The organism is Bradyrhizobium sp. STM 3566, assembly GCF_045571445.1.
Classification (GTDB): domain Bacteria; phylum Pseudomonadota; class Alphaproteobacteria; order Rhizobiales; family Xanthobacteraceae; genus Bradyrhizobium; species Bradyrhizobium vignae.
On the sequence record NZ_CP120692.1, the window covers coordinates 915,001 to 970,530 of the forward strand.

At 64.4% G+C, this 55,530-nt stretch carries 56 protein-coding genes and 2 pseudogenes (2 of these 58 cut by a window edge); 35 read left to right on the forward strand and 23 right to left on the reverse strand.

Annotated features, from left to right (window positions below; genetic code table 11):
• A pseudogene (locus P6U27_RS04325) lies at positions 1–799 on the forward strand (IS481 family transposase) (it extends 370 nt beyond the left edge of the window).
• Between the two features lie 109 nt (positions 800–908).
• Here the strand turns inward: P6U27_RS04325 and P6U27_RS04330 are convergent.
• From P6U27_RS04330 to P6U27_RS04360, 7 genes are all read right to left on the reverse strand, one after another.
• Complete coding sequence (locus tag P6U27_RS04330; protein WP_407193704.1) at positions 909–1,997, reverse strand: TRAP transporter substrate-binding protein; 1,089 nt, start codon at positions 1,995–1,997, stop codon at positions 909–911.
• A 181-nt stretch (positions 1,998–2,178) separates the two neighbouring features.
• On the reverse strand, positions 2,179–3,492 hold the full coding sequence (locus tag P6U27_RS04335) for an NAD(P)H-dependent oxidoreductase (protein ID WP_129146410.1): 1,314 nt from the start codon (positions 3,490–3,492) through the stop codon (positions 2,179–2,181).
• A 164-nt stretch (positions 3,493–3,656) separates the two neighbouring features.
• Entirely contained in the window at positions 3,657–4,457 is an 801-nt protein-coding gene (locus P6U27_RS04340; protein ID WP_122400808.1) for a phytanoyl-CoA dioxygenase family protein, read from the reverse strand.
• 141 nt (positions 4,458–4,598) lie between these two features.
• A complete protein-coding gene (locus P6U27_RS04345; protein ID WP_122400809.1) occupies positions 4,599–5,276 on the reverse strand; it encodes a GntR family transcriptional regulator in 678 nt (225 codons plus the stop codon).
• A gap of 217 nt (positions 5,277–5,493) precedes the next feature.
• On the reverse strand, positions 5,494–6,750 hold the full coding sequence (locus P6U27_RS04350; RefSeq protein WP_122400810.1) for a M20/M25/M40 family metallo-hydrolase: 1,257 nt from the start codon (positions 6,748–6,750) through the stop codon (positions 5,494–5,496).
• An 11-nt stretch (positions 6,751–6,761) separates the two neighbouring features.
• Positions 6,762–7,574: an alpha/beta fold hydrolase gene (locus P6U27_RS04355; RefSeq protein WP_122400811.1), complete on the reverse strand. Its 813-nt coding sequence runs from the start codon at positions 7,572–7,574 to the stop codon at positions 6,762–6,764.
• Between the two features lie 2 nt (positions 7,575–7,576).
• Positions 7,577–8,395, reverse strand: a complete 819-nt coding sequence (locus P6U27_RS04360; protein ID WP_122400812.1) for an alpha/beta fold hydrolase — start codon at positions 8,393–8,395, stop codon at positions 7,577–7,579.
• Between the two features lie 137 nt (positions 8,396–8,532).
• Between P6U27_RS04360 and P6U27_RS04365 the strand changes: the two genes are divergently transcribed.
• On the forward strand, positions 8,533–9,075 hold the full coding sequence (locus P6U27_RS04365; protein ID WP_122400813.1) for a methylated-DNA--[protein]-cysteine S-methyltransferase: 543 nt from the start codon (positions 8,533–8,535) through the stop codon (positions 9,073–9,075).
• Between the two features lie 31 nt (positions 9,076–9,106).
• Here P6U27_RS04365 and P6U27_RS04370 read toward each other — a convergent pair whose 3' ends face one another.
• From P6U27_RS04370 to P6U27_RS04380, 3 genes are all read right to left on the reverse strand, one after another.
• The gene (locus P6U27_RS04370) at positions 9,107–10,189 is read right to left on the reverse strand and encodes an ISAs1 family transposase (RefSeq protein ID WP_122400814.1); all 1,083 of its coding nucleotides are present in this window, start codon (positions 10,187–10,189) and stop codon (positions 9,107–9,109) included.
• A 119-nt stretch (positions 10,190–10,308) separates the two neighbouring features.
• The gene (locus P6U27_RS04375; RefSeq protein WP_122400815.1) at positions 10,309–11,853 is read right to left on the reverse strand and encodes an acyl-CoA synthetase; all 1,545 of its coding nucleotides are present in this window, start codon (positions 11,851–11,853) and stop codon (positions 10,309–10,311) included.
• Positions 11,854–11,968: 115 nt separating this feature from the next.
• A complete protein-coding gene (locus tag P6U27_RS04380; protein ID WP_122406369.1) occupies positions 11,969–13,141 on the reverse strand; it encodes an acetyl-CoA C-acetyltransferase in 1,173 nt (390 codons plus the stop codon).
• 207 nt (positions 13,142–13,348) lie between these two features.
• Here P6U27_RS04380 and P6U27_RS04385 point away from each other — a divergent pair, with 207 nt between their 5' ends.
• The 8 genes from P6U27_RS04385 (at position 13,349) to P6U27_RS04420 (ending at position 22,397) form a co-directional block, all read left to right on the forward strand.
• Positions 13,349–13,951: a TetR family transcriptional regulator gene (locus P6U27_RS04385; RefSeq protein WP_122400816.1), complete on the forward strand. Its 603-nt coding sequence runs from the start codon at positions 13,349–13,351 to the stop codon at positions 13,949–13,951.
• Between the two features lie 56 nt (positions 13,952–14,007).
• Positions 14,008–14,766, forward strand: coding sequence for an SDR family NAD(P)-dependent oxidoreductase (locus P6U27_RS04390; RefSeq protein ID WP_122400817.1), 759 nt, complete (start codon positions 14,008–14,010; stop codon positions 14,764–14,766).
• Between the two features lie 80 nt (positions 14,767–14,846).
• Positions 14,847–15,653 carry an enoyl-CoA hydratase/isomerase family protein gene (locus P6U27_RS04395; protein WP_122400818.1) on the forward strand — a complete coding sequence of 269 codons (807 nt, stop codon included), beginning with the start codon at positions 14,847–14,849 and terminating at the stop codon, positions 15,651–15,653.
• A gap of 43 nt (positions 15,654–15,696) precedes the next feature.
• Positions 15,697–17,568 carry an AMP-binding protein gene (locus P6U27_RS04400; RefSeq protein ID WP_129142666.1) on the forward strand — a complete coding sequence of 624 codons (1,872 nt, stop codon included), beginning with the start codon at positions 15,697–15,699 and terminating at the stop codon, positions 17,566–17,568.
• A gap of 135 nt (positions 17,569–17,703) precedes the next feature.
• Positions 17,704–18,831: an acyl-CoA dehydrogenase family protein gene (locus P6U27_RS04405; RefSeq protein WP_407193705.1), complete on the forward strand. Its 1,128-nt coding sequence runs from the start codon at positions 17,704–17,706 to the stop codon at positions 18,829–18,831.
• Between the two features lie 140 nt (positions 18,832–18,971).
• Positions 18,972–20,219 (forward strand): acyl-CoA dehydrogenase, encoded by a 1,248-nt coding sequence (locus P6U27_RS04410; RefSeq protein ID WP_122400821.1) that lies wholly within the window; start codon positions 18,972–18,974, stop codon positions 20,217–20,219.
• A gap of 111 nt (positions 20,220–20,330) precedes the next feature.
• The gene (locus P6U27_RS04415) at positions 20,331–21,575 is read left to right on the forward strand and encodes an acyl-CoA dehydrogenase (RefSeq protein WP_122400822.1); all 1,245 of its coding nucleotides are present in this window, start codon (positions 20,331–20,333) and stop codon (positions 21,573–21,575) included.
• A 108-nt stretch (positions 21,576–21,683) separates the two neighbouring features.
• Positions 21,684–22,397: a nitroreductase gene (locus tag P6U27_RS04420; protein WP_122400823.1), complete on the forward strand. Its 714-nt coding sequence runs from the start codon at positions 21,684–21,686 to the stop codon at positions 22,395–22,397.
• Between the two features lie 71 nt (positions 22,398–22,468).
• Here P6U27_RS04420 and P6U27_RS04425 read toward each other — a convergent pair whose 3' ends face one another.
• Complete coding sequence (locus P6U27_RS04425; protein ID WP_018316216.1) at positions 22,469–23,017, reverse strand: sigma-70 family RNA polymerase sigma factor; 549 nt, start codon at positions 23,015–23,017, stop codon at positions 22,469–22,471.
• A complete protein-coding gene (locus tag P6U27_RS04430) occupies positions 23,017–23,250 on the reverse strand; it encodes a NepR family anti-sigma factor (RefSeq protein ID WP_162500100.1) in 234 nt (77 codons plus the stop codon). Before P6U27_RS04430 ends, P6U27_RS04425 begins: the two co-directional genes overlap by 1 nt.
• Positions 23,251–23,483: 233 nt before the next feature.
• Here P6U27_RS04430 and P6U27_RS04435 point away from each other — a divergent pair, with 233 nt between their 5' ends.
• Complete coding sequence (locus P6U27_RS04435) at positions 23,484–24,290, forward strand: response regulator (RefSeq protein WP_122400825.1); 807 nt, start codon at positions 23,484–23,486, stop codon at positions 24,288–24,290.
• Positions 24,291–24,386: 96 nt separating this feature from the next.
• Here P6U27_RS04435 and P6U27_RS04440 read toward each other — a convergent pair whose 3' ends face one another.
• A complete protein-coding gene (locus P6U27_RS04440) occupies positions 24,387–25,235 on the reverse strand; it encodes an energy transducer TonB (protein WP_245509447.1) in 849 nt (282 codons plus the stop codon).
• A gap of 189 nt (positions 25,236–25,424) precedes the next feature.
• On the opposite strand from P6U27_RS04440, the gene P6U27_RS04445 reads away from it, so the two are divergent.
• From P6U27_RS04445 to P6U27_RS04465, 5 genes are all read left to right on the forward strand, one after another.
• Positions 25,425–26,036 carry a nuclear transport factor 2 family protein gene (locus P6U27_RS04445; protein WP_122400827.1) on the forward strand — a complete coding sequence of 204 codons (612 nt, stop codon included), beginning with the start codon at positions 25,425–25,427 and terminating at the stop codon, positions 26,034–26,036.
• A 267-nt stretch (positions 26,037–26,303) separates the two neighbouring features.
• A complete protein-coding gene (locus P6U27_RS04450) occupies positions 26,304–26,711 on the forward strand; it encodes a hypothetical protein (RefSeq protein WP_122400828.1) in 408 nt (135 codons plus the stop codon).
• 113 nt (positions 26,712–26,824) lie between these two features.
• Positions 26,825–28,702 (forward strand): molecular chaperone HtpG, encoded by a 1,878-nt coding sequence (gene htpG / locus P6U27_RS04455; protein WP_407193706.1) that lies wholly within the window; start codon positions 26,825–26,827, stop codon positions 28,700–28,702.
• Positions 28,703–28,826: 124 nt separating this feature from the next.
• Positions 28,827–29,105, forward strand: a complete 279-nt coding sequence (locus P6U27_RS04460) for a DUF3551 domain-containing protein (RefSeq protein ID WP_122400830.1) — start codon at positions 28,827–28,829, stop codon at positions 29,103–29,105.
• Positions 29,106–29,137: 32 nt separating this feature from the next.
• Positions 29,138–29,419, forward strand: a complete 282-nt coding sequence (locus P6U27_RS04465) for a DUF3551 domain-containing protein (protein WP_122400831.1) — start codon at positions 29,138–29,140, stop codon at positions 29,417–29,419.
• A gap of 32 nt (positions 29,420–29,451) precedes the next feature.
• Here the strand turns inward: P6U27_RS04465 and P6U27_RS04470 are convergent, their stop codons facing one another.
• Positions 29,452–30,432 carry a Bug family tripartite tricarboxylate transporter substrate binding protein gene (locus tag P6U27_RS04470; protein WP_407193707.1) on the reverse strand — a complete coding sequence of 327 codons (981 nt, stop codon included), beginning with the start codon at positions 30,430–30,432 and terminating at the stop codon, positions 29,452–29,454.
• Positions 30,433–30,786: 354 nt separating this feature from the next.
• Here P6U27_RS04470 and P6U27_RS04475 point away from each other — a divergent pair, with 354 nt between their 5' ends.
• The 5 genes from P6U27_RS04475 (at position 30,787) to P6U27_RS04495 (ending at position 35,406) form a co-directional block, all read left to right on the forward strand.
• Entirely contained in the window at positions 30,787–32,601 is a 1,815-nt protein-coding gene (locus P6U27_RS04475) for a long-chain-acyl-CoA synthetase (RefSeq protein ID WP_122400833.1), read from the forward strand.
• Between the two features lie 140 nt (positions 32,602–32,741).
• A complete protein-coding gene (locus tag P6U27_RS04480) occupies positions 32,742–32,987 on the forward strand; it encodes an acyl carrier protein (RefSeq protein WP_122400834.1) in 246 nt (81 codons plus the stop codon).
• Positions 32,974–34,356, forward strand: a complete 1,383-nt coding sequence (locus P6U27_RS04485; protein WP_209294628.1) for a class I adenylate-forming enzyme family protein — start codon at positions 32,974–32,976, stop codon at positions 34,354–34,356. Before P6U27_RS04480 ends, P6U27_RS04485 begins: the two co-directional genes overlap by 14 nt.
• A complete protein-coding gene (locus P6U27_RS04490; protein WP_209294629.1) occupies positions 34,349–35,071 on the forward strand; it encodes an SDR family NAD(P)-dependent oxidoreductase in 723 nt (240 codons plus the stop codon). Before P6U27_RS04485 ends, P6U27_RS04490 begins: the two co-directional genes overlap by 8 nt.
• A gap of 125 nt (positions 35,072–35,196) precedes the next feature.
• A complete protein-coding gene (locus tag P6U27_RS04495) occupies positions 35,197–35,406 on the forward strand; it encodes a hypothetical protein (protein WP_122406371.1) in 210 nt (69 codons plus the stop codon).
• A gap of 5 nt (positions 35,407–35,411) precedes the next feature.
• Here the strand turns inward: P6U27_RS04495 and P6U27_RS04500 are convergent.
• Positions 35,412–35,683, reverse strand: a pseudogene (locus P6U27_RS04500) (hypothetical protein); the annotation flags it as partial.
• Positions 35,684–35,919: 236 nt separating this feature from the next.
• On the opposite strand from P6U27_RS04500, the gene P6U27_RS04505 reads away from it, so the two are divergent.
• Positions 35,920–37,071, forward strand: a complete 1,152-nt coding sequence (locus P6U27_RS04505; RefSeq protein WP_209294630.1) for a DUF3095 domain-containing protein — start codon at positions 35,920–35,922, stop codon at positions 37,069–37,071.
• Here the strand turns inward: P6U27_RS04505 and P6U27_RS04510 are convergent.
• From P6U27_RS04510 to P6U27_RS04520, 3 genes are all read right to left on the reverse strand, one after another.
• On the reverse strand, positions 37,068–37,502 hold the full coding sequence (locus tag P6U27_RS04510; RefSeq protein WP_407193708.1) for a DUF2147 domain-containing protein: 435 nt from the start codon (positions 37,500–37,502) through the stop codon (positions 37,068–37,070). The two genes, P6U27_RS04505 and P6U27_RS04510, sit on opposite strands and share 4 nt — an antisense overlap.
• A 106-nt stretch (positions 37,503–37,608) precedes the next feature.
• Positions 37,609–38,994 carry an MATE family efflux transporter gene (locus tag P6U27_RS04515; RefSeq protein WP_209294632.1) on the reverse strand — a complete coding sequence of 462 codons (1,386 nt, stop codon included), beginning with the start codon at positions 38,992–38,994 and terminating at the stop codon, positions 37,609–37,611.
• Positions 38,995–39,075: 81 nt separating this feature from the next.
• The gene (locus P6U27_RS04520; RefSeq protein ID WP_209294633.1) at positions 39,076–39,603 is read right to left on the reverse strand and encodes a GNAT family N-acetyltransferase; all 528 of its coding nucleotides are present in this window, start codon (positions 39,601–39,603) and stop codon (positions 39,076–39,078) included.
• Positions 39,604–39,845: 242 nt separating this feature from the next.
• Between P6U27_RS04520 and P6U27_RS04525 the strand changes: the two genes are divergently transcribed.
• The 11 genes from P6U27_RS04525 (at position 39,846) to P6U27_RS04575 (ending at position 48,007) form a co-directional block, all read left to right on the forward strand.
• Entirely contained in the window at positions 39,846–40,442 is a 597-nt protein-coding gene (locus P6U27_RS04525) for a superoxide dismutase (RefSeq protein ID WP_061024641.1), read from the forward strand.
• Between the two features lie 273 nt (positions 40,443–40,715).
• Complete coding sequence (locus P6U27_RS04530; RefSeq protein ID WP_209294634.1) at positions 40,716–41,327, forward strand: permease; 612 nt, start codon at positions 40,716–40,718, stop codon at positions 41,325–41,327.
• Complete coding sequence (locus P6U27_RS04535) at positions 41,324–41,824, forward strand: hypothetical protein (protein ID WP_209294635.1); 501 nt, start codon at positions 41,324–41,326, stop codon at positions 41,822–41,824. The genes P6U27_RS04530 and P6U27_RS04535 overlap by 4 nt, the downstream gene beginning before the upstream one ends.
• 154 nt (positions 41,825–41,978) lie before the next feature.
• Positions 41,979–42,215, forward strand: coding sequence for a hypothetical protein (locus P6U27_RS04540; protein ID WP_209294636.1), 237 nt, complete (start codon positions 41,979–41,981; stop codon positions 42,213–42,215).
• Between the two features lie 2 nt (positions 42,216–42,217).
• Positions 42,218–42,970, forward strand: coding sequence for a metal ABC transporter ATP-binding protein (locus tag P6U27_RS04545; RefSeq protein ID WP_209294637.1), 753 nt, complete (start codon positions 42,218–42,220; stop codon positions 42,968–42,970).
• Positions 42,971–42,976: 6 nt separating this feature from the next.
• The gene (locus P6U27_RS04550) at positions 42,977–43,846 is read left to right on the forward strand and encodes a metal ABC transporter permease (protein WP_209294638.1); all 870 of its coding nucleotides are present in this window, start codon (positions 42,977–42,979) and stop codon (positions 43,844–43,846) included.
• A 2-nt stretch (positions 43,847–43,848) separates the two neighbouring features.
• Positions 43,849–44,712, forward strand: coding sequence for a metal ABC transporter solute-binding protein, Zn/Mn family (locus P6U27_RS04555; protein ID WP_209294639.1), 864 nt, complete (start codon positions 43,849–43,851; stop codon positions 44,710–44,712).
• A gap of 55 nt (positions 44,713–44,767) precedes the next feature.
• Positions 44,768–45,814: a GTP-binding protein gene (locus P6U27_RS04560; protein WP_122400845.1), complete on the forward strand. Its 1,047-nt coding sequence runs from the start codon at positions 44,768–44,770 to the stop codon at positions 45,812–45,814.
• Complete coding sequence (locus tag P6U27_RS04565; RefSeq protein ID WP_209294675.1) at positions 45,814–46,833, forward strand: WD40 repeat domain-containing protein; 1,020 nt, start codon at positions 45,814–45,816, stop codon at positions 46,831–46,833. Before P6U27_RS04560 ends, P6U27_RS04565 begins: the two co-directional genes overlap by 1 nt.
• Positions 46,834–46,863: 30 nt before the next feature.
• On the forward strand, positions 46,864–47,580 hold the full coding sequence (locus P6U27_RS04570; protein WP_122400847.1) for an MgtC/SapB family protein: 717 nt from the start codon (positions 46,864–46,866) through the stop codon (positions 47,578–47,580).
• 88 nt (positions 47,581–47,668) lie between these two features.
• Positions 47,669–48,007 (forward strand): hypothetical protein, encoded by a 339-nt coding sequence (locus tag P6U27_RS04575; protein WP_162500540.1) that lies wholly within the window; start codon positions 47,669–47,671, stop codon positions 48,005–48,007.
• A gap of 160 nt (positions 48,008–48,167) precedes the next feature.
• On the opposite strand, the gene P6U27_RS04580 is transcribed toward P6U27_RS04575, so the two are convergent.
• The 5 genes from P6U27_RS04580 to P6U27_RS04600 all read right to left on the reverse strand — a co-directional run bounded on the left by P6U27_RS04580 (position 48,168) and on the right by P6U27_RS04600 (position 53,006).
• The gene (locus P6U27_RS04580) at positions 48,168–49,610 is read right to left on the reverse strand and encodes a homospermidine synthase (RefSeq protein WP_122400848.1); all 1,443 of its coding nucleotides are present in this window, start codon (positions 49,608–49,610) and stop codon (positions 48,168–48,170) included.
• 67 nt (positions 49,611–49,677) lie between these two features.
• Positions 49,678–50,067: a RidA family protein gene (locus P6U27_RS04585; protein ID WP_209294676.1), complete on the reverse strand. Its 390-nt coding sequence runs from the start codon at positions 50,065–50,067 to the stop codon at positions 49,678–49,680.
• Positions 50,068–50,213: 146 nt separating this feature from the next.
• A complete protein-coding gene (locus P6U27_RS04590) occupies positions 50,214–50,801 on the reverse strand; it encodes a GNAT family N-acetyltransferase (protein ID WP_209294641.1) in 588 nt (195 codons plus the stop codon).
• Between the two features lie 128 nt (positions 50,802–50,929).
• A complete protein-coding gene (locus P6U27_RS04595) occupies positions 50,930–52,072 on the reverse strand; it encodes a type III PLP-dependent enzyme (RefSeq protein ID WP_122400850.1) in 1,143 nt (380 codons plus the stop codon).
• A 679-nt stretch (positions 52,073–52,751) separates the two neighbouring features.
• Complete coding sequence (locus P6U27_RS04600; protein WP_122400851.1) at positions 52,752–53,006, reverse strand: hypothetical protein; 255 nt, start codon at positions 53,004–53,006, stop codon at positions 52,752–52,754.
• 135 nt (positions 53,007–53,141) lie between these two features.
• Here P6U27_RS04600 and P6U27_RS04605 point away from each other — a divergent pair, with 135 nt between their 5' ends.
• Positions 53,142–55,223, forward strand: a complete 2,082-nt coding sequence (locus P6U27_RS04605) for a M3 family metallopeptidase (RefSeq protein ID WP_209294642.1) — start codon at positions 53,142–53,144, stop codon at positions 55,221–55,223.
• Positions 55,223–55,530: the 5' portion of a DUF1007 family protein gene (locus P6U27_RS04610; RefSeq protein WP_209294643.1), read on the forward strand. Its footprint extends 331 nt past the window's final position; 308 of the gene's 639 nt are visible here — the first part of the coding sequence; its start codon is at positions 55,223–55,225; its stop codon lies off the right edge, out of view. Before P6U27_RS04605 ends, P6U27_RS04610 begins: the two co-directional genes overlap by 1 nt.

Here is a 55,530-nt window from a genome sequence, read left to right on the forward strand (position 1 = left end):
GACGGCAAGCCAGCGTTTCGAGATGCCGGCCCCCAATCTGTTGTGGCAGATGGACTTCAAAGGCTGGGTTCGGCTCGGCAATGATACCCAGTGCCATCCTCTGACGGTGGTGGATGACCACTCCCGCTATGATCTGTGCCTGCAGGCCTGTGCCGATCAACGCACAGATACCGTGCGCAGCCGCTTGGAGAAGACCTTTCGCCACTACGGGCTCCCGGAGGCTTTCTTCGTCGACAATGGTTCGCCCTGGGGTGATCCTTCCGGCGAGCGATGGACACGGTTCTCGGTGTGGCTGCTCAAGCTTGGCGTCGCCGTCATCCACAGCCGCCCATATCACCCGCAAAGCCGCGGCAAGAATGAACGATTCCACCGCACCCTCGCGGCTGAGGTGTTCGCACTGCGACAGTTCCGCGATCTCGCAGAGACGCAGCGTGCCTTCGACGCCTGGCGGGAAGTCTACAACTTCGAACGGCCACACGAGGCGCTCGGACAACAGGTCCCGGCCAGTCGATATCGGCCCAGCCAGCGACCAATGCCCGATCGATTGCCACAGGTCGAATACGACAGCCATGAGATCGTGCGCCGCGTCTCCACGACCAAAGCCTATGTCAGCTTCAAGGGACGTCTTTGGAAAGTGCCACAGGCCTTCCGTGGCGAGCGCCTCGCCATCCGCCCCTCGGCAAACGATGCGCAATACGGGATCTTCTTTGCCGCCCACCAAGTCGCTATCATCGACTTGGCGAGCGGAGAATGTGTCGGCTATGTCCCCGAACACCCGTCGGTCATGTCCCCGGGCTGAACATCAAGCCGGACGATGACAGCTTTGAGGCGGCCCGACGTTAGCCGACAAAAAGCCCCGGAGATATCTCTCCGGGGCTTTCGTCGTTTCGCCACTTGCAGCGATGCAGCTAAGTCCTCGTCCGCATCCGCATCATGAATGTGTCGAAGCTGAGCTCGGCCACCTGCATCCAGGCCAGCGACTCGCTGCGAAACGCGGTGAGGCTCGCATACATCTTGCCGAAATGCCGATTGCTCTTGGCGAGATCGGTATAGATCTCGTTGGCCGCGCCATAACAGCCTTCGAGCACTTCCTGTGGGAACGGTTTGAGGATGGCGCCGGCGACCAGCAGCCGCTTCAAGGCCGGCGGGTTGACGGCATCGTACTTGCCCGTCACCCAGGTGAAGGCGTCGCGCGAAGCGCTCTCGACCGCGGCCTGGTAGTGCTTCGGCAACGCGTTCCACTTCTCCAGGTTCATGACGTTGTGGCCTTGCCCGGTGCCTTCCCACCAGCCGGGATAGTAATAGTACTTTGCGACCTTCACGAAGCCGAGCTTCTCGTCATCATAGGGACCGACCCATTCGGCCGCATCGATCGTGCCCTTCTCCAGTGCGGGATAGATGTCGCCGCCCGCGATCTGCTGTGGCACGCCGCCGACCTTCGCGATGATCGTGCCGGCGAAGCCGCCGACGCGGAATTTCAGCCCTTGCAGATCGGCCATCGACTTGATCTCCTTCCGGAACCAGCCGCCCATCTGCGCGCCCGTGGAGCCGGTGGGCACGCCGATCGCGTTGTGCTCCTTGAGGAGATCATTGAGGAGATCCTGTCCGCCACCCCATTGCAGCCAGGAGATGTGCTGGCGCGTGTTGAGACCGAACGGCAGTGCCGTGCCGAAGGTGAAGGCGGGATTCTTGCCCCAATAGTAGTACAGCGCGGTATTGCCGATCTCGACGGTGCCGTTCGAGACCGCATCGAGCACCTGCAGGCCAGGGACGATCTCGCCCGCGGCGAACGGCTGAATCTGGAAGCGGTTCTCGGTGATCTCGGCGACCCGCTTGCAGAAATACTCGCAACCGCCATACAGCGTGTCGAGAGATTTCGGCCAGCTTGCAGCGAGCCGCCACTTCACTTCGGGCATCGATTGTGCGACGGCCGGCGCAGCAACAGCAGTTGCGGCCAGGCCCAGTCCGCCTGCCGTCAGGAATTTACGACGTTCCATGCGTTTCCCTCCTGTGATGTCGAGTCCTCGACGAGGGATTGCGGTCTTGACGCCGCTTTGGTCTTCGCCGGTGGCCGACGTTTCTTGTCGTCCGAAATTCAGTGCTCCCGGATCGTGGTCAGGATGACCAAAGGGGAACTGCAAATCAAGCGCACTCTTGTTGTGTGACCGACGAAGCCGATCAATGCTGCGCTGCGAATGCGGCTTCCATGACCTTGCGTGTCTTCACCGTTTCGTTGCCCGGGTCGAATTCGACATCGCTCCAGCGCACCACCGCGCCATGGGCGATGTCATGCTTCAGCTTCACGCGATGTGCGAGCCCGATCGGCAACGCGCCCGTCTTGAGGGTCGCGGCTGCCGGTAACAGCTTGCCCCATACCGTGTAGCCGCCTTCGCCATCGAGCATCTCCCCAGCGCGCAAGTTACGTTTTGCAACCGCCGCGACGTCGCCGCGGAAGCCGTGAGGTTGCCCGGTCGGCTCGCCCCGCAGCGCGGCCGACAGCACCGAGACATTCAGCTCGAGCCCGATCAGATGATACGGCTTGTACATGGCGGCGAAGCGTCCGCTGGCGTCGGTCTTCAAGCCATATTGCCGGAAGCAATCGGCGGCGTAGTCGTTCGGCGCCTCCAGTACGACATAGACGCCCCAGCGCAGATCGCGAAACACCGGCCGGCCGTCGCGCTCGAGCGAGGAGACGACCTCGACGACGCCGGACCGCTCCAGCACGCCGCCGCGCGAGCGTGGCCGCATGATGTGCGGCAGGTCGTCGACGCCGCAGGGCGGAAACAGCAGGCCGTCCGCGGGCACGTCGAGGCTGCAGGCATTGGCGATCGCGGCCATCTCGATCGCCGATTTGGTCCCATCGAGGAAGGAGTTGAACATCTGCGGGTTCATGCCGGCCGACTGCGCCTCGCCCGCGGTCAGGCCGTAATGCTGCCAGACGCCATCGGGCGTCACGTCGTGGTAGGCCGGCAGGTACTTCGTCCCCTTGCCGGCGGCGACGACGCGGAAGCCGGTGGCGCGGGCCCAGTCGACCATCTCCGCCGTCAGCGCCGGCTGGTCACCATAGGCGAGCGAATAGACGACGCCCGCCTTGCGCGCTTCCTCGGCGAGCAGGGGGCCAGCCAGCACGTCGGCCTCGACATTCACCATCACGATATGCTTGCCCGCCGCGATCGCGGCGCGCGCATGCTTGATGCCGACGGCGGGATTGCCGGTCGCCTCCACCACCACATCCATCGCGCCGCCGGCGATCGCGCGAGCGCCGTCATCGGTGAAGACGGTCGCGGCGATCCGCTCCGCGTCCCAGCCGACGGTGCGGCAGGCCTCGCGCGCGCGATCGCAGTCGATGTCGACGATGATGGGCACCTCCAATCCCGGCGTGTGCGGCACCTGCGCCAGAAACATCGAGCCGAATTTGCCGGCGCCGATCAGCGCGACACGGACGGGCTTGCCGGCGGATGCGCGGGCCTGGAGGAGGCGGAAGAGGTTCATGTTGTCATCCGATGAGTCTCGTGTCCCGGACGCGGTGCAGCGGTTCTTCAGCGCTGCTCCGCAGAGCCGGGACCCAGTGCGAGGGAATTCGGCGCGGCGTGGGCCCCGGCTCTGCAGCGGATCGTCGAAGAGATGCTGCGCTGCGTCCGGGGCACGAGAGCATTCTACTCCGCCGCCTGCCTCGGCGCACGAGCAAGCCGCAGCAGCGCATCATCATCCACCGTCTTGATCGGTGTGAAATCGCGATGCGCGATGTAGTCCGGTCGTGTGGGAGTGCGGATGTAGTTCGAGACCGCGTTCAGTGTCAGGTACACGATCTTGCGCGGGTAGGGCGTGATGTTGCCGCTGGAGCCATGCACGAGATTGCCGTGGAACATCAGCATGCCGCCTGGTTTGCCGGTGGGCGCCACGATGCCGCCCTGCTTGACGAGGCGCGTCACCGTGTCCTCGTCCAGCGTCCACAGCGGATAGGAGGTGGTGGCGAGGTCATGAGAGGCTTCGAGATCGCCGGCATTCTGGCTGCGCGGCACCAGCATCAGGGGGCCGTTGATGGGCATCACCTCGTCGAGGAAGATCGCGATGTTCATCGCACGCGGCTCAGGCATGCCGTCGTCGCGCTTCCAGGTGCCGTAATCCTGGTGCCATTGCCAGACGTCGCCGGTGAAGGCCGATTTCGCATTGATCTTGAACTGGTGCATGTAAACGGGTTCACCGAACACCTGCTCGACCGGCTCGATCATGCGCGGATGCGCACCGAGGATTCCGAACGCCTCGTTGTAGAGATGCGCGGCAAAGGCCGTGCGCGGCGCGCCGCTCTTCTCGCGCCAGACTTCGGGCCGGTTCGTGTCATAGATGCCGACCGCCTCGCGCGCGAGCAGGTCGACCTCCTCCTGGCTGAACAGCTCGGGCAGGAACAGCCAGCCCTCGCGGTGGAAGAACTCCAATTGCGCCTCGGAAAGTTTCATGGGTCGTCCTCCTTGGTTTTTGTTGTTTGTCTTCTCTGTCGTCATGGCCGGCTTGACCCGGCCATCCACGTCTTTGCTCCACCTTCGGAAGAACGTGGATGCCCGGGACAAGCCCGGGCATGACGGCGTGCGTGTAAATCGCTACGCCGCCGCCGCGTCCGTCGCCCTCAATCTCTCCTCGGTCATCCGCCCCGCCGTCTGCGCATGCGCCAGCGCGGCGCGTTCAGCCGCCTTCGCATCGCCGCGCAGAATATGTTCGGCGATATCGGCGTGCTCGGCCCAGGCGCTGTCGCGATAGTCGAGCTCCGACAGCACTGTCGCCATCGAGCGACGCATATGCGGCCATTGCGGCGCGATGGTCTCCTCGATCACGGGATTGCCGGCGAGCTGGTAGATCGCGCGGTGAAAGTCGACATCGAGCACGATGAGCTCGGCGAGCGACGTGTTGCGATCGATGCGACGTCCGGCGGCGAACGCCGCCTCCAGTCGCGCGCGTCCCGCCGCATCGCTCGCTGCGCGCGCGGCGGCGAGCCTCGCCGCCAGCGCATCGATGGCGCCGCGCACCTCGTAGAGCTGGCGGATGCGCGCGGGGTCGAGCTGGGTGACTTCGAAACCGCGCCGGCCGCTCTCGGCGACGAGGCCCTGCCGGTGCAACAGATGCAGCGCATGTGACACCGGCTGACGCGAGACGCCGAGCTTGTCGGCAAGCTCGTTTTGCCGGATGCGCTGGCCGGGCCGCAGCGTGCGGTCGGAGATCGCCTCCAGGATCCGCGCATAGACCTGGTCGATCAGGTTCGGGAGCGGGTCGAGAGGGATCACGCCGGCAGCTCCAAGATGGAATACGGAATTCCGTATTCGACGGTACTGCAGGAGAGGAGAGGCGTCAATGCAGCCCGGAGGCCTCGCTCCGGCGGCTTTGGAGGGGCCAGCTAAGTCATTGATATCACTATGCCCGTCTACTGTGCATGGGGTTGTTTTCGTCAAAATGGGCCCACCATCGCAACGCCAAAGCTTTGCAGCGCGTCCGGGACATGAGCTACTCCTTCTTCCCCTGCTCGATCAGCATTCGGCTCATCAAATAAAGCCGCGGCACGATCGAGTTGGTGTCGATGAACTCGTCGCGGGCGTGATAGCCGAAGCCGGCAAGGCCAAAGCTCTCGACCACGACCGCCTTGCCGTTGCGGTTGGCGTAGCCGGCGTCGGTGGCGCCGCCGGTCATCTCGGCTATATCGAGCTTGCGGTCGATCTCGGCATAGATCGCCTGCCCCATCTCGGCCAGCGCACGGCCGCGCTGACTGGCGACGAAGGGCGGGCGGCCCGCCACGATCTTCACAGTTGTTTCAGTGTCGGGCACGAGCCGGTTCTTGATCTTCTCGTCGAGCGCCGCCTGGAGCCTGGCGATGCCGTCGGGAATGGTGAGGCGGATGTCGGCGCCGGCCTCGGCATCTTCCGGAATCTGATTGCGCACCGTGCCGGCCTTCGCCGTCGTCCAGTTGAGCTGGGTGCCCGGGATCGACTTGGCGACGTCCTGCGTCTGCAGCAGCTGATGCGAGAGCTCGATCAGCGCGTTGCGGCCGCGATCGGGTGCCGCGCCGGCATGCGCCGCACGGCCCCTCACTTTCATGATGCCGGTCGCAGTGCCGCTGGCGCCCAGCAGCAGCGAATCGTTCTTCGCGGGCGGCGAGGCCGCCGTCGGCTCGCAGGAGAGCACGACGTCGTGCTGGTCGGCGAGCTCCGCGATGATCTCGCCCGACCCGATCGATCCGACTTCCTCGTCCGGGTTGAACGCCACGGTGAGCGTGGCGTAGTCAGTCCAGCCGGCCTCCTTGAGGATCTTGAGCGCGTGCAGCACGACGGCGATGCCGCCCTTGTCGTCGGCGATGCCGGGGCCGTAGATGCGGTTGCCGTCGACACGATACGGCTCGCTTGCGAGGATGCCGCGCTGATAGACGGTGTCCATATGCGCGATCAGCATCAGTTTTCGCGAGCCCGAACCCTTGAACGTCGCCACCACCATGTCGGCGCCGGCACCCGCCGTGGTTTTGCGCCGTTCGGTGGTGGCGCCGAGTGCCTTCAGGCGTCCTTCGGTGAAGTCGGCCATCTTCTTCAGCCCCTCGACGTCGCTGCTGCCGCTCTCGATCATCACCATGTCGCGCAACGTCTCGATCAGCGGCGCCTTCTCCTGCTCGGCGGCGGCCTTGATCTTCTCGTCGGCGGCCGCAAGGGTGGTCGTGCTGCTCATGGCGAGGCCGAGCAGTGGCAAAGCGAGCAGGGTAACGCGGCGGAAGGTCATCGAGGTCTCCTTTACTCGGCGAGAAACTTGTCCACTACCTCGCCGAACTCCAGCGGCGCCTGCTCGAACATCCAGTGGCCGGCATTCGCAATCACCGCCGTCTCGGCGCCCGCGATATGCGCGGCCAGCACGCGCCAGATCACCGAAAGGCTGCCGGCGGTGGCGCCGCCGCCGATCAGCAGTGTCGGTGTCCTGATGGCCTGCGCATCGCTGAGCGTGTAGGGTCGGCGCTGCTCGTTGATCTGACCGATGAAGGTCAGCGCGTTGTCGCGCAATTGCTGCTTGGCCGCGGCAGGCACTCGCCGCCAGGAGCCGTTACCTTCGATGCCTTCGTAGAAATTCCGCAGCGCGCCCTCGATGTCGCTGGTGCGGATCATCTCGACCGAGCGCGCCGTGCGCGCCGCCAGCGGCGGGTACGCGGGCGTGCCTTCCGGCACAGGCAGGGATGCGTCGAGATCGCCGCCGGGCTCGGCCAGTACCAGCTTGCGCAACAGATCGGGCCGGGCCTGCGCCACGCGAAAGGCGATATGTCCGCCGCGCGAATGTCCCATCAGGTCGACGGGGGCGGGCCTCACCTGCTCGATGAAGGCGATCACGTCGGCAACGTGCTGTGCCATCGTGTAGTCGTCGCCGACGGCATCCCAATGCTCGGGAAAGAAATGCCGCAGGCTGGCCGAGATCACCCGATGTGCTTGCGATAGTGGACCGAGCACAGAGTACCAGGTGCGGAAATCCCCGAGCGTGCCATGCACGCAGACCAGCGGTGGACCGCCTCCCACTTCGAGATAGGCCATGTCGTAACCGTTGACGCGAAAGCTCTGCATGATCAGCTCGCCAGAAAATCCAGTACCACTTCGGAATATTTCTGCGGCGCCTGCTCGAACATCGGATGCGTCGCGTTCGGAATGATCGCCGTCTTGGAGTAGGGCACATGCGCGGCCAGCGCATGCAGCACCTTCGGCAGCAGGCCCTTGGTCCGCGCGCCCAGGATGAACAGCGTCGGCATCTTGATGGACTGCGCATCCGTCTTCGAGAACGGCGGGCGGTTGTCGCGGACCTGGCCGATCAGCGTCATGGCGTTGTCGCGCAGGTTCTGCTTCACCATCGCGGGCAATCGCGGCCAGGTGCCGGCGCCTTCCAGCGTGTCGACGAAGACCGCAAGGCCTCCGTCGACATCGCCGGCCGCGATCTTCTCGGCGGAAGCCGTGAAGCGCGCCAGCAGCGGCGAGGGGCCGCCGACGTAATCCGGATCGAGGCTGGCATCGAGCTCGCCGCCAGGCTCGGCCAGGATCAGCCGGCGGAGCAGCTCGGGCCGACGCTGCGCCACGCGGAAGCAGATATGCCCGCCGCGCGAATGGCCCATCAGATCGACCGGCCCGAGATCGAGCTTGTCGATGAAGGCGATGACGTCGTCGACATGCTGGGCGATCGAATAGGTGTCACCAACGCCGTCCCAGCGCTCGGGGAAGAAATGCCGCAGGCTGACAGCAATCACCCGATGTTGCTGCGTCAGCGGCCCAAGCACGCAGCCCCAGACGCGAAAATCATTGAGCGAGCCGTGAACGCAGACCAGCGGCGGCCTGCCTCTGTCTTCGCCCACGTCGAGATAGGGCATGTCGTAACCGTTGACGTGGAGGCTCTGCATTCCGGGGCTCGCGAAGTCGATTGGAACTCCTGTGCAAGATTCCCGGAAACCGGGTGGATCGCAACTATTTCCAAGCCTAGATTTGGCACGAGATGAAAGTGGGGGGCCTGCAACGGAAGCAAGCCAGGAACCTAGTCATGACCGACCAGCATTTTGCCCTGTTCGACACCCGGATCGGCCTGTGCGCCGTCGCCTGGGGTCCGCGCGGCATCAACGGCACACAATTGCCGATGGGCGGCGAGCAAAAGATCCGGACCCGCATCCATCAGCGCCAAGCTGATGCCAGCGAGGCCGAGCCGCCCTGGGAGGTCCAGCAGGCGATCGACCGCATGACCAAACTGCTCGCCGGCGAGCCGGATGATCTCACCGACATCCCGCTCGACCTCGACGGTGTTCCCGAATTCAACCGCGGCGTATATGACATCGCCCGCACCGTCCCGCCGGGCAAGACCATCACCTATGGCGACATCGCCAAGCAGCTCGGCGGCGTCCAGCTGTCGCGCGACGTGGGCCAGGCGCTCGGTCGCAACCCCTGCCCGATCGTGGTGCCCTGCCATCGCGTGCTCGCCGCCGGCAACAAGCCCGGCGGCTTCTCGGCCAATGGCGGCGTGGTCACGAAGCTGAAGATGCTCGAGATCGAAGGCGCGCTGGTGAACCACACGCCGAGCTTGTTCGATTGATCTCCGCTTCACCCTCCCCTCCAGGGTAGGGCTATCGCATATGGGCGAGGGCGGAGAGAAGGAAGTCATTATTCCATCTGGCTTGGAGCATTTTGTGGCTGATGCGGGCAGGACCGGGCGTTGCCTGCAGGGTATTGATGGCCAGCTTGCGGATGAGGGCGAGATTTTCGGCGGCGTGATCCTTGCGGCTGCGGCAGGCATCCTCGTCGAACAGGACGTCGAGGACCCAGTGCAGGTTGTTCTCGATGCTCCAGTGGGCACGCACGACCTCGAGCAGCTTTTTGGCCGACAGCAAGCGCGAGGCGAGGAAGTATCGGACCGTGTGTTTGACAGCCTTGCCAGAGTTGGCGCGCCAACTGTCGATGCGACCGACTGCGGCGATAGCGGGGAAGTCGTATTGTTTCGCCAACTGAGGAGCCGGCGCGACGATGGCCTGTCGGTGTTCGACGCGGCCGTGGGCGGTGGCTCTTCGTTGACTCGCTCGCGCGGGCTTTCGGACTGTGTCGACCAGCGTCTTGGCGGCCTTGAAGAGCCGGCCACGGTTGCTCTTGATGGCCAACACGTAGTGCCCCTTCCGGTCGCGGATGGCCTGCGCGGTGTCAGGCCGGCAATGCAAGGCATCGGCGGTGACAAGAGCCCCGTCCAGATCGAGCAGGGCGAGGACTTCGAGAGCCCCGGCAACCTCGTTGCGGTTGGGAGCCTTTCTCTGGGCCAGCGCCATGCGAGTGCCTGCGGCCCAGACATTGACCATATGCAGCGGCGTGGCCTGCCGGCCCCGCGTGTAGGCCCCGCGCAGCGCCTTGCCGTCGATGCTGACCACCCCCTTGATGCCGAAGCTCTTGCTGAATTTGCGCAAAACCGCTTCCAGCCCCTTCGGATCCAGCGCACGGAAGACGTTGCTGAACGTATCGTGGCTCGGAATGCCGTGCCTGAGCTCCAGGAAGCGCCGCAACAGCTCCTCGCGGCCTTGGCCAAAGAACTCGAACTCGGTGCAGGTCTTGGCGCCAGCCAGCGTCGCCGCCAAGGCGATGACGAGGATCTCCACAAGATCATGTCGGGTGTTGCTGGCGCGCGGGTCCTTGAGCGGTCGAAACAGGCGCTTGAGCTTGCGCATTCAGGTCTCCCTCTGGAATCGAGAGACACCCAAAGAATCCAGTTCCAACCGCTTGGCAACACCCTGCCAGCACCATATGCGATTCCCCTACCCTCCAGGGGAGGGTAAGAAAGAGCGCCTCAAATCTTCGCCGCCGCCTTCGGCCAGTATCGGTCGCGCAGGTGCCGCTTCACCAACTTGCCGGTCGGCGTGCGCGGCAGCTCGGCTTCGAAATCGATCGACCGTGGGCACTTGACGGAAGAGAGGCGGCTCTTACAGAACGCGATCAGCTCAGCCTCCAGCGTCTTGTCGGCGCGGCTCATGTCGTGCGGCTGCACCACCGCCTTGACCTCTTCGCCCATCTCCTCGTTCGGCACGCCGAAGACGGCGACGTCGGCGACGTCCGGATGAGTGATGAGCACATCCTCGGTCTCCTGCGGATAGATGTTCACCCCGCCGGAGATGATCATGTAGGACTTGCGGTCGGTGAGATAGAGAAAGCCGTCCTTGTCGAGATAGCCGACATCGCCGAGCGTCGACCAGCCCTTGGCATTGTAGGCCTTCTTCGTCTTCTCGGGGTCGTTGTGATAGGTGAAGGCCGGCGCGTCGGCGAAATAGACGGTGCCGATCTCGCCGACCGGCAGCTCCTCGTCGTTCTCGTCCAAAATCTTGATCTTGCCCACCACGGCGCGGCCGACGCTGCCGCGATGCTCCAGCCATTGCCGCGATGTGCAGACCGTGACGCCGTTGCCTTCCGATCCCGCGTAATACTCGATCAGGATCGGTCCCCACCATTCGATCATCTTCGCCTTGACCTCGATGGGGCAGGGCGCGGCGGCGTGGATCGCACCCTTCAGGGTGGAGACGTCGTACCTGGTGCGCACCTCGTCCGGCAGCTTCAGCATGCGCACGAACATGGTCGGCACCAGCTGCGATTGCGTGACCTTGTATTTCTCGACCAGCCTCAGGAACTCTTCGGCGTCAAAGTGCTCCATGATGATGGAGGTGCCGCCGAGCACGACCGCCATCATGTTGAAGCGCAGGGGCGCCGCGTGATAGAGCGGCGCTGGCGAGAGATACGTGCTCTCGGCGTTCATGCCGCACATGTCGGCGCAGAGCACGCGCAGGAACGCGTTCGGCACGTCGATCCTGTTACCTTCGAAGGCCTTCTTGATTCCCTTCGGACGTCCGGTGGTGCCCGACGAATACAGCATGTCGTAACCGGCGACCTCGTCCGCGATCGGCGTCATCGGCTGCGCGGCGGCTTCCTTGTCGTAGGAGCGGAAGCCCGGCAGCGGCTCGTCCATCATGTAGAAGATCGGTTCGTTAGGAGCGCCTTTGATCAGTCCCTTGATCTGGTCGGCGCATTTCGGCGTGGTGATCACGACCTTGGCGCCGCAATCGGCGATGATGTAGTCGATCTCGTCCTGCTTCAGATAGCGGCTGATCGCGGTGTAATAGAGCCCGCTCCGCTGTGCCGCCCAGCACAGCTCCATGAAGGCGAGGCGGTTCTCCATCAACAGCGCGATGTGGTCGCCGGCCTTCAGCCCGAGCGAGCGGAACAGCTGCGCGCCCTGGTTCGAGAGCTCGTCGAGCTCGCGATAGGTGATCGCCTTGCCGGTGCCGGCCATCTGATAGGCGATCTTGTCGGGCGTGGTGCGGGCGTGGATGGAGGGGTGGGTCATGGCGTTTCCTCAAAACGCGAATGGCGAGTAGCGAATGGCGAATAGGAAGAAGGCCAAACTGCTCTTCACCTACTCACCATTCGCTACTCGCCATTCACTACTCGCTTTATTTTTCTTACAGCCGCTCCACGATCGTCACGTTGGCCATGCCGCCGCCTTCGCACATGGTTTGCAGACCGTAGCGCTTGCCACGCTGGTGCAGGGCATGGATCAGCGTCGTCATCAGCTTGGTGCCGGAACCGCCGAGCGGATGGCCGAGCGCGATGGCGCCGCCGTTGACGTTGAGCCGCTCGGGGTCTGCACCGGTGGTTTTGAGCCAGGCGGTCGGTACCGAAGCGAAGGCCTCGTTGACCTCGAACAGGTCGATGTCGCCGATCTTCATGCCGGCCTTCTCCAGCGCGCGCTTCGTGGCGTGCAGCGGCGCATCCAGCATGATGACGGGATCGCCGCCCATCATGGTCATGTGGTGGATGCGCGCGAGCGGCTTGACGCCGAGCTGCTTCAGGCCCTTCTCATTCACCACCATCACGCCGGAGGCTCCGTCGCAGATCTGGCTGGCGCTGGCTGCGGTGAGCTTGCCGTTCTCGGCGATCAGCTTGACGCCCTTGATACCTTCGATCGTGGCGTCGAAGCGGATGCCTTCGTCGATGTGATGGATGTCCTTGCTGCCGTCGGCGCGGGTGATCTCGAGCGGCACGATCTCCTTCTTGAAATGACCGGCTTGCGTCGCCGCGATCGCGCGCTGATGGCTGCCATATGAGTATTCGTCGAGCTCATCCTTGGAGAGGCCGTACTTCTCGGCCATCATCTCCGCGCCGGTGAACTGGCTGAACACGATGTTCGGATACTTCTTCTCGATGCCCGGGCTCTTGTAATTGCCAAAGCCGTTCTTGGCGGGCAGCTGAGACGACAGGCCCATCGGCACGCGCGTCATCGATTCCACGCCGGCCGCGATCACCACGTCCATCGTGCCGGACATCACGGCCTGCGCGGCGAAGTGCAGCGCCTGCTGCGACGAGCCGCACTGGCGGTCGATCGAGGTGCCCGGCACGCTCTCCGGCAGCTTTGACGCCATCACCGCGTTGCGCGCGACGTTGTTGGACTGCTCGCCGACCTGCATCACGCAGCCCATGATCACGTCCTCGACCTGGGCCGGATCGACCTTGGTCCGATCGACCAGCTCGTCCAGCACCTTCGCGGCGAGATCGGCCGGATGCCAGCCGGCGAGGCGGCCCCCCTTGCGCCCGCCCGCGGTACGCGCAGCGGCGACGATGTAAGCCTCGGCCATTTCGGTCTCTCCCATGTTTGTTCTGAATTGGATTGTCGGGGCGGATTTAAGGGTTGAGATATCGTTTAGTCAATCGATCAATTAACTCTTGTGGTGAGCCGCTGCTTGGGCTTATCTGCGCCCGCTCTTGCCTTGAGAACAGGGATCTCCGTGGCTACCAGCGTACCGAACAGGCTCCCCGGCGGGAAAAATTCCACGGCAGAGAAATTGCTGGTGGCCGCCAGCGAGCTGATGATCGAGCGCTCGTCGATCGAGATCTCGCTCTCCGACATTGCGCAGAAGTCGGGTGCCAACGCCGCGCTGGTCAAATATCACTTCGGCAACAAGGACGGCCTCTTGCTGGCGCTGCTCGCGCGGGATGCCGCGACCGAGATGTCCAATCTCGAATATCTGCTGGCGCAGCCGATCACGTCGACGGCGAAGCTGAAGCTGCATATCGCCGGCATCATCCGCGCCTATCACCGGTTCCCCTACATGAACCGGCTGATCCACTATCTCTTGCACGAGACCAGCGCGAACTCTGCCGACGAAGTCTCGAAATTCTTCGTTGCGCCGCTCTTGGACTTCCACCGCCGCCTGCTGGCCGAAGGCGTCAGCCGCGGCGAATTCCGCCCGACCGATCCGGTGCTGTTCTACACCAGCCTGATCGGTGCCTGCGATCACCTGTTCTTCGGCCGGCACGCGATGTCCCGCGCGACCGGCGTCGGCCCGGTCACCGACGAGGTCTGCCGGCAATACATCAAGCACATGGAAACGCTGATCTGCGGCGGCATCCTCACGCAAGCCGAGGAAGCTGCCGCGGCCGGATAGTCCGGCCAAACGTTCACAAGTCTAGAGAAGAAACGCCCAAGGAAAGGTAGCTCAAGATGCAGTTGAAAGACGTAGCTGTTCTCATCACTGGCGGTGGCTCGGGCCTTGGTGCCGCGACCGCCCGCGCCATGGCGGCCAAGGGCGCCAAGATCGGCGTGATCGACCAGAGCAAGGAAAACGCCGAGAAGGTCGCCACTGAGGTGAAGGGCGTCGCGCTGCATGCCGACGTCACCAGCGAGGAGCAGATCAAGGCTGCGATCGCCAAGGCCGAAGCTGCGCACGGCGTCGCCCGCGTGCTGATGAACTGCGCCGGCATCGGCGGCTCCCAGCGCATCGTCGGCCGCGACGGCGTCTACCCGCTCGAAAAGTTCGCGCGCATCATCAACGTCAATCTGATCGGCACCTTCAACTGCCTCCGGCTGTTTGCCGAGCGCCTCGTCACTATCGAGCCGGTCGGCGAGGAGCGCGGCGTCATCATCAACACCGCCTCGGTTGCCGCTTACGAAGGCCAGATCGGCCAGATCGCCTATTCGGCCTCGAAGGGCGGCGTCGTCGGCCTCACGCTTCCGGCCGCGCGCGATCTCGCCAGCCAGAAGATCCGCGTCAACACCATCGCGCCGGGCCTGTTCTTCACGCCGCTTTTGATGGGCCTCAACGAAGAAGCCCGCAAGAGCTTGGGCGCCCAGGTGCCGCATCCGTCGCGTCTCGGCGATGCCGCCGAATACGGCATGCTGGCGGTGCACATCGTCGAGAATCCGATGCTGAACGGCGAAACCATCCGCCTCGACGGTGCCATCCGCATGGCGCCGAGGTAACTCGCTTACCCTCCCCTGGAGGGACCCCTCCAGGGGAGGGTGGGAGACGGTCTGCGTGTGGCAAGAAAGTGCGAGGCCTCATGTCCCAACCGCTGCTGATCGAACATGACGACGGCGTCGACCGGGTGACGCTCAATCGTCCTGACAGCTTGAACGCGCTCGATCCTGCGCTGATCGATGCGCTCAACGCCTACTTCCAGGGTCTGCAGCGCAATCGCGATACGCGCGTCGTCGTGCTGAAGGGTGCCGGCAAGAACTTTTGTGCAGGCCTCGATCTAAAGGCCGCGATGGCGCGTCGTGCCGGGCAGCTTGAGCCGCCCGGCGTCACGGAGTCGCTGGATTCGCAACGCCGCATCGCCGATATCGTGATGCTGATGCGGCGCTGTCCGCAGCCGATCCTTGCGCTGGTCCAAGGTGCGGCGGCAGGCGGCGGGTTTGCGCTGGCGCTGGCGTCCGACATCCGCATTGCCGCGAAGTCGGCCCGGATGAACTGCGCCTTCATCAAGCTCGGCCTCGGCGGTTGCGACATCGGCACCAGCTATTTTTTGCCGCGTCTGGTCGGCGTGTCCGTGGCATCGGAACTGATCCTGACCGGACGCTTCATCGGCGCCGAGCGTGCGCTCGCCGTCGGGCTGGTGTCGGAGATCGTGGACGAGGACCAGCTCGATGCGGCGGCTGAACCCTATGTCGAGGCGATGGTGTCGGCTTCGCCCGTCGGGCTGCGGCTGTCCAAGGAATGTCTCAACATGAGCGTCGATTCCGGATCGCTGGAAGCTGCGATCGCGATGGAGGATCGCAACCAGGTCCTGTGCAGCCGCTCGGAAGAGTTTTCGGAAGGCATCAGGGCCTTCCTTGAGAAGCGAAAGCCTGTCTATATCAAGCGCTGAACGACGAAGATCCGCAAAGGACAATAATTCCGGGAGGCGCAAAATGAGTGGAAGCGCGGCGGCGGTGATGACGAAGCCTGCCTTTCGCAAGGTCCAGTGGCTCAAGCGCGACATCGCCGTCGAGCGCCGCGGCGACGGCACGGTGGTGCTGAAGTCGCGCATTCCGCTGCAGCCTTACGAAAAGCACATCCCCGCCTCGCTGGCGAAATGGGCGAAGGAAGCACCCGAGCGCATTTGGCTGGCACAGCGCGGCGGCCCCAACCGCGAATGGCGCAAGGTGTCTTATGGCGAAGCCAAGCGCACCGTGGACGCGCTGACGCAAGGACTGCTGAACCTCAAGCTCGCGGGACGTCCGGTCGCGATTCTCTCCGGCAATTCGATCGAGCACGCGCTGATGACGCAGGCCGCGATGCAGGCGCGCATCCCGGCAGCGCCGGTGTCGCCGGCCTACTCGCTGATGAGCCACGATCACGTCAAGCTGAAATACCTATTCGACTTGATCAAGCCGGCCGTGGTGATGGTGCAGGACGGCCCGATCTTCGAGAAGGCACTAAAGGCGCTCGACCTCACCGGCGTCACCGTCATTCACGTCGCGCGGCCCAGTGACGGCATCAAGAGCGTCAGCTTTGCCGAGCTCGCGGCAACGCCTGTAACTGCGGATGTCGAGGCGTCGATCGCAAAAATCACGCCGCAGACTGTCGGCAAGCTGCTGTTCACATCGGGCTCGACCGGCATGCCCAAGGCCGTCATCAACACCCAGGAGATGATGTGTGCCAATGCGGCGATGATGATGCAGGTGCGGCCGCGCGATCCCAGCGGTCCGATCTCGACCATGCTGGACTGGATGCCCTGGAATCACACCATGGGCGGCAACGCGGCGTTTCATCCAATCCTGGTCGACGGCGGCACGCTCTATATCGACGACGGAAGGCCGACGCCGGGCCAGTTCGAGGAGACGCTGCGAAACTTGCGCGAGATCTCGCCGACCTACTACGCCAACGTGCCCGCCGGCTATGCCGCACTTGCGGCGGCGATGGAGAAGGACGACGCGCTGTGCCGCTCCTTTTTCAAGAACCTCTCGATCATGGCCTATGGCGGCGCGCGGCTGCCTGACGATCTCTACGAGCGTATGCAGGCCCTGGCAGTGAAGACCACCGGTGAGCGCATCGTGTTCTACACCGGCTGGGGCTCGACCGAGACTGCGCCGACCTCGACCGGCACTTATTGGGACACCGAGCGCGTCGGTCTGATCGGCCTGCCGTTCCCCGGGGTCGAATTGAAGATGGTGCCGTGCGACTCGAAATACGAATTGCGCCTGCGCGGCGTCAACGTCACGCCCGGCTATTTCGGCCAGCCCGAGCTGACGAAGAAGATGTTCGACGAGGAAGGCTTTTATTGCATAGGGGATGCCGGCATTTTCGTCGACGATTCCGATCCGGTGCAAGGCATCATCTTCGCCGGCCGTGTCGTGGAGGACTTCAAGCTCACCACCGGCACTTTCGTGCATGTCGGCTCGCTCCGCACAGATGCGATCGCGGCCACGACTCCCGTGGTGCATGACGCACTAGTCACGGGGCAGGATCACCCGTTTATCGGCCTCTTGGCCTGGCCGAACCTTCATGCCTGCCGACAGCTCGTGGGCAATACCGATCTCAGCTTCGAGGATGCGGTAAGGCATCCGGAGGTGATCGCCTGTTTCAGACGCGGGCTGGAAGCGCACAACCGGGAGTGCGAGGGCGCCAGCAGCCGCATCATCGCGCGCGCCATGCTGATGGTCGAGCCGCCCTCGATCGACGGCAACGAGCTCACCGACAAGGGCTACATCAACCAGCGCGCCGGCCTCGAACGCCGCGCCGCGCTGGTGGAACGGCTCTATGCCGAGAGGCCGGATGAAGACGTGATCGTGCTGCGATGAGTGCGAGTGAATTCGTCATTCCGGGGCGCCGCGTAGCGGCGAACCCGGAATCTCGAGATGAGTGAGTGACCTCCAGATTCCGGGTTCGCGACTGCGTCGCGCCCCGGAATGACAGCAAGAAAAAGGTAAGCCGCCATGAACTTCGATTTTTCCCACGACCAGAAGCAGCTCCGCGACCAGGCGCGCAAATTCCTCGCGGAAAAATGCTCGCCCAAAGCGGTGCGCGTCGTGCTTGATGGCAAGGCGCCTTACGACAAGGAGCTGTGGAAGGGCCTTGCCGAGATGGGCTTTCTTGGCGTTGCGATCCCGGAAGAATTCGGCGGTGCCGGCGCCGGCCATCTCGAGCTCTGCGTGATCGCGGAGGAGATGGGCCGTGCCAACGCGCCGGTGCCGTTCTCCTCGACCGTCTACCTCGCTGCCGAGGCGCTGTTGATCGCCGGCAGCGACGTGCAGAAGAAGAAATGGCTGCCTGCCATCGCCGCGGGCGAGGCGATCGGCACGCTGGCACTGTTCGAGGGCAAGGGCAATCCGTCGCCGAAGAACATCAAGCTCATGGCTGCGAATGGCACGCTCAATGGTGTCAAGAAGCCGGTCGCCGACGGCGCCATCGCCGATTTTGCGGTCGTTGCCGCGCGCACCGGGTCGAGCGGGCGCGAGAGCGATATCTCGCTGTTCCTGGTCGATCTCAAGGCCGGTGGCGTCGAGGTGAAAAACCTCACCAATCTCGATCCGACCCGCAGCCAGGCCGAAATTACCTTCACGAACTGCAAGGCCGAGCTGCTCGGCGCGGCGGGCGAGGGCTGGAGTATCCTCACTCAGGTGCTCGACCGCGCCGCGGTGCTGTGTGCGTTCGAGCAAGTCGGCGGCGCCGACCGCGCACTTGAGATGGGCCGCGACTACGCGCTCGAGCGCATTGCCTTCGGCCGGCAGATCGGCTCGTTCCAGGCCGTGAAGCACATGCTCGCGGACATGTACGTCTCGGCGACGCTGGCGCGCTCCAACAGCTATTACGGCGCCTGGGCGCTCTCGACCAATGCGGCCGAACTGCCGGAAGCCGCCGCCGCCGCGCGCATCAGCGCGACGCAGGCGTTCCAGCACTGCGCCAAGAACAACATCCAGGTTCACGGCGGTATGGGTTTCACCTGGGAGTTCGACTGCCACATGTACTACCGCCGCGCCAATGCGATGGCGCTGGGGCTCGGCAGCCTGTCCTATTGGGAGGATCAGCTGATCGACCGCATGCGAAAGAAGAATGCGGCTTGAGGATGTCGTCATTCCGGGGCGCGGCAAAGCGGCGGAACTATGATGTGCAATTGCACATCTGAGAATCCGGAGATGAGTGAATAACGTCGGGATTCCGGGTTCGCGCTGCGCGCGACCCGGAATGACGGAGAGAAAACACCATGAACTTCGACGACACCCCACAGGAAGCCGAGTTCCGCGCGACCGCGCGCGCCTGGATCAGCGCGAACGCGCCGAAGCAGTACGAGGAAGAGCTGCGCCAATCCTCTCTTGGTCGCACGCAGCTGAAGAACGCGAACATCCTCGAGGTCGCAAAGGCCTGGCAGAAGAAGAAAGCCGACGCCGGCTGGGCCTGCCTGCACTGGCCGAAGGAATATGGTGGCCGCGGCGCCTCGCCAATCGAGCGCGTGATCTGGCAGCAGGAGGAGGGGCCGTTCGGCCAGCTCTCCCGCATGTTCATCATCGGCCACGGCATGTGTGGGCCGACCATGATGGCGTTTGCGCGCGAGGAGCATAAGCGCACCTATCTGCCGCCGCTGGCCTCCGGCGAGAACGTCTGGTGTCAGCTGTTCTCCGAGCCGGCCGGCGGCTCTGACGTCGCGGGTCTGCGCACGCGCGCCGAGAAGGATGGTGACGAGTGGGTCATCAACGGCCAGAAGATCTGGACCTCGGGCGCGCATTATTCGGACTACGGCATCTTGCTCACCCGCACCGATCCGACCGTGCCCAAGCACAAGGGCCTCACCATGTTCTTCCTGGACATGAAGAGCCCGGGCGTCGAGGTCAGGCCGATCAAGCAGGCAAGCGGCGCCTCCGATTTCAACGAGGTCTATTTCACCAATGTGCGCATCCCCGACCACCAGCGCCTCGGCGAGGTCGGTGACGGCTGGAACGTCTCGCTGACCACGCTGATGAACGAGCGCAGCGCGATCGGCGCGGCCGTCTCGACCGGTTTCCCCGAGCTCTTCGAATATTGCTCCAGCCTGATGCTTGACGACGGGCCTGCGATCGAGGATCGCGCGGTGCGCTCGAAGCTCGCGAACTGGGCGGTGAAGGCGAGCGGGCTGAAATACACCAGCATGCGTGCGATCTCGGCGCTGTCGAGGGGCGAGCGGCCGGGGCCGGAAAATTCCATCGGCAAGCTGGTTGCGGGCTCGATGATCCAGGATGTCGCGACCTACGCGCTGGACCTGCAAGGTGCGGCGGGCGTCGTCAGCGGTCCCGAGGACGCCGAAGTCGCGGGCCGCTTCCAAGCCATGCTGCTGCGTGCGCCGGGCACCCGCGTCGAAGGCGGCACCGACGAGATCATGCGCAACATCATCGCCGAGCGGGTGCTGGGCCTGCCCGGTGATATCCGTGTCGACAAGGACGTGCCGTTCAACAAGATCCCGACCAAGGGAAGGAATTAGCCGTCATTCCGGGGCGGCTCGAAGAGCCGAACCCGGAATCTCGATGTGTGTGAGTAACTTCCGGATTCTTCGCGCGTTGCGCGCCCGGAATGACAATAAAAGGGAAGTGCCATGAATTTCGACGATACCCCGCAGGAAGCCGCATTCCGCGAGACCGCGCGCAAATGGATCGACGCCAATGCGCCGAAGGAATTGCAGGCCGAGCTGTCGAAATCCTCGCTCGGCCGCATTCGTCTTGCCAACCACGACATCGTCGATGTCGGCAAGGCCTGGCAGAAGAAGAAGTTCGAGGGCAATTGGGCCTGCCTGCACTGGCCTAGGGAATATGGCGGCCGCGGCGCGACGCCGATCGAAAAGGTGATCTGGCAGCAGGAGGAGGGCGTCTACGGCAAGCTGACGCAGCCGTTCCAGATCGGCGAAGGCATGTGCGGCCCGACCGTGATGGCCTTCGGCAGCGAGGACGCCAAGCGCCGCTATCTGCCGAAGCTCGCATCGGGCGAGGAGATCTGGTGCCAGCTGTTCTCCGAACCGGCGGCCGGTTCGGACGTCGCGGGCCTGCGCACGCGCGCGGAGAAGAAGGGCGACAATTGGGTCGTCAACGGCCAGAAGATCTGGACCTCGGGCGCGCATTACTCCGACTACGGCCTCCTGATCGCGCGCACCGACCCGAACGTGCCCAAGCACAAGGGCCTCACCATGTTCTTCCTGAACATGAAGAGCCCCGGCGTCGAGGTCCGGCCGATCAAGCAGGCCAACGGCATGCAGGAGTTCAACGAGGTTTATTTCACCGACGTCGTGATCCCCGACAGCCAGCGGTTAGGGGCCGTCGGCGACGGCTGGAGCGTGTCGCTGACCACGCTGATGAACGAGCGCATGTCGATCGGCGCGCGGCTTGCGACCGGCGTCCCTGAGATGTTCGAGTTCTGCTCCAATCTTATGCTGGAGGACGGGGTCGCCATCGACGATCGCGCCGTGCGCTCGAAGCTCGCGAGCTGGGCCGCGAAGTCGAGCGGGCTGAAATACACCAGCTACCGCACGATCTCGGCGCTTTCGAAGGGCGAGCGGCCGGGCCCGGAGAACTCGATCGGCAAGCTGGTCTCGGGCATGATGCTCCAGGACATCGCGACCTACGCCATGGACCTGCAGGGCGCGGCGGGCGTGCTCACCGGCAGCGACGAGGAGACGGTACAAGGCCAGTTCCAGCAGATGCTGCTGTCCTCGCCCTCGATGCGCATCGCCGGCGGCACCGACGAGATCCTGCGCAATATCATCGCCGAACGCGTGCTGGGCTTGCCGGGCGACATCCGCGTTGACAAGGACGTGCCGTATAACAAGATCCCGACAAAGGGACGGTGAATATCCTCGGGTCCCGGACGCGGCGCAACGCGCCGCGAGCCGGGACCCAGAATCCCACAATGGGCCCCGGCTCTGCGCCGCATCTGGGGCACGAAAGCGAGACCAGCCATGGATGCTAAAGTGCCCAATACGCGCTACTCCACCGAAGACCGCATCGGCGTGCTCGAAGAGCTCCTCAACGAACGCTACTCCGTCCGCGCGTTTCTTCCCAGAGAGGTCGACCGGGCGACCATCGAGCATGTGCTGACCACCGCGCAGCGCACCGCATCCTGGTGCAACAGCCAGCCATGGCAGGTCATCATCGCCGGCGGCGAGGCCAAGGAACGTTTCCGCAAGGCGATCTACGCCGAGGCCTCAAAGGGCCTCGGCGACGATTACGATTTCACTCCGCCGCGCGAATATGTAGGGGTTTATCTCGATCGCCGCCGCGAGAGCGGCTTCCAGCTCTATAATACGCTTGGAATCGCCCGCGGCGACCGGGCCGCCTACGCCAAGCAGGCGCTGGAGAACTACAATTTCTTCGGCGCGCCGCATGTCGCCATCATCCACACCAACGAGCCACTCGGCATCTACGGCGCGATCGATTGCGGCGCTTATGTCTCCAACTTCATGCTGGCGGCGCAGGCGCTCGGGCTAGGGACGATTCCGCAGGCAGCGCTGGCGCGGCATTCCGGCCTGATCCGTCGCCACTTCAACCTGCCCGAGGACCGCCGGATCGTCTGCGGCATCTCGTTCGGCTATGCCGACCACGCCCACAAGGTCAACGGCTACCGCACCTCGCGCGCGAGCGTGCCTGATACGGTGACGTTCGTTGAGGAGTGATGACGTGCACGAAGGCGGCCGCGCGAACTGCCGCCTTCACGCGTGGGTGTGGCTTCGATGACTGACTGCCGCTATCCGCCGCTGCCGCCGATCACGGCCCGCACGGTCTCGTCGGGTCCGAAATCCTCTGCGCCGTCGACGTAGAGCAGTGCGGCGAGTTTTGAGCGGGCGCGGTTCACGCGGCTCTTGATCGTGCCGACCGCGCAGCCGCAGATCGAGGCCGCGTCCTCATAGGAGAAGCCCGACGCGCCGACCAGGATCAACGCCTCACGCTGGTCCTGCGGAAGCTTGTCCAAAGCCGTGCGAAACTCCTCGAATTCGAGATGCGCGTTCTGCGAAGGCTGTGTCTTCAACGTTTTGGCGTAGTTGCCTTCGGCATCCTCGACCTCGCGCCGTCGCTTGCGATAGTCGGAGCGAAACAGGTTGCGCAGAATCGTGAACAGCCACGCCGGCAGGTTGGAGCCGGGCTGGAACGAGTCGATGTTGGCGAGCGCCCGCAGCAGCGTCTCCTGGACCAGATCGTCGGCCCGGTCCGCGTTGCCGCTGAGCGAGATGGCGAAGGCGCGCAGGCTGGGCACGGCCGCCAAGATGTCGTTACGCAGGGAGTCCGTGAGAGGCATTACTCCCTCCCATTGTTGTTGTCGTTGGATCCGCCCTCATTTTCCACGTGGGGTGTCGCCCCCGGCGCATCAAGCTTCTTGATCAGTTCTGCGAACCGGTCCGGAACCCCCTGTCGCACGACGTCGTCGTACATGGCGCGCAACTGATGCCCAATCCGGGATTGAATCTCCGGAGTGAGGCCTCCCTTGCCGGGGGTCGTGCTTCTGCTGGCTTGAGACTTGAGATCTTTCATGACCTGTTCCACGTTTCCCCGAGTTAAGTGACTGTAAAATCGAGATGTTTTCTCAACCGGGAGCCGTTCCCTGGATAGGCACAATTCCAGCTGTGCGAAAAAGTTCCCAGCCCGACGGAACTTTTCTTGAGCTGACGCGTAATCAGCCCAGCAGGGGGAACCCGGGCCCCCCGCGTGACGCCCTGACCTCAGGATTGGATCTCAAGGTTGGCCCGAAGACGAATGGAGTGGGGATGTCCCGTTCACAGCTTGTCGCTGAACACTTGCCGTTGTTGCGCCGGTACGCGCGCGCCCTGACGGGCAGCCAGGCGTCCGGCGACGCTTATGTCGCAGCCATGTTGGAAGCCATGCTGGGAGATCCGTCGGTGCTCGACGAGAGCCACGGACCGCGGGCGGGCCTGTTCCGGCTGTTCACCCAGATCTGGAATTCGGTTTCGGTGAACGACGATGCCGAGGTGACGACCCTGCCGATGCCGCCCGAGCGGCGGCTGTCGAACATCACGCCGCTGCCGCGGCAGGCCTTCCTGCTGCTGTCGCTGGAGGGATTTTCGGAAGAGGAGGTCGCCTTCATCCTCAGCACCGACGTTGCCGAGACGCGGCGGCTTGCGGATGCCGCAGGGCGCGAGATGGCGGCCGAGATCGCCACCGACGTGCTGATCATCGAGGACGAGACTTTCATTGCAATGGACCTCGAGAGCCTTGTGAAGAATCTCGGTCACAATGTCGTCGGCGTCGCGCGCACCCATGCCGACGCGGTGGCGCTCGCCAAGAACAAGCGACCCGGTCTGATCCTCGCCGACATTCAGCTCGCCGATGGCTCGTCGGGCCTGGACGCGGTCAACGAGCTGCTGCGCACCTTCGAGGTGCCGGTGGTGTTCATCACCGCCTACCCCGAGCGCTTCCTCACCGGCGAGCGTCCCGAGCCGGCGTTCCTGATCTCAAAGCCGTTCCAGCCCGCGATGGTATCGGCGGTCGCGAGCCAGGCGCTGTTCTTCCAGCGCAACTCGCGCAACCGCACGCCGAAGGCGCCGGCGGCTTAAGAAGGCCTGTATCGAACACGGGACGGCGCGTCGCAAGGCGCGCCGTTCTTATTATATGGCGGCTTATATGGCGGCGGAGCGTCGTCCTGCTCTGCCTCAGCAGCCGCGGCAGATGCTGCGAAGCATCGAGTTTAGCTTTGTATCATCCGGTCCAGGGGATTTCGCATTCAGCTTGGGCTGGCCCTCGATCCAGGTTTGAAGCAATTTCTCTCCTTCCGGTGACGGCGCCAGGTTTGGCTGCGTCCCGTCGAAAGCTATGAGGACGGTTATTCTCTGTAAATCGTCCTTCGCCTCGGTGGGCGGTTTCGGGAATGGCGCGGATCGCTCGACCATGGCCAGCGTCGCGGCGTCCAGCGGTGCGAAGCCCGTGCTTTCCACCAAAGCGCTTGAGATCAATTTGCCCGAGCGATCGACCACGAATGTCACGCCGGCATCGGCCCTTTGGCCGATCGCCTGCGGAGGAAATACCCTGTTGCGCCAGACGTGCTCGGTGACCGCTTTGCGCCACGCGGCCATAGCCTCGGACTCTGCGAGGCCGGAAGCCGGCGTGCTCAGCATCACCCCGTTCGTCGGCACCTGGAATTTCCGGCCGTTGAAGACAATCGGCACCGTAAAGGAGAACGTCTCGTCCTTCAGCTCCGAAGGCGGCTCGGGGAACGGTTGGGCGCGGGCGACGATCTCCAGCGCCACATCGTCGAGCAGTCGCGAGCCGGTGCTCGCCGCCAGTGCCCGCGAGACCAATTTGCCCGACCGGTCGATGACGAAGCCAACCTTGGCCTCACCGGTTTGCCCCAGTGCCTGGGCTGGAAATAACCTGCTCTTGGCGATGTGTGCTGACAGCCTCGCCTTCCAGGCCTGGGCATTCTCACTCTGCGTATACGTCTGCGCATCGGAAGGGAAAGCCGCAAGCAATCCGAGAAATGCGGCCAGCAAGGGGGATTTCATCTGCATCGTCGCGGATACTAATCGCCGTCCGGTTGATTGCAAGGCGTGTCGCACGCATCGCGCTCACTCCGTTGTGGGCAGCTGGAACGACCGCGATGCCCTGCCGCTTGACGGCGACCAAATTGCCCCCTTGATACGTCGGGCCGATGACATCCATTGCAGGCTCAAGCCGCCGGGAGAGACACGACCATGGATCAGCAACTCCTCGATCGCCTTGCCATTCGCGACCTCGTCGAGAACTGGGTGGTGTGGCGCGATGCTGGTGATTGGGAGCGGTTTGCCACCGTCTGGCACCAAGAGGGCTGGATGTCCGCCACCTGGTTTCAGGGACCGGCGCGGGATTTCATACGCGTCAGCCAGGAGGGGTTTGCCAAGGGCGTGCGCATCCTGCATTTCCTCGGTGGCACGAGCATCGATCTCGCCGGCGAGCGGGCCATCGCCCAGACCAAGATGACGATCTCGCAGCGCGCTCTGGTGCACGACGTGCTCTGCGACGTCGTCTGCACCGGGCGGTTCTACGATTTCCTGGAGAAGCGGCAGGACCAATCAGGTATTAGCAAATGGGGCATCGTCCGCCGCCAGCCGATCTATGAGAAGGACCGGATTGATCCGGTCGATCCTGCCGCGACGCTTCGCCTCGATCAGCAGGCGCTCGCTGCGCTGCCCGAAGGCTATCGCCACCTCGCCTATGCGCAGGAGCTGATCGGCTACAAGGTCAAGCGTGACATGCCGGGCCTGATCGGGCCTGAGGTCGAGAAGCTCTATGGCGAGGGGCGGGACTGGCTGACGGGGAAGGCCTAATAACTCGCACCAAGTGAGCTCCAGACAAAAGTAAGGCGCGACTGGCATCACCACAGTCGCGCCCTACGTCGCCGGCTTATGGGGCAGGGGGGAATAGCCGGCTGCTGAGACGACTCCCGACTGGCAGAGTCGTTCCACGGCTTGCGAAATATTTTGTCGGCCCTGCGGCATTTTTCGCACACGGTTAAGTGATCGTAACGGCCGAGAACCCCCGATCCTCTGCCGGCGTTGTTCCCGCGATCGCCATGGGGCGAGGGACCGTCAGCCATGTCACAGATTCAAAAGGTATTTTTGAGCGCCATCGCGATCGCCGCCTCGCTTGGCGCCGTGCAATTAGCCTCCGGCCACGATCTGGCTGACCGCTGGCAAGCGGTCGCCGCCAAGGCTGACAAGCCGGGCCACAACGTCAATCGCGCCGCGAAGGCGGACCGGCTCGGGGAGGTCCAGCCGGCAGCAGTTTCCACCCGCACGGTGTCGATGCGGTTGAACGACCTTCCCGATACGTCGGTGCTGCTGCGGGTCCCGGCGGTGATCGAGAGCGGCAACGCCAAGCCGCCCGTGCTGCTCCAGAACCAGAAGAAGCCTCGCACCAAGCCGACGATCGCCTGTGAGCCGATGGTCAGCTCCCTGACCGAGGTCGCAAGGCTGCTCCAGCCCGGCCGTTGCGTGACCTGATCCGCGCCCCCTTGTGATGGTGGCTGCGCCGGGGGGATGCTTCACATCCTCTTGATCCGCCGTTGCCTCGCGCTATATCCGGGTTCCTCCCTTTGTTTTGACCGGGTAAGCGCATGACGACGTCAGATACGGCTGTGCATACGCAGCCTTTCCAGGCCGAAGTTTCCGAACTGCTGCACCTGATGGTGCACTCCGTTTATTCGGAAACCGACATCTTCCTCCGCGAACTCATCTCCAATGCCTCCGATGCCTGCGACAAGCTGCGCTACGAGGCCATCGCAAGTCCCGCCCTGCTGGGTGAAGGCGACACGCTCAAGATCCGCATCATTCCGAACAAGACGGCCAAGACGCTCACGATCGCCGACAATGGCATCGGCATGGAGCGGCAGGAGCTGATCGACCACCTCGGCACCATCGCCCGTTCCGGCACCAAGGCGTTCGTGTCCAAGCTGAAAGAGGCCAAGGACGGGCTCGGCCTGATCGGCCAGTTCGGCGTTGGCTTCTATTCCGCCTTCATGGTCGCCGAGAAGATCGTCGTGATCAGCCGCCGCGCCGGGGAGAGCGACGTCTGGACGTGGACCTCCTCCGGCGGCTCCGGCTTCGAAATCGCCCGTGCCAGCGACGAGGAGGCGGCGCGCGTGACGCGCGGCACCGAGATCGTCCTGCATCTGAAGGACGATGCGAAAAGGTATCTCGAGACCTACGAGATCCAGCGCATCGTCACGGCCTATTCGGACAACATCCTGTTTCCGATCGAGCTCGTGCCGGAAGAAGGTGAGCCGCGCCAGATCAATTCGGCGAGCGCGCTGTGGCAGCGCGCGAAATCCGAGCTGACGGCAGACGATTACAAGAAGGCCTATCAGCAGATCGCCTCCGCCTTCGACGATCCCGCCATGACGCTGCATTACCGCGCGGAAGGGCGCTACTCCTACGCCGTGCTGCTGTTCGCGCCCTCGACCAAGCCGTTCGACCTGTTCGAGCCGAACCGCAAGGGGCGAGTGAAGCTCTACGTCCGGCGTGTCTTCATCACCGATGATGCCGATCTGTTGCCGGGCTACTTGCGCTTCATCCGCGGCGTGGTCGACAGCGAAGATCTCCCGCTCAATATTTCGCGCGAGATGCTCCAGAACAATCCGCAGCTCGCGCAGATCCGCAAAGCGGTGGCGACCCGCGTCGTATCCGAGCTCGAAAGCCTTGCCGAGAAGGATCCGGACAATTTTACCAAGATATGGGACGCCTTCGGCGCGGTATTGAAGGAAGGCATCTACGAGGATTTCGAGCGGCGCGAAAAGCTGCTCGCGCTGTCGCGCTTCACCACCACGTCGGGCGAGAAGCGGTCGCTGAAGCAGGTCGTCGCCGACTTCAAGCCGAACCAGGCCGAGATCTATTATCTGGTCGGCGACAGCATCGAGCGGCTGAAATCCAACCCGCGGCTGGAAGCTGCGACCGCGCGCGGCATCGAGGTGCTGCTGCTGTCCGATCCTGTCGATGCCTTCTGGACCTCGATGCCATCGGAGTTCGAAGGCAAGCCGCTGAAGTCGCTGAGCCAGGGCGATCTCAATCTCGACCTGATCCCGCGTATCGACGACAAGGACGAGCCGAGGAAGGACGAGCCCGCCGCGGACGAAGCGGCCACCATCGCGGTCATCAAGGCCTCGCTCGGCGAGCGCGTCAGCGACGTCAAGGCCTCGACGCGGCTTACCAGCTCGGCCTCCTGCCTCGTCGCCGATAGCCAGGGCCCCAGCCGCGAGCTCGAGCGCATCCTGTCGCAGCAGAACCGCGGCATGAAGACCAAGCCGATCCTCGAAATCAATCTGCGCCATCCGCTGGTCACCGCGGTCACCAAGGCGCAAGCTGGCTCGAAGGTCGTCGACGATCTCAGCCTGCTCCTGCTCGAACAGGCGCAGATCCTGGACGGCGAATTGCCGGAAGACCCGGCGGCGTTCGCGGCAAGGCTGAACCGGCTGGTGTTACAGGGGCTCGGCGCGTAGCGCCGCAGCCCCAGCGTACTCACCTTGCCGTCATCTGTCCCTAGGAACAGTCGCCTCCGGCCTGCCGTTATGCCATAGCAGGCCGTCGGCATCAGCCGACACCGTCGATGTCGAGGATGTCTCCATGCGCTTGCCGATTTTGACCCTCATCGCGATTGCCACGCTGTTCGTTGCCGCCGATGCCAGCGCCCAGACCTACGATCCGCGCTACCCGGTATGTATGCACGTCTATACGCCCGGGGGCTTCACCGGTGGCGGTGGTGACTATTTCGACTGTTCCTTCACGTCGCTGCCGCAATGTCGCGCCACGGCATCGGGCCGCGCGGCCAGCTGCGATCTCAATCCTTATTACGCCTTCGATGAACCGCCGCCGCCGCGCCGGCGTCACAAGAAAGTGCATTAGCGATTCCGATGCGGCATAGCAGACTACCTTCCATGCGTTTCTCGTTCGGCCTGATCATGATTGCCGGCGCGCTGCTTCCGGCCGCGCCATCCCAGGCGCAGACCTTTGATCCGCGTTATCCCGTCTGCATGCACGTCTATTCCGGCGCGAACGGCGGTGGTGGGGAGTGGTACGACTGCTCCTTCACCTCGCTGCCGCAGTGTCGCGCCACGGCCGCCGGCCGTTCGGCGATTTGCGATCTCAATCCGTACTATCCGGTCCACGCGCCGCCGCGATCTCGCTTGCGGCGTAGCGGCGAGTGGCCCAACGGGTAATCGGCGCGCCTTGCGAGCAGACCCTCGCAAGGTCAATCCTTCCTGATTCCCGACAGCTCGACCACCTTGCGCCAGCGATCGGTTTCCGTCGCCAGCATGTTGCCGAACTCATGGGCATTGCCGTGCAGCGGGATCGCGCCGAGCTCGGCGACACGGGCCTTGATACCGGAATCAGACAGCGCGGCGTCGATCTCGCGATTGAGCAGATCGACGATCTCGCGCGGCGTGTCGCGCGGGGCGCCGACGCCGTAGAACGATGACGTCTCGTAGCCGGGCAGCGCGTCGGCGATCGACGGCACGTCGGGCAAGATTTCCGAGCGCTCGCGCGTGGTGATGCCGAGGGCGCGCAGCTTGCCGGCGCGCACCAGCTCGAAGGACGAGGAGACATTGTCGAACATGCCCTGGATCTGCCCGCTCATCACATCGGTCAGGCCCGGCGCCGAGCCGCGATAGGGGACGTGGGTGAACTGCACGCCGGCCAGCGACTTGAACAATTCGCCGGAGAGGTGCAGCGAGGTGCCGATGCCCGAGGAGGCGATCGATATCTTGCCGGGATTGGCCTTGCCGTAGGCGATGAAGTCGGCGACGGTCTTCACCGGCAGGTCGTTGTTGACGACCAGCACCAGCGGTATCCGCGCAACGCCGGCGACCGGTGCGATGCCCTTGGCGAAATCATAGGGCAACGCCGGATCGAACGAGGCGTTGATCGCGTTCGCGGTCGAGGTCAGCAGCAGCGTGTAGCCGTCGGGTGCGGAAGAGATGACCGCCTGCGTCCCGATATTGCTGCCGGCGCCGGGCTTGTTCTCGACGACGAAGGTCTGGCCGAGCCGGTCGGACAGCCGCTGGCAGAGCAGCCGAGACAGCAGGTCGGTCGCGCCACCGGGCGCATAGGGCACCACCCATTTCACACTGCGCGCGGGATAGGACGGATTGTCGAGAGCAAAGGCACGCGGCGCGGCGAGCGCGGCTGCGGTGCAGGCGGCGGTTTGAAGGAAATGTCGTCTGGTGATCATCTGTCTTGCCTCAACAAGAAACTGAAGCCACGCGCTCTTCTTCCTTCGCTCCTTGCGGGAGAAGGTGGCGCGAAGCGCCGGATGAGGGTTGTCGCCAATGGCGAGATGGCCCGTGAGGAGAGAGACCCTCACCCGTCGCGCTGCGCGCGCCACTCTCTTCCAGGGGAGAGGGTAAGAGTGCCCGCTCGGCATCGCTGCTATCGCAAGAATTGTGCAGCCGCGCACGCCGATCCCATCGACTTGGTAAAGGATGGCTAGAGTTAATCGCACACTAACGGAGTTTTACCTTGTCCCTTAACACCTGGGCAGGGCGGGCGGGCTAAGTTGCCGGAAACCAGCAGACGGTCCGCAAGAGTGAACAACATGACCACCGGCGTCATCGAGCAGCCGAAAGCGGCGCGCACGTCCTCGGCTTCTAAGATCTGGCTGAAGGCGATCGAGCTGACAGCCCGGATCGAGACGCTGCCAGGCCGGCTGTTCGCCGATGTCGTCGAGGATTGGGCGGTCCGCCAGCCTGATCGCATCGCGCTGGTCACCGATGACGCGGCGCTCGACTATGAAGGCTTGTCGAAGCGCATCAACCGCTATGCGCGCTGGGCGCGCTCTGTCGGCGTGGCCAAGGGCGATACCGTTGCGCTGATCATGGCGAACGGCATCGACTATGTTGCCGCCTGGCTCGGCATCAGCCGGATCGGCGGTGTGGTTGCGCTGATCAACACGAAGCTTGTCGGCCAATCGCTCGCGCATTGCCTCAATCTCGCAAAGCCGGCGCACATCGTCGTCGCGCACGATCTCGTGGTGGTGCTGGAGAGCGCAACGCCGTATATGAGGACGCAGCCCAAGGTTTGGACCCACGGCAATGCTCGTGGTGAACGCGCGATCGATGCCGCGCTTGCTGTCCTCGACGATGGCCCGCTCTCGCCGGAGGAACACGGCAAGGTCAGCATCAACGACCGTGCGCTGCTGATCTACACCTCAGGTACCACCGGTCTGCCGAAAGCGGCCAGCATCAGCCATCGCCGCATCCTCAATTGGGGCTTCTGGTTCGCCGGCCTCACGGGCGCGACGCCGCAGGATCGGCTCTACGATTGTCTGCCGCTATTCCATTCGGTCGGCGGCATCGTCGCGCCATGCAGCATGCTGGCCGCCGGCGGCTCGGTGGTGATTGCGGAAAAATTCTCGGCTTCGAACTTCTGGCCTGACGTCGTACGGCATGACTGCACGCTGTTCCAGTATATCGGCGAGCTCTGCCGCTACCTGCTGAAGGCGGCGCCGTCGGAATACGAGAATCAGCACCGCCTGCGGCTCGTCTGCGGCAACGGCCTGCGCGGCGACATCTGGGAGGATTTCCAGGCGCGCTTTTCCATTCCGCGCGTCCTCGAATTCTACGCGGCGACGGAAGGCAATTTCTCGCTGTTCAACGTCGAGGGACAGCCTGGCGCGATCGGGCGCGTCCCGCCGCTGCTCGCGCACCGCTTCCCGGCCAGTCTCGTCAAGCTCGATCCCGACAGCGGCGCGCCTCTACGCAATGACGAGGGCTTCTGCATCGCCTGCGCTCGCGGCGAGCCCGGCGAGGCCATCGGCCGCATCGGAACCGCGGACGAGGGCGGCGGCCGCTTCGAGGGCTACACTGATGCCGGTGAGACCGAGAAGAAGATTCTGCGCGACGTCTTCGCCAAGGGCGATGCCTGGTTCCGCACTGGCGATCTGATGCGGATCGATGACAAGGGCTTTTTCCATTTCGTCGATCGCATCGGCGACACCTTCCGCTGGAAGGGCGAAAATGTCGCGACCTCGGAAGTCAACGATGCCGTGCGCGACTTCGCCGGCGTGATCGACGCCACCACCTATGGCGTCAGCATTCCCGGAGCGGATGGCCGTGCCGGCATGAGCGCGCTCGTCGTGAACGACGGCTTTGACATTTCCGCACTGCCCGTCCATCTCGCGCAGCGGCTGCCGGCCTATGCCCGTCCCGTCTTCATCCGTATCTCCAGCGAAATCGATGCGACCGAGACCTTCAAGCAGAAGAAGGGCGAGCTCGCGCGGGAGGGATTCGACCCCGGCGCGATAAGCGATCCGCTATTCATGCTCGATCCGAAGTCGGGGGCCTACGTCACGCTCGATTCAGAGGGATTTACGAAGATTATTGAGGGGGTGGTTCGGGTATAGCGCGCGGAAATCCGCAGATAGGTCCAATTTTATCTGAATTGTCCAAGAAGCCATTTACTTGTGTCGGGTAAACAGACGGCCATGGGAGGCGGTCATCAAGAGCCGCCGCAACACGAACGATAACGAAAAGCGAGCCAGCCATGTCGGTAAGGTCTAAGGTCATTGAAGCGATCCAGCAGATCGCCAAGGAGCAGAACGTCACGCTTCCGGAGCTGTCGGACGATCTGTCGCTGCACGAGACGGGCTTCGATTCGCTCGCCTTCGCGATTCTCGTGGCGCGGCTCGAGGACGAGATCGGCGTCGACCCCTTCACCATTTCCGAGGACGCCGCGTTTCCCGCCACGGTGGGCGATTTCGTGCGAGCCTACGCAAATGTCCCCGCGTGAGATCTTTGCGCTCCGCGACCATCTCGGCGCGGAGCTGAAAGGCCGCACGATCTCCGATGCGCACGATGTCGTGTCGCTGACCGACATCCTGTCGCACACGGTCCTGGGCGGCCGGCTGCGCGAGCTGTCGGGCCGTGCCGTGCTGCTCAAGCTGTCAGACCAGCTCCGGTCGGGCCTTGCCATGATCGAGCTCGACGGCATCGCCCGCCGCATGCTGCTGTGCCCGCCGGATCTCAATCCGGCGCATCTCGATGCCTTGATCGCGGATGCCGGGATCGATGCGGTCGTCACCGATGAGCCCGACCGCTGGGCGGACACCTGCGTGCCGCTGGTCGTCGTCGCGCGATTGCCGCTTCAAGTCATCGCGCCGGCCAAGTCCGAGCGCGCGACCGAATGGCTGATGCTCACCTCGGGCACCTCAGGCGTGCCAAAGATCGTCGGCCATACGCTGGAAGCCTTGACCGGGGCGATCGTCGCTGAAGGCCCTGCACGTGGTCAGGCGCCGGTCTGGGCGACGTTTTACGACATTCGCCGCTATGGCGGCCTGCAGATATTCCTCCGCGCCGTTCTTTCCGGCGGCTCGATGGTGCTGTCCGATCCGCATGAATCGCTCGCCGATCACGTCGCGCGGCTGAAGGCGCGCGGCGTCTCGCACATCTCCGGTACGCCCTCGCATTGGCGCAAGCTCTTGATGAGCGGTTCGGCGGCGCAATTCGCCCCGGCTTACGTCCGTCTCTCCGGCGAAATCGCAGACCAGGCGGTGCTGGACGGTTTGAAGGCGGCGTTCCCCAATGCCTCCGTCGGCCATGCCTATGCCTCAACCGAGGCCGGCGTCGGCTTCGCCGTGAATGACGGGCTGGAAGGCTTTCCGGCCGATTATCTCGGCAACCGCAACGGCGTCGAGATGAAGGTCACCGACGCCTCGCTGCGAATCCGCTCGGCGCGCACCGCGCATGCCTATGTTGGCCGCAATGCGGCGGCGCTCACCGATGCCGACGGCTTCGTCGACAGCGGCGACATCGTCGAGCTGCGCGGCGACCGCTATTATTTCGTCGGCCGGCGCGGCGGCATCATCAATATCGGCGGGCTGAAGGTCCACCCCGAGGAGATCGAGGCGGTAATCAACCGCCATCCCGACGTGCGGATGTCGCGGGCCAAATCCCGCCGCAGCCCGATCACCGGCGGCATCGTCGTCGCCGACGTAATCCTCACTGAGGGCACCGATCAGGCACGCGCGAAGGAGATCCGCGACCAGATCCTGGAGCATTGCCGCGCCCAGCTCGCGTCCCACAAGGTGCCGGCGGTGATCCGCTTCGTCGAGGCACTCGACGTCACCCCGGCCGGAAAACTGGCGCGCACCGATGCATAATGTTCTCGTCACCGGTGGCAGCCGCGGCATTGGGCTAGCGATTGCGAGGCGCCTCGTTGGTGCAGGCTTCAACGTGATCGCGGCCGCACGGCGCGAGAGCGACGAGCTCAAGGCGGCCATCGCCGGGTCCGAGGAGCGTCTGCACTTCCGCGCCTGCGATCTTGCCGTGATCGATGCGATCCCGGCCTTTGCAAAGCTGGTGCGCGACGAATTCGGCCCGATCTACGGCCTCGTCAACAATGCCGGCCTCGGCACCGAAGGCCTGCTCGCCACCATGCACAATTCCGAGATTGCGGCGCTGGTGCAACTCAACGTGCTGTCGCCGATCATCCTCACCAAATATGTCGCGCGGCAGATGATGGCCGATGGCGCCGGCCGCATCATCAACATCTCCTCGATCATCGCGACCACGGGCTACAACGGGCTCTCGGTCTACGGCGCGACCAAGGCGGCCGCCACCGGCTTCACCCGCTCCCTCGCGCGCGAGGTCGGCAAGCTCGGCATCACCGTGAATGCGATCGCTCCGGGCTTCATCGACACCGAACTCACCCACAATCTCTCCGACGAGGGCCGCAAGCGCATCGCCGGCCGCAGCGCGCTGCGCCGCCTCCCGGAGACGGACGACGTCGCGCGCATGGTGGAATATCTGCTGGGCGAAGGCGGCCGCAATGTCACCGGGACGGTGTTCACCGTCGACGCGGGGAACACGGCGTAGGCGGAACTCTGCCGTCATGATCGCATTTGATCCGGCAATGACATTCAGCCGGATTTGGTCGTAAGATGCCCCGCAATCGATTGGGTTACGTCAATCGATCTGCCCTAATCGACAGGGAGCAGTCCATGGCCACGCCAAACATGACGGCTTCAAATCAGGGCCACACGGAGCAATCCCGTGCGAACCCCGACGATGTCCACTGCACGCCGATGTCGCATCAGAATTCCGGCGGCCATGGACATGAAATGTACCCGCAGCAATTCGTCCGCCTGATCGGCTGCCATGATGCGTCTCTCGACGCCTTGCGCAAGCGTCAAGACGAGAAGCTTCACTAACCCGCTCACGTCCGCCGCTTGGGCAAGTCCTTCGGCAGGTCAATTCGTTCGTGCGAAAATTCCGGCGCCCCTTCGGTAAGGCGGCGGATGCGGCGCTCGCGTTCGTCCGCCGGCAATGCGGGACGAGCAACGATTCGATCTCGTGCGTTGCGATCTCTTCGATCCTGGTGGCGTCCGATGCGATCGGATGTGCCGACGTGAGGACCGGGGGCGCGATTCTCAGGCCTGGCTCGATCAGCTTGCAGATCGCATCCGCGCGGGTCAGGTGGTGCGCTTCGGTGAGTCCTTGTTGCCGAAATCGGACACCTCGATCATCCCGTGCGAGCCGACCAACGATAGCCGCTCTCCTCCGCCGGCCGTTTGATGCCGATCAATGATCCCGCCGCGGCATTGCAGCGCGGCCGCATCTTGTTGTCCGGGGCCGTTTCGGCCAATGATGAGACGGGGCGCCCAGCGAACCCGGATCGATCGTCCCACGTATTTATTTTACATCCCAACCATCCGGCATTCCCGATGACCTCAGGCGAATCCTTCTATGGCGGCATTCCCGTCTTCCGGGGCTTCACCAGCCTGATGGATCCTGCGCTCTATTCGCCGCTGCCGGACGACTGGAGCATCGGTGTTGCCGACATCGTCGATTCGACCAAGGCGATCGCGGCGCAACGATACAAGGCGGTGAATATGGCTGGCGCGGCGGTGATCGCGGCGGTGACCAACGCGCTGGGAGGGCGCGAATTCCCCTTCGTGTTCGGCGGCGACGGCGCGAGCTTCGCGGTCGCGCCGGACGATATCGAACTTGCCCGCGAGGCACTGGCTGCGACCGCGACCTGGGTGCGGGAAGATCTCGATCTGATCATGCGCGTCGCACTGGTGCCGGTCGGCGTCATTCGCGCTCAAGGCCTTGACGTGCGCGTCGCCCGGTTCGGGCCGTCGGCAAACCTGTCCTATGCGATGTTCTCAGGCGGCGGGCTTGCCTGGGCCGATGCCGCGATGAAGCGCGGCGAGTTTGCGGTCACGGAGGCGCCCGCCGGCACGCAACCGGACCTCTCCGGACTATCGTGCCGGTTCGAGGTGATGCCGGCTGCGCGCGGCCTGATCCTGTCGGTGCTGGTGATGCCGGTGCGCGGCGTCGATCCGCACGCCTTCCGCAAGGTGATCGAGGACATCATCCATCTTGTCGAGCGTAGTCCGGAGGGCGGCCGCCCGGTGCCTCCGCAGGGGCCGCCGCTGAAATGGCCGCCGCAGGGGCTCGAGCTCGAAGCCCGCACCAAACGCGGCGGTCCGCTGCTCGCGCGCAGAGCCAGTGTGCTGGCCTATACGCTGTTCGCCTATCTGATCATGCGCTTCGACATCAAGATCGGCGGTTTCGTGCCGAGCCTCTACAAACGCCAGGTCGTCGAGAACTCGGACTTCCGCAAATATGACGACGGTCTGCGCATGATTCTCGACTGCACTCCGCAGCTCGAGCGCGCGCTGAGCGATCGCCTCGCGGCCGCCGCGCGCGACGGCATCGTGCGCTACGGCATCCATCAGCAGGATGCCGCGATGATGACCTGCTTCACGCCCTCGGCGCTGCGCAGCGACCATGTGCACTTCATCGACGGCGCGCAGGGCGGCTATGCCTCGGCGGCGACCGCGTTGAAGGCGATGACGGCAGCAAATTAGCGCCCCGCGCGGGTCCAGGTTTCACCGCCGCAGAGCGCGCCGACGCAGCCTTCGACCCGCAGCGAATCCGCGCCAGTCAGGCTGATACTGCTCGCATAGGTGCTGCCGTCATCGGCATTGTAGATCTGGCCCGCCCATTTGTTCGGTCCTGCGGGCTCCATGCCGCTGAACAACGGCAAGCCGATCATCGGACGCTTGGCGAGTCCGGGGTTGGGATTCTTGCTGTCGGTGGCCGGCTGGCCGGTTGAGGTGTCATGGGGCTCGCGCAGCCACACGATATGGCCGCAGATGCCGCTGCCGCATTTGCTGATCTTGACGCGGGCATCACCCGCCTGGGTCAGCCAGGTCCCGTCGGCGCTCTGCGCGTGGGCGGCAGTCGTGCCGAACAGCGCGGCGAGGAGGACGATGAACGCAGCGAATCTGGACGTCATGGAAAGGCCCCGGAATGGAGCGCCTCCATAGCAGCCCGGCAGGATAGTGCAACGCTGGATGGAATCACTTTCCTGCGTCTATATACCCGCATTGATCTACCTGCGATCATTTGCCCCAGCGCATGAAGGCGACCGAGGCTGCGGTCGACAGCCCGAACACGACCATGGCGCCGCCGACTAGCGCGAACAGGGTCCAGGCCGGCGCCTGCGCCGTCATCAGGCCAGCGCCGCCGATCGCGACGATGAGAAGCCGGGCGGTGGACGCGAGCACGGGGCCGCCGACGCGTGCGGCGCCTTGCGAGGAGAAGTACAGCGACACGCCCATGCCGAAGAACACGAACGCCGGACCTGCCCAGTGGAAATAGCTGTGCGCGGCGGCGGTGACGCCGGGATCCCGCGTGAACAGCGCGACCCACAGCGACGGAGCAAGTGCGACGGCGAGGCCGATCAGGCCGACCGTGAGTCCGGAGGCCGCGGCGGCCGTCCAGGCCACATGCCGCGCGCGTGTCATATGTCCGGCGCCGATCGCCATACCGACCATCGGCACCGAGGCGATGCCGAAGGCGAAGGTGATCGGGATCAGCAAGAACTCCAGCCGCGATCCGATGCCGTAGCCTGCCAGCATCTCGGTGCCGAAGGTCGCGAGGATCTTCGTGAAGATCAGAATGGTGAGCACGGTCTGGAGCGGCGACAGGCAGGCCACCGCGCCGACCTTGAGAATGTCCAGGAACATCGCGCGTTCGAAATGGAAGGCGCGAAAATCGAGCTGCAATCGGCTGCGGCCGGACAAGAGATACCAGAGGAAGAAGATCGCGGCGCAGCTGAACGCGATCAGCTGGCCGCTCGCCACGCCCGGCATGCCGAATTGCGGCACGCCGAACAGGCCGAGCCCCAGCGTACCGCCAAGCGCGATCTGGAGCACGCTCGCCCCGATCAGCGTCATCGAGGGCAGGCGCATGTCGCCGGTGCCGCGGATCACCGAGGCCAGCGTATTGACGAGCCAGATCGCGACCGCGCCGGAGAACAACACCTGCGAATAGCCGCAGGCTTCCTCCAGCACGCGCTCGCGGCCGCCGAGCAGTGCGAAGAAGGAGCGGCCGAAGACGAGCATCATCACCGTGAAGAACAGCCCGCCACAGAGGCCGATGATGGCGGCATGCAGCGCCAGCGTCGCGGCGCGGTCGTGATTCCCCCCACCGAGCGCGCGGCTGATCGCCGACGATACGCCGCCGCCCATCGCGCCCGCACTCATCATCTGCGTCAGCATCGCAAACGGAAACACCAGCGCGATCGCGGCGAGCGGAATGGTGCCGAGCCGGCCGATATAGGAGGTCTCAGCAACGGCAACGAGCGTGCTGCCGACCATCGCGATCATGTTGGGGATCGCGAGCCGCAGCAGCGTCGGCAGGATCGGCGCGGTCAGAAGGCCGGCAATGGGTGAGACGACCGGCGCAACCGGCGGGACGGCATCTGCGGGGGCGTCGATCGTCATGTTCACCGGGCGGAAAATTAAATGATGATCAACATATTATAAGAGAATGAGGCGCCGGCGCAGCCCTGGCTCACGCAGGGCTCACCACGGCAGGCCGCATAGGTCGATGGTGCCCAGCGTCGGCGCGCGGACGATGTGGAAGACGTAAGGAGCCATGTAGGTGAACCGGATCCGCCCCTCCGGCTGCTCGCAATAGACCTCGCCGTTGAAGGGCAGCCAGCTCCGGGCCGCGTAGAAGGCGGCGTTGTGCGGCTCGCAGAACAGCAGGGCGAAACGGACCGCCTCGTTGGCGCGGATCGTATGTACCGCTGCCTCGAGAGCCGTGGTTGCATAGCCGCGGCCGCGCTGGTCTTCCCGCGTACAGACGCCGCCGATGCCGCCGATGTGAACCTTCTGTCCGTTCCAGGTGACGGTGCGGAAGTAGATGCCGACATGGCAGACGAGACCATCCTCGGGCGTCTCGATCAGCACGCGAAGGTCGGCATTGGCCCATTTGATGTGGCTCCAGGCTGGCTTCTCCGCTGCGTCCTGACCCCAGACCGCGCTGAGCAGCGGCTTTGCGATCGGCCACGACGCGTCGCCGTTCAAAATGTCGATCTCGATGCTCATGTCGTCCTTCACAGCTCTGCTTCGCGGCGCGTTTGTTCTGTCTTAAGCGCTTCAAAGGCAATGATATTTTTATGGCGAACCGCAGGTTTGATCGACAGCGGCCCGTTCCGACGAATTTGTGCATTCCGGGAAGGCCACCCCATCACGCCTTTTCGCAAATTCTGAGGTATTTAATGGCCGCGGAACCTTCTATAAGAGGTGACCGTTATAACTCGTTCCCCACCAGTTGCGGACAAGAACCCATGACCTTTACGCTGCCCCCACTCCCTTACGCCTATGACGCCCTCGGCCAGTACATGTCGAAGGAGACGCTGGAATATCACCACGACAAGCATCATCAGGCCTACGTCACCAACGGCAACAACGCGCTCAAGGGGACCGAATGGGAAGGCAAGTCCCTTGAAGAGATCGTCAAGGGCTCGTTCGGCAAGAATCCCGCAGTGTTCAACAATGCCGGCCAGCACTACAACCACATCCACTTCTGGAGCTGGATGAAACCCAATGGCGGCGGCACCAAGCTGCCGGGCAAGCTCGAGAAGAAGATCAACGAGGACCTCGGCGGCTTCGAGAAGTTCAAGGCCGACTTCCAGGCGGCCGGCGTCGGCCAGTTCGGCTCCGGCTGGTGCTGGCTCCAGGTCAAGAACGGCAAGCTCGAGATCTCCAAGACCCCGAACGGCGAGAATCCGCTGGTGCACGGCGCCACGCCGATCCTCGGTTGCGACGTCTGGGAGCACTCCTACTACATCGACTATCGCAACCGCCGGCCCGACTATCTCAAGGCATTCGTCGAGAACCTCGTGAACTGGGAATACGTGGAGTCCCTGTTCGAGAAGGCGTGAGTTCTCACCTCGTCATTCCGGGGCGATGCGCAGCATCGAACTATGCTGCGCAGTTGCGCACCTGAGAATCTCGAGATTCCGGGTTCGACTTCGCTGCCCCGGAATGGCAGAACACAAGAAGGATAGAAAAAGGCGGTCGCTTACGCGGTCGCCTTTTTGCTGTGCGGAATTGCCCTGCGCGGCGCGCGCATGGGTCTGTCGTCACACCGTTTGCATCGGAGGCACGCCGCCCTTAATCAGGACGGGCATCACCCTCGAGCCGCTCCACACCCGTTGTCAGAAATTCCCCCGAAAGACCCGGCGCCTGCCGAGGACGCAGACTCCGAGCCGCGGCCAGGGCGTGTGCGCAAGCCGATCGGCTGGTCCACCATCATCATCGCGATCCTGGTGGCGGTGAGCGCGGTGCTGGTCTGGCGGCGTGACGGCGCCGACGGCGTTCTCGACATTCTCACTCACGATCTCTCGTTGTTCGGCGGCATCCTGCCGCGCGTGCTGGCAGGCTGCCTGCTTGGCGCCTTCATCTCCGAGATCCTGCCGCACGAAAAGGTCTCGCGCTCGCTCGGGCCGAAATCCGGTCTGATGGGCCTTCTGATCGGCACCGCCTTCGGCGCAATCCTGCCGGGAGGGCCCTTCACCGCCTATCCCGTCGCAAGCGCGCTGCTGGCGGTCGGCGCCGATTTCGGCGCCACCATTGCCATGGTCGTGAGCTGGACCCTGATCGGCTACGGCAGGGCGGTCGCCTGGGAAATCCCGATCATGGGCACCGATTTCACGCTTTGGCGGATCGTGATCTCGTTGCCGCTGCCGGTGCTCGCCGGCGCGCTCGGCCGCTTCGTCTATGTCAGGCTCTACCCGAAGCCGCTCGCGAAGGAAGACGAGAATTGAGCGCCGCGCTGCTGATCGACATCTTGCTGTGGGGCTCGGTGCTCGGCGTCGGGCTGATCGCCTTCCGCCGCGGCCCTCCGGTGTTCAAGGCCTCGCTACGCGAAGGCTCGATGGACTTCATCAACATCGTGCCGCGGATCGCGCTGGGTGTGATCGGCTCAGGCTACATCGCCGCGATCATCCCGCAGGAGGTGATCAGCGGCTGGCTCGGTCCGGACAGCGGCTGGCTCGGGGTCGCGACCGCCGTGGTGGCTGGCGCGGCCACGCCCGGCGGTCCCGTGATCGGCTTCTCCATCGGCACCGTGGCGCTGAAGTCGGGTGGCGGGGTGCCCCAGGTGGTCGCCTATGTCGTCGCCTGGGCGCTGTTCGCCTTCCAGCGGGTGATCTTGTGGGAAATACCGTTTATGCCGGCCCGCTTCGTCTGGTTCCGCTGCGCCGTCTCGGTGCCGTTCCCGTTCGTGGCGGCTGCGATCGCGATGTTGATCGGGAAGCCGTGAGGCGGGGGAGCAGTCATGCCGGGGCGGCGAAGCGAACCCGGAATCTCGAGATTCTCAGCTGCGCAACTGCGCACCATGGTTCGATGCTGCGCATCGCCCCGGAATGACGTTACCCGCCGTGGACAGGCGTAATGTTATAATATAACGTTCCGGGATGGTTCCCGCCGCGTCCCACGCCCACCAGCACGACCATGCTCATGGCCACTCCCATGACCACGCGCATTCGCATGGGCACGACCACACCCACGCCCATGTTCACGATGCGGCCTCGCCGCATCCGGCCCAGGCGGCACCCTGGTCGATCCTGCGCATGACCATGGCGGGCCGTCTCGCGGCCGCGCTCGCCGTCTGCGCCGTGCTCTGGGGCATCGTCTTCCTGGCGATGAGGTGACCATGGCGGCGCTCCACTTTCACAACGTCACGCTCGGCTATGACCGGCATCCGGCCGTGCATCATCTCGGCGGCAAGATCGCTCTGGGGGCGCTGGTCGCCGTGATCGGCCCGAACGGTGCCGGCAAGTCGACGCTGCTGCGCGGCATCGTCGGCATCCTCAGGCCGCTCGACGGCAGCATCCATCTCGGCGGGCTCGACAGCAAAGATATCGCCTATCTGCCGCAAAGCGCGGAGATCGACCGCAGCTTTCCGATCTCGGTATTCGATTTCGTCAGCACCGGGCTGTGGCGCGCGGCCGGCCTGTTTGGCGGCATCGGCAAGGCCGCGCGCGACAAGATACTCCGGGCGATCGGGTCCGTTGGCCTCAACGGATTCGAGAACCGCCCGATCGGCACGCTCTCGGGCGGTCAGATGCAGCGCGTGCTGTTCGCGCGCGTGTTGCTCCAGGATGCGAGTCTGATCGTGCTCGATGAGCCCTTCAACGCCATCGACAGCAAGACCACGGCCGATCTGCTCGCCCTGGTCAAGCACTGGCACGCTGAGGGCCGTACGGTGCTCGCTGCGCTGCACGACCTGGAGATGGTGCGCAACCATTTCAGCGAGACGCTGGTGCTGGCACGGGGCCCAGTCGCGTGGGGCCCGACGGCAGAGGTGCTGACGCCGGAGAACCTGCTGGTCGCGATGCGGATGTGCGAAGCCTTTGACGACAGCGCCGCGGCCTGCGGCGAAGATGAGCGCTTCCAGGCGGCATGATCGCAGATGCTCTATGACGCGCTGATCGGTCCGTTCACCGAATTCGAGTTCATGCGGCGGGCGCTCGCCGCCGTGATCGCGCTGGCGCTGGCGGGCGCACCGATCGGCGTGTTCCTGATGCTGCGCCGGATGAGCCTCGTCGGCGATGCCATGGCGCATGCAATCCTGCCCGGCGCGGCCGTCGGATTCCTGCTGTCGGGCCTCAATCTGTTCGCGATGACGGCCGGCGGCCTGATTGCCGGCTTTGCCGTCGCGATCCTCGCCGGCGTGGTGGCGCGATCGACCGGGCTGAAGGAGGACGCGTCGCTGGCAACCTTCTATCTGGCCTCGCTCGCGCTGGGTGTCACCATCGTCTCGATCAAGGGCACCAGTATCGACCTCTTGCACGTGCTGTTCGGCAACATCCTCGCAATGGATGATCAGACGCTGCTGGTGGTGGCCTTCAACGCCACGATCACGCTGCTGGTGCTGGCCGTGATCTACCGTCCGCTGGTGATCGAGAGCGTCGATCCCCTGTTCCTGCGCACCGTCAGCCGCGCCGGGGGGCCTGCGCATCTCGTCTTTCTCGCGCTCGTCGTCATCAATCTCGTCAATGGCTTTCAGGCGCTCGGCACGCTGCTTGCGGTCGGTCTCATGATATTGCCCGCCGGCATCGCGCGGTTCTGGTCCCGCGATCTCACCGCAATGATCTGCATCGCCGTCGTCGCTGCCGCGGTCTCGGGCTATGCGGGCCTCGTGCTGTCGTTCCAGACCCGTGTGCCGTCAGGCCCCGCGATCATCCTCGTGGCGACCGTGCTCTACGTGGTCTCCGTCCTGTTCGGGCGCGTCGGCGGTATCTTGCGGCAGCTGTTTCCCGGCCGGCATTTGGAAGCGTGACGATGCGACTGATCCTGTTCTGTGCGCTGTTGTCGATCGCCTCGCCGCTGCATGCCGCGGAGCGGCTCAATGTCGTTGCGAGCTTCTCGATTCTCGGTGATTTCGTCCGCAACGTCGGTGGTGACCGCATCAATCTGACGACGCTGGTCGGCGCCGACAGCGATGTCCACGTCTACACGCCTGCACCAAGCGATGCCAAGCGAGTCGCGGATGCAAAGCTCGTCATCGTCAACGGGCTTGGGCTGGAAGGTTGGCTGCCGCGCCTCGTTCAATCCGCGGGCAGCAAGGCGCAGGTGGTCACGGCAAGCGCCGGCATCGCGCCGCTGAAATTAGGCTCGGCCGCAGATCCCCACGCCTGGCAATCCATCCCCAACGCCAAGATCTACGTCGCCGACATCGCCAATGCGCTGGCCGCGGCTGCTCCGGATGACGCGGAGTTCTTTCGCGGCCAGGCCAAGACCTATTTGGAAAGGCTCGAGGTCCTCGACCGTGAGGTCCGCGAGGCCGTGGCAAAAATCCCACCCGAACGACGCAAGGTGATCTCCACCCACGATGCGTTCGGCTATTTTTCCGCCGAATACGGTATCCAGTTCATCGCCCCCCTCGGCGTCTCAACGGAAACCGAACCGAGCGCGCGCGACATTGCGGCCATCGTCGGCCAGATCAAGTCCGCGAGGATCCCGGCCGTGTTCCTGGAAAATATCAGCGATGACCGCTTGATCCGGCGGATCGCGGCCGAGACCGGGGCAAAGGTCGGCGGGACCCTGATTTCGGACGGTTTGACCGGCGAAAAGGGGCCTGCACCCACTTACATTGACATGGTCAGGCACAATATAAAGGCACTGACCAGCGCGCTTGACCACTAGGGCAGGGGCCACCCCGCCTCGCGTCGCGCGAAAAGCCTTGAACTCCGGAGTTGTTATGTCTGAAGCGACGTCCCAAAAGATTCCCGTGACCGTCCTGACCGGCTATCTCGGTGCCGGCAAGACCACGCTCCTGAACCGCATCCTGTCCGAGAACCACGGCAAGAAATACGCCGTCATCGTCAACGAATTCGGCGAGATCGGCATCGACAACGACCTCATCATCGGCGCCGATGAGGAAGTGTTCGAGATGAACAATGGTTGCATCTGCTGCACCGTGCGCGGCGACCTCGTCCGCATCATGGACGGCCTGATGAAACGCAAGGGCAAGTTCGACGCCATCATCGTCGAGACCACCGGTCTTGCCGATCCGGCGCCCGTCGCCCAGACCTTCTTCGTCGACGAGGATGTGCAGAAGAACGCGCGGCTCGATGCGGTGGTCACGGTGGCCGACGCCAAGTGGCTGTCCGACCGGTTGAAGGATGCGCCAGAGGCCAAGAACCAGATCGCCTTTGCCGACGTGATCGTGCTGAACAAGACCGACCTCGTCAACAAGGGCGAGCTCGCCGAGGTCGAGGCCCGCATCCGCGGCATCAACCCCTATGCGAAACTCCACCGCACCGAGCGCTGCTCGGTGGCGCTGGCCGACGTGCTCGACCGCGGCGCCTTCGATCTCGACCGCATCCTCGACATCGAGCCGGATTTCCTGGAGGCCGACGATCACGACCATGATCATCACCATCATGACGGCCACGACCATCATCACCACCATGATCACGGTCACGGCCTGAAGCACTATCACGACGAGGACATGCAGTCGCTCTCGCTCAAGACCGACAAGCCGCTCGATCCCAACGTGTTCATGCCCTGGCTGCAGAACCTGGTGCAGGTCGAGGGCGGCAAGATCCTGCGCTCCAAGGGTATCCTCGCCTTCCACGACGATGACGACCGCTACGTCTTCCAGGGCGTCCACATGATGCTGGAGGGCAACCACCAGCGGAAGTGGAAGGAGGGTGAGCCGCGCGAGAGCCGCCTCGTCTTCATCGGCCGCGAATTGCCTGAGGAGGCGATCCGCAAGGGTTTCGAGAGCTGCATCGTCTCGTGATGAAAGAGTTCGCGCCACTCCCGGATTCCGCCTCGATCGTCTCCGTCACCGACCGCGTCAAGCCTGTTGCGCTCGGCATGGCCGTGACCTCGGCGCATTTCCTTGGTCCTCGTGCCGCCTTCGTCGGCGGCGAGGAGAACGTCGCGTTCGTCGACGCCAAGGGTGAGATCACCAGGGTCGCAGTGCACAGCGGCGGCATTCTCTCGACTGCCTCCGACGGCAAGCGCCTCGTAATGGGCGGTGACGACGGCAAGGTCGTGTCGCTCGATGCCGAGGGCGAGGTGATGCTGCTCGCCACCGATCCCAAGCGGCGCTGGATCGACGCGGTGGCGCTGCACGCCGATGGCGCCTTCGCCTGGTCGGCCGGCAAGACGGCCACGGTCAAGAGCGGCAAGGCCGAGGAGAAGTCGATCGAAGTGCCATCGACCGTCGGCGGACTTGCCTTCGCGCCGAAGGGCCTGCGGCTCGCGATCGCGCATTACAATGGCGTGACGCTGTGGTTTCCGAACATGGCGGGATCGGCCGAATTCCTGCCCTGGGCCGGCTCGCATCACGGCGTCACCTTCAGCCCCGACAACAAGTTTCTCGTCACGGCGATGCACGAACCGGCGCTGCACGGCTGGCGGCTCGCCGATAGCAGGCACATGCGCATGACCGGCTATCCCGGTCGTGTCCGCTCGATGTCCTGGAGCGTGGGCGGCAAGGGGCTCGCGACTTCGGGCGCCGACACCGTCATCATATGGCCATTCGGCAGCAAGGACGGTCCGATGGGCAAGGAGCCGGCGATGCTCGCCCCGCTACAGGCACGCGTGTCCGTGGTCGCCTGCCATCCGAAGAACGACATCCTCGCCGCCGGCTACAGCGACGGCACCGTGCTGATGGTGCGGCTGGAGGATGGCGCGGAGATCCTGGTGCGCCGCAACGGTACGCCGCCGGTCGCCGCGCTTGCCTGGAACGCCAAAGGCACGCTGCTGGCTTTTGCCGATGAAAATGGGGACGGCGGCCTGCTGGAGCTTTAATCTGTCATGGTTCCCGCCATATAGGGAACCATGCGGTTTCTGACGACCTTCCAGCTTGCCGATTTCGCCGACACGCTGATCAGCCTGACCACGGCTTTCGTGCTGGGCACGCTGATCGGTGCCGAGCGCCAATACCGCCAGCGCACGGCGGGCCTGCGCACCAACGTGCTCGTCGCAGTCGGTGCCGCCGCGTTCGTCGATCTCGCCATGCATCTGGATGACGCCGATGGCGCGGTGCGCGTGATTTCCTATGTCGTCTCCGGCATCGGCTTTCTCGGCGCCGGTGTCATCATGAAGCAGGGCATGGACGTGCGCGGGCTCAACACCGCGGCGACACTGTGGGCCTCGGCCGCGGTCGGCTCCTGCGCCGGCGCCGATATGGTCGCGCAGGCCGCCGCTCTGACGGTGTTCGTCATCGCCGGCAACACCATGCTGCGCCCGCTGGTCAATGCCATCAACCGCATCCCGCTGAACGAGAAGGCGCTGGAGGCAACCTACTATTTCAAGCTCGCGGTTGCGACCGACGCTCTTCCGGATATGCGCGACCGGCTCGTCGAGAAGCTCGAGGCGGCGAAATATTCGGTGGCCGATATCGATGTGGTCGAAATCGGCGACGACATTCTGGAGATCGCGGCAAAGCTGGTCGCGAGCGCGGTCGACCCGAACGAGCTGAATGCGGTGGCCACCGATCTGCAGCATCTGCCGGGCGTGCGGCATGCGACCTGGGAGGTCAGCACGACGGAGTGAGGGGCGGCGGGTTGGGTTCCCCCTTGTTCGGTCCCGGAACCGGCGCGCCCCAGTTTCGTTGATCCCGTGGACAAAGGCGGTGATCGATATGCCCGGCCACGATGACAAGCGCAGACTGAAGCTCGACCTGGCAATCGCCGCTGCGCTGTTCGCAGCAGGCGTCGTGGTGTCGGTGATATCGCTCGCGCAAATCCGGGCCGAAAGCCGGACGGAACTGGCACAGGCGACACCACCGCTCCAGGGCACCCCGTCCGACGATCAAGGCAAGACACCTGCGGAGTCCAAGCCCGGCGGCGACCGGCCAACCACGCCGGCGCCCGAACCGGCGCGGCCGGGCTCCGAGACGCAGGGCGCGGCGGGTGCCGCCAAGCCGGTGCTGCCGCCGGCTCCCGCGGAGAAGGTCGCGCCGCCGATTGAGAAGAAGTAGCGTCCCTCTCCACACTCGGTGTCATTGCCCGCGAAGGCGGCAATCCAGTATTCCAGAGGCTGCAGTGCCGGCGAGAAGCCCCGGCGTACTGGATGCCCCGGTCAAGCCAGGTCATGCCGGGGCATGACAGGAGTGTGTGAGGCGGAACGCTTCGCCCGCCTTACCGCACCAGAATATTCCGGAACTGCCAAGGATCGCTCGTATCGATATCTTCCGGAAACAGTCCCGGACGATCGGTCAGCGGCGTCCAGTCGGTGTAGAAACCCTTCACCGGGCCGAGATAGGGCAGCTGGATTTCCAAGAGGCGATCGAAGTCCATCTCGTCGGCTTCGACGATGCCTTCGTTCGGGTTCTCCAGCGCCCACACCATGCCGCCGAGCACGGCGGAGGTCACCTGCAGGCCGGTGGCGTTCTGATAGGGCGCGAGCTGGCGGGTCTCTTCGATGGAGAGCTGCGAGCCGTACCAATAGGCATTCTTGTCATGGCCGAACAGCAGCACGCCGAGCTCGTCGATGCCGTCGACGATCTCGTTCTCGTCGAGGATGTGGTGCTTCTCCTGCATCTTTCCGGCGCGGCCGAACATTTCATGTAGCGACAGCACCGCATCGTCAGCCGGATGGTAGGCATAGTGGCAGGTCGGCCGATAGATCACCTTGCCCGACGCGTCGCGCACCGTGAAGTAATCGGCGATCGAGATCGACTCGTTGTGCGTGACGAGGAAGCCATATTGCGCGCCGCGGGTCGGGCACCAGGTGCGCACGCGCGTGTTGGCCCCGGGCTGCATAAGATAGATGGCGGCGCCGCAGCCGGCTTCGTGGGTGTGTGCATTCTCGGGCATCCATTTCTCATGGGTGCCCCAGCCGAGTTCGGATGGCTGCATGCCCTCGGACAGGAAACCTTCGACCGACCAGGTGTTGACGAAGACATCGGGCTCCTTCGGCTTCTTGGAGCGCTGGGTGTCTCGTTCGGCGATATGGATGCCCTTGATGCCGGCCTGCCGCATCAGATCCGCCCATTCGGCCTTGGTCTTCGGCCTGGGCGCATTGAGCTTCAGATCGGCGGCGACATTGAGCAGCGCCTGCTTGACGAAAAAGGAGACCATGCCGGGATTGGCGCCACAGCACGAGACCGCCGTCGTCGAGCCGGCGGGGCGGGCTTTCTTGGCGGCCAGCGTCACTTCGCGCAGGGCATAGTTGGAGCGCGCTTCCGGGCCCTTCGAGGGATCGAAATAGAAGCCGAGCCAGGGCTCGTTGACGGTGTCGATGTAGAGAGCGCCGAGCTCGTTGCAGAGCTCCATGATGTCGGTCGAGCCGGTATCGACCGAGAGATTGACGCAAAAGCCCTGGCCGCCGCCTTCGGTGAGCAGCGGGGTCAGCACCTCGCGATAATTGTCCTTGGTCAGGCCCTTCTGGATGAAGCGGACGTTGTGCTTCTCGCAAAGCGCCTTGCGGCCCTCGTCCTTGGGGTCGAGCACGGTGATGCGCGACTTGTCGTAGTCGAGGTGCCGCTCGATCAACGGCAGCGTGCCTTTGCCAATGGAGCCGAAGCCGACCATGACGATGGGGCCGGTGATCTTCGCGTAGATCTGCGAGGCGGGGCTCATGGGATGGTTTCTCCAGAAAGTGCTGGCGGATAAACAGTGAGGGGTGGATCAGGCGCTGCGGCGCTTGTCAGATGCTGCGGCGCTTGGCGGTGACTTCGATCTCGATCTTCATCTCGGGCTTGGCGAGGGCCGAGACGACCAGCAGCGTCGCGGCCGGCCGGATGTCACCGAGAACCTCGCCGCAGACGGCAAAGTGGGCATCGATGTAGCTGGCGTCGGTGACGTAGTAGGTCGCACGGACGATATCGGCCATCTCGAATCCACCCTCCTTCAGGGCGGCTTCGATGGTCTTGAAGCAGTTGCGTGACTGGCTCGTGACATCGGCCGGCATCCTCATCGTCGTGTAGTCATATCCGGTGGTCCCCGCGACGAAGGCGAACTCGCCGTCGATCACGGCGCGGCTATAGCCGACGGTCTTCTCGAGGGGAGAGCCGGTTGAGATCAGGCGACGGGACATGGTCATGGGCCTCGACTGAAGGGTGTTTTGCGGGGTTAAAGGGCGTTTCTCGCACCTGCGCAACCCCCAAGGAAAGAGCTTAGCGCAGGCGCAGCGGGGCGTTGCCGCTCGATGCGGCTCTCGGTCCTCGCTATCGGAGCGATCCGTTAGGCCGCGTGCGCCTGGAGGGCGCGAACCGACCTCCGTTTGGGCAAGGCCGCACCGGTCGGGACGATCATCCCTTCGACGCCGTCAAGCGCACCTTCGGCGAACTCGATCGCCAGCAGACGATCGCGCTCGAAGGGGCCGGGCAGCGACAGCTCGCCGGTCTTCTCGGCCGTGAAGCCGAAACGGGCGTAATAGGGGGCATCGCCGAGCAGGATCACGGCGGCATGCCCGCGCGCCCGGGCGGCGGCCAGCGCTTGATGCATCAGCGCGGCGCCGATCCCGAGCTCGCGGCAGGCTGGGTCGACCGCCAGCGGTCCGAGGACCAGAGCGGCCCTGCCTCCGGCGCTGACGTGCCAGAGCCGCACGGTTCCCACGAGTTTTCCCTCGCGCACGGCCGCCAGCGCGAGGCCGGCGGCAGGCGCGCGTCCGTCGCGCAGGCGCTGGCAGGTGCGGCCGTGGCGGTTCTCGCCAAAGCAGGCATCGAGCAGCGCTTCACGCATCGCGACGTCTCCAGCACGCTCGCCGCGGATCGCGAACGGAGCGGCTTTCGAGGTGAGGGCGATCTGTGGCTTCCGAGGAGCAGTCATGGCACGTCGTCCCCGCTCGAATCCGTGCGCCGGCGGCACGCGGATTCGAGCGTCATCAGAATGGCAATGTCGGGGAGGAGCCGGCGGACCGGCTCCCGGGTTCGTCAGGCCTCAGACAGAGAGGCGGATCAGATGTGATACGTCTTCAGCGGCGGGATGCCGTTGAACGCCACCGACGAGTAGGTCGACGTATAGGCCCCGGTGCCCTCGATCAGCACCTTGTCGCCGATCTCCAGCGTGACGGGGAGCGGATACGGGTTCTTCTCGTACAGCACGTCGGCGCTGTCGCAGGTCGGACCTGCGAGCACGCACGGCGTCATGTCCGCGCCGTCGTGACGGGTGCGGATGGCGTAGCGGATCGACTCGTCCATCGTCTCGGCGAGACCGCCGAACTTGCCGATGTCCAGGTACACCCAGCGCACCTCGTCCTCGTCGCTCTTCTTCGAGATGAGCACGACCTCGGATTCGATGATGCCGGCGTTGCCCACCATGCCGCGGCCCGGCTCGATGATGGTCTCCGGGATCTGGTTGCCGAAGTGCTTGCGCAGCGCGCGGAAGATCGAGCGGCCGTAGGTCACGACCGGCGGCACGTCCTTCAGGTACTTGGTCGGGAAGCCGCCGCCCATGTTGACCATGGACAGGTTGATGCCGCGCTCGGCGCAGTCGCGGAACACCTGCGAGGCCATCGCCAGCGCACGGTCCCACGCCTTCACCTTGCGCTGCTGCGAGCCGACATGGAACGAGATGCCGCACGGCTCCAGGCCCAGGCGCTTGGCGAGGTCGAGCACCTCGACCGCCATCTCCGGGTCGCAGCCGAACTTGCGCGACAGCGGCCACTCGGCGCCGGCGCAGTCATAGAGGATGCGGCAGAACACCTTCGCAGCCGGCGCGGCACGGGCGACCTTCTCGACCTCGGCGGCGCAATCGACCGCGAAGAGCCGGATGCCGAGCGCGAAGGCGCGCGCGATGTCGCGTTCCTTCTTGATCGTGTTGCCGAAGGAGATGCGGTCGGGCGTCGCACCCGCGGCCAGCGCCATCTCGATCTCGGCGACGGTGGCGGTGTCGAAGCAGGAGCCCATGGAGGCGAGCAGAGCCAGCACTTCCGGCGCCGGGTTCGCCTTGACGGCATAGAACACGCGGCTGTCGGGCAGCGCCTTGGCGAAGCTCTGGTAGTTGTCGCGCACGACCTCGAGGTCGACGACGAGGCACGGCTCGGTGTCGAGGCCTTCTTTGCGGCGGTTGCGCAGGAATTCCTGGATACGTTCGGTCATGGCACTCTCCAACGGTCCCAGCGACGGGAGCCGTATCAACGTGACGTCTGATGAGAGTGCTTCGGCCACACCGCGCGATGGAGGCGCGCTGAGGACAAAAAACTCAAACCAGACTGTGCTGCCGTGGATTGGTTGGGAGAGATTCCCGCCCGCTCACCTGGCAATGAAGGACAAGCCTTTTCAGTAGCCCGCGCCGGCGTTGGACTGCCGGTAGAGACCAAAAAAGCCCGATCCGTCGTTGCTTTAAGTCGCGTCCCCCGTTGAGAGCGGGGTGCGCCGGTTCGCCTCCGGCTGCCAGTCACGGTTGCAAAGAGCGAAGTCACCTTCGACATGGCATCTCTTTGAGAGAGATGCTGGGCGCTCCGGGTTTGCTTCGTCCTATGACCGTCGGTCTTGCGACATCAGGTCTTCGACTTCTGCACTTCCGAAGAGCCCCTTCACCCCTTGGCGGCTGTCCGGCCTCTTGTCCGGATACCTACCGACTGACACACGACCACAGGCACGTGCGAAATTGGGCAAGAGCGCACATAAGCGTTTTGACTCTGCTTCGCAAGAATTTTTTTAGGCTGAGAACAGAATTGCCTAACATCTGCTTGCGCAGTGTTGCGCGAGCGACGCGGAAGATGAACAGGCGTTAAGTTTTTTGCGGCGCGCGTGTGTTGCTCACGCGCGAGAAGCGTCAGCCGCGCTTCGTGAAGGGCTCGACGCGTTGAGCGCCGCGGATGAACGCGGTCATCACGAGCACGCCGAGTGTGAACAGCACGGCCTGGAGGATGTGCGCGCCTTGGTCGCCGAGCCCGAGCAGGATCGCGAGCGCCCAGCCGCCGGCGAAGGCTGCGCCGAACACCTCAGCGCCGATCAGGATGGCGGCGCTGATGACGGTGATGACGCTGGGCCAGACGATCTGGCGGGAAGAGGAAGAAGGCGCGTTCATGGGGCTCAGGGGTCCTGACTTCGAGGGCCGCAATCTCCCCGAAAAGGCGGCCGGGAGCAAGGGCAAATGGCCCAAAAAAGCCCCATCGCGTGCTATAGCTGGCTGCAACAATCGAGCCACGAAACCGGACTTGTGATGTCAGAATCTCGCCAAATTACGGAAGCCGAGACCAACCCGCTGCTGAAGGCCTGGGTGACGCCGTTTGCGACCCCGCCCTTCGACGAGATCAAGCCGGAGCACTTCCTGCCGGCGTTCGAGCAGGCCTTTGCGGACCATGCCGCCGAGATCGCGGCGATCACCAATGATCCGGCCGCGCCCGACTTCGCCAACACCATCACGGCGCTGGAGCGCTCGGGCAAGCTGTTGAACAAGGTTGCGGCGGTCTTCTATGACCTCGTCTCGGCGCATTCGAACCCGGCCATCCTGGAGATCGACAAGGAGGTCTCGTTGCGGATGGCGCGGCACTGGAATCCCATCATGATGAACGCGGTGCTGTTCGGCCGCATCGCCCAGCTGCACGAGAAGCGCGCCAATCTTGGGCTCACGCCCGAGCAGCTCCGCCTGCTGGAGCGCACCTATACCCGCTTCCACCGCTCCGGCGCTGGTCTCTCCGAGGAGGCCAAGGCACGGATGGCCGAGATCAACGAGCGGCTCGCCCAGCTCGGCACCGGCTTCAGCCACCATCTGCTCGGCGACGAGCAGGACTGGATCATGGAGCTCGGGGAGGCCGACCGCCAGGGCCTGCCGGAGAGCTTTGTCGCCGGCGCCAAGGCTGCGGCAGAAGAGCGCGGCATGGAAGGCAAGGCCATCGTCACGTTGTCGCGCTCCTCGGTCGAACAATTCCTGAAGAGCTCTGCCCGGCGTGACCTCCGCGAGAAGGTCTATAAAGCCTTCGTCGCCCGCGGCGACAACGGCAATGCCAACGACAACAATGGAACCATTGTCGAGATCCTGAAGCTGCGCGAAGAGAGCGCCAAGCTCCTGGGCTACCCGACGTTCGCCGCCTACCGGCTCGAAGACTCCATGGCCAAGACGCCGGAGGCGGTGCGGGGCCTCTTGGAGCGGGTCTGGAAGCCGGCGAGGGCGCGCGCGCTCGCCGACCGCGACGAGATGCAGGCGCTGATCACGGCCGAGGGCGGCAATTTCAAGCTCGCACCCTGGGACTGGCGCTTCTACGCCGAGAAGCTGCGCCTTCAGCGCGCCAATTTCGACGACGCCGCGATCAAGCCCTATCTTTCGCTCGACAATATGATCGCCGCCGCGTTCGACTGCGCCACGCGCCTGTTCGGGATCACCTTCGAGGAGCGCAACGACGTTCCGGTCTGGCACCCCGACGTCCGGGTCTGGGAGGTGAAGGGGCCGGACGGCAAGCACAAGGCGCTGTTCTATGGCGACTACTTCGCCCGGCCGTCGAAGCGCTCCGGCGCCTGGATGACCTCGCTGCGCGACCAGCAGAAGCTCGACGGCGACGTCGCACCGCTCGTTCTCAACATCTGCAATTTCGCCAAAGGTGCCGGCGGCGAGCCTTCGCTGCTGTCCCCCGACGATGCCCGCACCCTGTTCCACGAGTTCGGCCACGGGCTGCACGGCATGCTCTCCAACGTGACCTATCCGTCGCTGTCGGGCACGTCAGTGTTCACCGACTTCGTCGAGCTGCCGTCGCAGCTCTACGAGCACTGGCAGGAGCGGCCCGAGGTGCTGCAGAAGTTCGCTCGCCACTACCAGACCGGCGAACCACTGCCGGACGAGCTGCTCCAACGCTTCCTCGCCGCCCGAAAGTTCAACCAGGGCTTTGCCACGGTGGAGTTCGTCTCCTCCGCGCTGATCGATCTCGAATTCCACACCCAGCCGGCTGCCGCCGCGCAGGATGTCCGTGCCTTCGAGAGGCGCGAGCTGGAGAAGATCGGCATGCCCGAGGAGATCGCGCTGCGTCACCGGCCCACGCAGTTCGGTCACATCTTCACCGGCGACCACTATGCTGCCGGTTATTACAGCTACATGTGGTCGGAGGTGATGGACGCCGATGCCTTCGGCGCGTTCGAGGAGGCCGGCGACATTTTCGATCCGGCCGTGGCCAAGCGCCTGCACGACGACATCTATTCCTCGGGCGGCTCAGTCGATCCGGAAGCTGCCTATGAGGCCTTCCGCGGCCGGCAGCCGGAGCCCGACGCGCTGCTGCGCCGCCGCGGCCTGCTCGAAACGGCAAAGGCCGCCTGATGGGCATGCGCGCTCTGTTCGGATGGCTGCTCGCCGTTGGCCTCACGCTCGCCTCGGGCGCGGCGCAGGCGCATCCGCATGTCTGGATCACCGCGACCAGCGAGCTGCTCTACGCGGCGGACGGCTCGGTCACCGGTGTGCGCCACGCCTGGACATTCGACGACATGTTCTCGGCCTATGCGGTGCAGGGGCTCGAGAGCAAGACCAAGGGCGCCTATACGCGCGAGGAGCTCGGGCCGCTGGCGCAGACCAATGTCGAGTCGCTGAAGGAATATGCCTATTTCACCTTCGCTAAGGCCGACGGCAA

Bases quoted from the DNA above. Each gene is read 5' to 3' on its own strand.
- P6U27_RS04330 (WP_407193704.1), bottom strand. From the start codon at position 1,997: ATGGAACGTCGTAAATTCCTGACGGCAGGCGGACTGGGCCTGGCCGCA.
- P6U27_RS04335 (WP_129146410.1), bottom strand. From the start codon at position 3,492: ATGAACCTCTTCCGCCTCCTCCAGGCCCGCGCATCCGCCGGCAAGCCC.
- P6U27_RS04340 (WP_122400808.1), bottom strand. From the start codon at position 4,457: ATGAAACTTTCCGAGGCGCAATTGGAGTTCTTCCACCGCGAGGGCTGG.
- P6U27_RS04350 (WP_122400810.1), bottom strand. From the start codon at position 6,750: ATGACCTTCCGCCGCGTTACCCTGCTCGCTTTGCCACTGCTCGGCCTC.
- P6U27_RS04355 (WP_122400811.1), bottom strand. From the start codon at position 7,574: ATGCAGAGCTTTCGCGTCAACGGTTACGACATGGCCTATCTCGAAGTG.
- P6U27_RS04360 (WP_122400812.1), bottom strand. From the start codon at position 8,395: ATGCAGAGCCTCCACGTCAACGGTTACGACATGCCCTATCTCGACGTG.
- P6U27_RS04365 (WP_122400813.1), top strand. From the start codon at position 8,533: ATGACCGACCAGCATTTTGCCCTGTTCGACACCCGGATCGGCCTGTGC.
- P6U27_RS04370 (WP_122400814.1), bottom strand. From the start codon at position 10,189: ATGCGCAAGCTCAAGCGCCTGTTTCGACCGCTCAAGGACCCGCGCGCC.
- P6U27_RS04375 (WP_122400815.1), bottom strand. From the start codon at position 11,853: ATGACCCACCCCTCCATCCACGCCCGCACCACGCCCGACAAGATCGCC.
- P6U27_RS04380 (WP_122406369.1), bottom strand. From the start codon at position 13,141: ATGGCCGAGGCTTACATCGTCGCCGCTGCGCGTACCGCGGGCGGGCGC.
- P6U27_RS04390 (WP_122400817.1), top strand. From the start codon at position 14,008: ATGCAGTTGAAAGACGTAGCTGTTCTCATCACTGGCGGTGGCTCGGGC.
- P6U27_RS04395 (WP_122400818.1), top strand. From the start codon at position 14,847: ATGTCCCAACCGCTGCTGATCGAACATGACGACGGCGTCGACCGGGTG.
- P6U27_RS04400 (WP_129142666.1), top strand. From the start codon at position 15,697: ATGAGTGGAAGCGCGGCGGCGGTGATGACGAAGCCTGCCTTTCGCAAG.
- P6U27_RS04405 (WP_407193705.1), top strand. From the start codon at position 17,704: ATGAACTTCGATTTTTCCCACGACCAGAAGCAGCTCCGCGACCAGGCG.
- P6U27_RS04410 (WP_122400821.1), top strand. From the start codon at position 18,972: ATGAACTTCGACGACACCCCACAGGAAGCCGAGTTCCGCGCGACCGCG.
- P6U27_RS04415 (WP_122400822.1), top strand. From the start codon at position 20,331: ATGAATTTCGACGATACCCCGCAGGAAGCCGCATTCCGCGAGACCGCG.
- P6U27_RS04420 (WP_122400823.1), top strand. From the start codon at position 21,684: ATGGATGCTAAAGTGCCCAATACGCGCTACTCCACCGAAGACCGCATC.
- P6U27_RS04425 (WP_018316216.1), bottom strand. From the start codon at position 23,017: ATGCCTCTCACGGACTCCCTGCGTAACGACATCTTGGCGGCCGTGCCC.
- P6U27_RS04430 (WP_162500100.1), bottom strand. From the start codon at position 23,250: ATGAAAGATCTCAAGTCTCAAGCCAGCAGAAGCACGACCCCCGGCAAG.
- P6U27_RS04435 (WP_122400825.1), top strand. From the start codon at position 23,484: ATGTCCCGTTCACAGCTTGTCGCTGAACACTTGCCGTTGTTGCGCCGG.
- P6U27_RS04440 (WP_245509447.1), bottom strand. From the start codon at position 25,235: ATGAAATCCCCCTTGCTGGCCGCATTTCTCGGATTGCTTGCGGCTTTC.
- P6U27_RS04445 (WP_122400827.1), top strand. From the start codon at position 25,425: ATGGATCAGCAACTCCTCGATCGCCTTGCCATTCGCGACCTCGTCGAG.
- P6U27_RS04450 (WP_122400828.1), top strand. From the start codon at position 26,304: ATGTCACAGATTCAAAAGGTATTTTTGAGCGCCATCGCGATCGCCGCC.
- htpG (WP_407193706.1), top strand. From the start codon at position 26,825: ATGACGACGTCAGATACGGCTGTGCATACGCAGCCTTTCCAGGCCGAA.
- P6U27_RS04460 (WP_122400830.1), top strand. From the start codon at position 28,827: ATGCGCTTGCCGATTTTGACCCTCATCGCGATTGCCACGCTGTTCGTT.
- P6U27_RS04465 (WP_122400831.1), top strand. From the start codon at position 29,138: ATGCGTTTCTCGTTCGGCCTGATCATGATTGCCGGCGCGCTGCTTCCG.
- P6U27_RS04470 (WP_407193707.1), bottom strand. From the start codon at position 30,432: ATGATCACCAGACGACATTTCCTTCAAACCGCCGCCTGCACCGCAGCC.
- P6U27_RS04480 (WP_122400834.1), top strand. From the start codon at position 32,742: ATGTCGGTAAGGTCTAAGGTCATTGAAGCGATCCAGCAGATCGCCAAG.
- P6U27_RS04485 (WP_209294628.1), top strand. From the start codon at position 32,974: ATGTCCCCGCGTGAGATCTTTGCGCTCCGCGACCATCTCGGCGCGGAG.
- P6U27_RS04490 (WP_209294629.1), top strand. From the start codon at position 34,349: ATGCATAATGTTCTCGTCACCGGTGGCAGCCGCGGCATTGGGCTAGCG.
- P6U27_RS04495 (WP_122406371.1), top strand. From the start codon at position 35,197: ATGGCCACGCCAAACATGACGGCTTCAAATCAGGGCCACACGGAGCAA.
- P6U27_RS04505 (WP_209294630.1), top strand. From the start codon at position 35,920: ATGACCTCAGGCGAATCCTTCTATGGCGGCATTCCCGTCTTCCGGGGC.
- P6U27_RS04510 (WP_407193708.1), bottom strand. From the start codon at position 37,502: ATGACGTCCAGATTCGCTGCGTTCATCGTCCTCCTCGCCGCGCTGTTC.
- P6U27_RS04515 (WP_209294632.1), bottom strand. From the start codon at position 38,994: ATGACGATCGACGCCCCCGCAGATGCCGTCCCGCCGGTTGCGCCGGTC.
- P6U27_RS04520 (WP_209294633.1), bottom strand. From the start codon at position 39,603: ATGAGCATCGAGATCGACATTTTGAACGGCGACGCGTCGTGGCCGATC.
- P6U27_RS04525 (WP_061024641.1), top strand. From the start codon at position 39,846: ATGACCTTTACGCTGCCCCCACTCCCTTACGCCTATGACGCCCTCGGC.
- P6U27_RS04540 (WP_209294636.1), top strand. From the start codon at position 41,979: ATGGTTCCCGCCGCGTCCCACGCCCACCAGCACGACCATGCTCATGGC.
- P6U27_RS04545 (WP_209294637.1), top strand. From the start codon at position 42,218: ATGGCGGCGCTCCACTTTCACAACGTCACGCTCGGCTATGACCGGCAT.
- P6U27_RS04550 (WP_209294638.1), top strand. From the start codon at position 42,977: ATGCTCTATGACGCGCTGATCGGTCCGTTCACCGAATTCGAGTTCATG.
- P6U27_RS04555 (WP_209294639.1), top strand. From the start codon at position 43,849: ATGCGACTGATCCTGTTCTGTGCGCTGTTGTCGATCGCCTCGCCGCTG.
- P6U27_RS04560 (WP_122400845.1), top strand. From the start codon at position 44,768: ATGTCTGAAGCGACGTCCCAAAAGATTCCCGTGACCGTCCTGACCGGC.
- P6U27_RS04565 (WP_209294675.1), top strand. From the start codon at position 45,814: ATGAAAGAGTTCGCGCCACTCCCGGATTCCGCCTCGATCGTCTCCGTC.
- P6U27_RS04570 (WP_122400847.1), top strand. From the start codon at position 46,864: ATGCGGTTTCTGACGACCTTCCAGCTTGCCGATTTCGCCGACACGCTG.
- P6U27_RS04575 (WP_162500540.1), top strand. From the start codon at position 47,669: ATGCCCGGCCACGATGACAAGCGCAGACTGAAGCTCGACCTGGCAATC.
- P6U27_RS04580 (WP_122400848.1), bottom strand. From the start codon at position 49,610: ATGAGCCCCGCCTCGCAGATCTACGCGAAGATCACCGGCCCCATCGTC.
- P6U27_RS04585 (WP_209294676.1), bottom strand. From the start codon at position 50,067: ATGTCCCGTCGCCTGATCTCAACCGGCTCTCCCCTCGAGAAGACCGTC.
- P6U27_RS04590 (WP_209294641.1), bottom strand. From the start codon at position 50,801: ATGACTGCTCCTCGGAAGCCACAGATCGCCCTCACCTCGAAAGCCGCT.
- P6U27_RS04595 (WP_122400850.1), bottom strand. From the start codon at position 52,072: ATGACCGAACGTATCCAGGAATTCCTGCGCAACCGCCGCAAAGAAGGC.
- P6U27_RS04600 (WP_122400851.1), bottom strand. From the start codon at position 53,006: ATGAACGCGCCTTCTTCCTCTTCCCGCCAGATCGTCTGGCCCAGCGTC.
- P6U27_RS04605 (WP_209294642.1), top strand. From the start codon at position 53,142: ATGTCAGAATCTCGCCAAATTACGGAAGCCGAGACCAACCCGCTGCTG.